Origin of the sequence: Vulcanococcus sp. Clear-D1 (genome assembly GCF_014654725.1) — a bacterium.
In the GTDB taxonomy this organism is placed as follows: domain Bacteria; phylum Cyanobacteriota; class Cyanobacteriia; order PCC-6307; family Cyanobiaceae; genus Vulcanococcus.
This window is the reverse complement of sequence record NZ_JACVZV010000024.1, coordinates 220,991-269,010: the sequence shown is the minus strand read 5'-3', so window position 1 is coordinate 269,010 and position 48,020 is coordinate 220,991. Positions and strand designations below refer to the sequence as shown.

Annotated in this window: 59 protein-coding genes and 1 tRNA gene (1 of these 60 cut by a window edge); 29 read left to right on the top strand and 31 right to left on the bottom strand. The window is 59.9% G+C overall.

Going from position 1 to position 48,020, the window contains the following annotated elements; translation table 11 throughout:
* The first annotated feature begins 122 nt into the window (after positions 1 to 122).
* From H9532_RS10740 to H9532_RS10730, 3 genes are all read left to right on the top strand, one after another.
* On the top strand, positions 123 to 365 hold the full coding sequence (locus H9532_RS10740; protein ID WP_296368246.1) for a transposase: 243 nt from the start codon (positions 123 to 125) through the stop codon (positions 363 to 365).
* Between the two features lie 258 nt (positions 366 to 623).
* Positions 624 to 2,567: an aerolysin family beta-barrel pore-forming toxin gene (locus tag H9532_RS10735; RefSeq protein WP_296368244.1), complete on the top strand. Its 1,944-nt coding sequence runs from the start codon at positions 624 to 626 to the stop codon at positions 2,565 to 2,567.
* A gap of 116 nt (positions 2,568 to 2,683) precedes the next feature.
* Positions 2,684 to 3,724 (top strand): FAD-binding protein, encoded by a 1,041-nt coding sequence (locus tag H9532_RS10730; protein WP_296368242.1) that lies wholly within the window; start codon positions 2,684 to 2,686, stop codon positions 3,722 to 3,724.
* Positions 3,725 to 4,615: 891 nt separating this feature from the next.
* Here H9532_RS10730 and H9532_RS10725 read toward each other — a convergent pair.
* The 6 genes from H9532_RS10725 to H9532_RS10700 all read right to left on the bottom strand — a co-directional run bounded on the left by H9532_RS10725 (position 4,616) and on the right by H9532_RS10700 (position 10,570).
* Complete coding sequence (locus tag H9532_RS10725; protein WP_296368240.1) at positions 4,616 to 5,014, bottom strand: hypothetical protein; 399 nt, start codon at positions 5,012 to 5,014, stop codon at positions 4,616 to 4,618.
* A gap of 6 nt (positions 5,015 to 5,020) precedes the next feature.
* On the bottom strand, positions 5,021 to 6,043 hold the full coding sequence (locus tag H9532_RS10720; RefSeq protein WP_296368237.1) for a hypothetical protein: 1,023 nt from the start codon (positions 6,041 to 6,043) through the stop codon (positions 5,021 to 5,023).
* Positions 6,044 to 6,051: 8 nt separating this feature from the next.
* Complete coding sequence (locus H9532_RS10715; RefSeq protein WP_296368235.1) at positions 6,052 to 6,924, bottom strand: aspartyl/asparaginyl beta-hydroxylase domain-containing protein; 873 nt, start codon at positions 6,922 to 6,924, stop codon at positions 6,052 to 6,054.
* Positions 6,921 to 8,759, bottom strand: a complete 1,839-nt coding sequence (locus H9532_RS10710) for a hypothetical protein (protein ID WP_296368233.1) — start codon at positions 8,757 to 8,759, stop codon at positions 6,921 to 6,923. Before H9532_RS10710 ends, H9532_RS10715 begins: the two co-directional genes overlap by 4 nt.
* A complete protein-coding gene (locus H9532_RS10705; RefSeq protein ID WP_296368231.1) occupies positions 8,728 to 9,756 on the bottom strand; it encodes an FAD-binding oxidoreductase in 1,029 nt (342 codons plus the stop codon). Before H9532_RS10705 ends, H9532_RS10710 begins: the two co-directional genes overlap by 32 nt.
* Before the next feature lie 412 nt (positions 9,757 to 10,168).
* Positions 10,169 to 10,570, bottom strand: coding sequence for a transposase family protein (locus H9532_RS10700; RefSeq protein WP_296368229.1), 402 nt, complete (start codon positions 10,568 to 10,570; stop codon positions 10,169 to 10,171).
* A 269-nt stretch (positions 10,571 to 10,839) separates the two neighbouring features.
* On the opposite strand from H9532_RS10700, the gene H9532_RS10695 reads away from it, so the two are divergent.
* Positions 10,840 to 12,348 (top strand): FAD-dependent oxidoreductase, encoded by a 1,509-nt coding sequence (locus H9532_RS10695; RefSeq protein WP_366664560.1) that lies wholly within the window; start codon positions 10,840 to 10,842, stop codon positions 12,346 to 12,348.
* A gap of 470 nt (positions 12,349 to 12,818) precedes the next feature.
* Here H9532_RS10695 and crtH read toward each other — a convergent pair whose 3' ends face one another.
* The gene (gene crtH / locus H9532_RS10690; protein WP_296368225.1) at positions 12,819 to 14,390 is read right to left on the bottom strand and encodes a carotenoid isomerase; all 1,572 of its coding nucleotides are present in this window, start codon (positions 14,388 to 14,390) and stop codon (positions 12,819 to 12,821) included.
* Between the two features lie 50 nt (positions 14,391 to 14,440).
* Positions 14,441 to 15,379: a cation transporter gene (locus tag H9532_RS10685; RefSeq protein ID WP_296368224.1), complete on the bottom strand. Its 939-nt coding sequence runs from the start codon at positions 15,377 to 15,379 to the stop codon at positions 14,441 to 14,443.
* A gap of 114 nt (positions 15,380 to 15,493) precedes the next feature.
* Between H9532_RS10685 and H9532_RS10680 the strand changes: the two genes are divergently transcribed.
* The 4 genes from H9532_RS10680 to H9532_RS10665 all read left to right on the top strand — a co-directional run bounded on the left by H9532_RS10680 (position 15,494) and on the right by H9532_RS10665 (position 16,954).
* Positions 15,494 to 15,751 carry a hypothetical protein gene (locus tag H9532_RS10680; RefSeq protein WP_296368222.1) on the top strand — a complete coding sequence of 86 codons (258 nt, stop codon included), beginning with the start codon at positions 15,494 to 15,496 and terminating at the stop codon, positions 15,749 to 15,751.
* On the top strand, positions 15,748 to 16,143 hold the full coding sequence (locus tag H9532_RS10675; protein ID WP_296368219.1) for a hypothetical protein: 396 nt from the start codon (positions 15,748 to 15,750) through the stop codon (positions 16,141 to 16,143). Before H9532_RS10680 ends, H9532_RS10675 begins: the two co-directional genes overlap by 4 nt.
* A gap of 197 nt (positions 16,144 to 16,340) precedes the next feature.
* A complete protein-coding gene (locus H9532_RS10670; RefSeq protein ID WP_296368217.1) occupies positions 16,341 to 16,610 on the top strand; it encodes a ribbon-helix-helix protein, CopG family in 270 nt (89 codons plus the stop codon).
* The gene (locus H9532_RS10665; RefSeq protein WP_296368215.1) at positions 16,601 to 16,954 is read left to right on the top strand and encodes a type II toxin-antitoxin system PemK/MazF family toxin; all 354 of its coding nucleotides are present in this window, start codon (positions 16,601 to 16,603) and stop codon (positions 16,952 to 16,954) included. Before H9532_RS10670 ends, H9532_RS10665 begins: the two co-directional genes overlap by 10 nt.
* Here H9532_RS10665 and trmFO read toward each other — a convergent pair.
* Positions 16,908 to 18,287 (bottom strand): FADH(2)-oxidizing methylenetetrahydrofolate--tRNA-(uracil(54)-C(5))-methyltransferase TrmFO, encoded by a 1,380-nt coding sequence (gene trmFO / locus H9532_RS10660; RefSeq protein ID WP_296368213.1) that lies wholly within the window; start codon positions 18,285 to 18,287, stop codon positions 16,908 to 16,910. The genes H9532_RS10665 and trmFO overlap by 47 nt on opposite strands.
* Positions 18,288 to 18,396: 109 nt before the next feature.
* On the opposite strand from trmFO, the gene H9532_RS10655 reads away from it, so the two are divergent.
* Positions 18,397 to 18,903, top strand: a complete 507-nt coding sequence (locus tag H9532_RS10655; protein WP_296368211.1) for a hypothetical protein — start codon at positions 18,397 to 18,399, stop codon at positions 18,901 to 18,903.
* Positions 18,900 to 19,712 carry a hypothetical protein gene (locus H9532_RS10650; RefSeq protein ID WP_296368207.1) on the top strand — a complete coding sequence of 271 codons (813 nt, stop codon included), beginning with the start codon at positions 18,900 to 18,902 and terminating at the stop codon, positions 19,710 to 19,712. The genes H9532_RS10655 and H9532_RS10650 overlap by 4 nt, the downstream gene beginning before the upstream one ends.
* A gap of 119 nt (positions 19,713 to 19,831) precedes the next feature.
* Here H9532_RS10650 and H9532_RS10645 read toward each other — a convergent pair whose 3' ends face one another.
* Positions 19,832 to 19,954 (bottom strand): photosystem II protein Y, encoded by a 123-nt coding sequence (locus H9532_RS10645; protein WP_010303228.1) that lies wholly within the window; start codon positions 19,952 to 19,954, stop codon positions 19,832 to 19,834.
* Between the two features lie 93 nt (positions 19,955 to 20,047).
* Entirely contained in the window at positions 20,048 to 20,572 is a 525-nt protein-coding gene (locus H9532_RS10640; RefSeq protein WP_296368201.1) for a gamma carbonic anhydrase family protein, read from the bottom strand.
* 125 nt (positions 20,573 to 20,697) lie between these two features.
* On the opposite strand from H9532_RS10640, the gene H9532_RS10635 reads away from it, so the two are divergent.
* Both H9532_RS10635 and H9532_RS10630 read left to right on the top strand, forming a co-directional pair.
* Positions 20,698 to 20,769, top strand: a tRNA-Lys gene (locus tag H9532_RS10635).
* 236 nt (positions 20,770 to 21,005) lie between these two features.
* Entirely contained in the window at positions 21,006 to 22,394 is a 1,389-nt protein-coding gene (locus H9532_RS10630) for a hypothetical protein (RefSeq protein ID WP_296368199.1), read from the top strand.
* Here H9532_RS10630 and H9532_RS10625 read toward each other — a convergent pair.
* From H9532_RS10625 to H9532_RS10610, 4 genes are read right to left on the bottom strand one after another with little or no spacing between them, the layout of a single operon-like run.
* A complete protein-coding gene (locus H9532_RS10625; protein WP_296368197.1) occupies positions 22,363 to 22,536 on the bottom strand; it encodes a hypothetical protein in 174 nt (57 codons plus the stop codon). The genes H9532_RS10630 and H9532_RS10625 overlap by 32 nt on opposite strands.
* A gap of 44 nt (positions 22,537 to 22,580) precedes the next feature.
* The gene (locus H9532_RS10620) at positions 22,581 to 22,820 is read right to left on the bottom strand and encodes a hypothetical protein (protein WP_296368194.1); all 240 of its coding nucleotides are present in this window, start codon (positions 22,818 to 22,820) and stop codon (positions 22,581 to 22,583) included.
* 28 nt (positions 22,821 to 22,848) lie between these two features.
* Positions 22,849 to 23,280, bottom strand: a complete 432-nt coding sequence (locus tag H9532_RS10615) for a hypothetical protein (protein WP_296368192.1) — start codon at positions 23,278 to 23,280, stop codon at positions 22,849 to 22,851.
* A 52-nt stretch (positions 23,281 to 23,332) separates the two neighbouring features.
* A complete protein-coding gene (locus H9532_RS10610) occupies positions 23,333 to 23,959 on the bottom strand; it encodes a DoxX family protein (protein WP_296368190.1) in 627 nt (208 codons plus the stop codon).
* A 173-nt stretch (positions 23,960 to 24,132) separates the two neighbouring features.
* Here H9532_RS10610 and H9532_RS10605 point away from each other — a divergent pair, with 173 nt between their 5' ends.
* The 5 genes from H9532_RS10605 (at position 24,133) to H9532_RS10585 (ending at position 25,851) form a co-directional block, all read left to right on the top strand.
* On the top strand, positions 24,133 to 24,309 hold the full coding sequence (locus H9532_RS10605) for a hypothetical protein (RefSeq protein WP_296368188.1): 177 nt from the start codon (positions 24,133 to 24,135) through the stop codon (positions 24,307 to 24,309).
* Between the two features lie 16 nt (positions 24,310 to 24,325).
* Complete coding sequence (locus H9532_RS10600; protein WP_296368187.1) at positions 24,326 to 24,475, top strand: hypothetical protein; 150 nt, start codon at positions 24,326 to 24,328, stop codon at positions 24,473 to 24,475.
* A gap of 257 nt (positions 24,476 to 24,732) precedes the next feature.
* Positions 24,733 to 25,011 carry a galactose oxidase gene (locus H9532_RS10595; protein ID WP_296368186.1) on the top strand — a complete coding sequence of 93 codons (279 nt, stop codon included), beginning with the start codon at positions 24,733 to 24,735 and terminating at the stop codon, positions 25,009 to 25,011.
* A 263-nt stretch (positions 25,012 to 25,274) separates the two neighbouring features.
* On the top strand, positions 25,275 to 25,502 hold the full coding sequence (locus H9532_RS10590) for a ribbon-helix-helix protein, CopG family (protein WP_296368184.1): 228 nt from the start codon (positions 25,275 to 25,277) through the stop codon (positions 25,500 to 25,502).
* Between the two features lie 157 nt (positions 25,503 to 25,659).
* Positions 25,660 to 25,851 (top strand): hypothetical protein, encoded by a 192-nt coding sequence (locus tag H9532_RS10585; RefSeq protein WP_296368182.1) that lies wholly within the window; start codon positions 25,660 to 25,662, stop codon positions 25,849 to 25,851.
* Between the two features lie 487 nt (positions 25,852 to 26,338).
* On the opposite strand, the gene H9532_RS10580 is transcribed toward H9532_RS10585, so the two are convergent.
* The 4 genes from H9532_RS10580 to H9532_RS10565 all read right to left on the bottom strand — a co-directional run bounded on the left by H9532_RS10580 (position 26,339) and on the right by H9532_RS10565 (position 28,989).
* Positions 26,339 to 26,815 (bottom strand): hypothetical protein, encoded by a 477-nt coding sequence (locus H9532_RS10580; RefSeq protein ID WP_296368180.1) that lies wholly within the window; start codon positions 26,813 to 26,815, stop codon positions 26,339 to 26,341.
* A gap of 54 nt (positions 26,816 to 26,869) precedes the next feature.
* Complete coding sequence (locus tag H9532_RS10575; protein WP_296368178.1) at positions 26,870 to 27,259, bottom strand: hypothetical protein; 390 nt, start codon at positions 27,257 to 27,259, stop codon at positions 26,870 to 26,872.
* The gene (locus H9532_RS10570; RefSeq protein WP_296368176.1) at positions 27,259 to 28,464 is read right to left on the bottom strand and encodes a hypothetical protein; all 1,206 of its coding nucleotides are present in this window, start codon (positions 28,462 to 28,464) and stop codon (positions 27,259 to 27,261) included. The genes H9532_RS10575 and H9532_RS10570 overlap by 1 nt, the downstream gene beginning before the upstream one ends.
* 111 nt (positions 28,465 to 28,575) lie before the next feature.
* Positions 28,576 to 28,989 (bottom strand): sigma factor, encoded by a 414-nt coding sequence (locus H9532_RS10565; protein ID WP_296368173.1) that lies wholly within the window; start codon positions 28,987 to 28,989, stop codon positions 28,576 to 28,578.
* A 515-nt stretch (positions 28,990 to 29,504) separates the two neighbouring features.
* Here H9532_RS10565 and H9532_RS10560 point away from each other — a divergent pair.
* Positions 29,505 to 29,960 (top strand): hypothetical protein, encoded by a 456-nt coding sequence (locus tag H9532_RS10560; RefSeq protein ID WP_296368171.1) that lies wholly within the window; start codon positions 29,505 to 29,507, stop codon positions 29,958 to 29,960.
* Here H9532_RS10560 and H9532_RS10555 read toward each other — a convergent pair.
* Both H9532_RS10555 and H9532_RS10550 read right to left on the bottom strand, forming a co-directional pair.
* Positions 29,857 to 30,651, bottom strand: coding sequence for a DNA-binding response regulator (locus H9532_RS10555; RefSeq protein WP_296368169.1), 795 nt, complete (start codon positions 30,649 to 30,651; stop codon positions 29,857 to 29,859). The two genes, H9532_RS10560 and H9532_RS10555, sit on opposite strands and share 104 nt — an antisense overlap.
* 119 nt (positions 30,652 to 30,770) lie before the next feature.
* Positions 30,771 to 31,703, bottom strand: a complete 933-nt coding sequence (locus tag H9532_RS10550) for a sigma-70 family RNA polymerase sigma factor (RefSeq protein ID WP_296368167.1) — start codon at positions 31,701 to 31,703, stop codon at positions 30,771 to 30,773.
* Positions 31,704 to 32,160: 457 nt separating this feature from the next.
* Between H9532_RS10550 and H9532_RS10545 the strand changes: the two genes are divergently transcribed.
* From H9532_RS10545 to H9532_RS10530, 4 genes are all read left to right on the top strand, one after another.
* Positions 32,161 to 33,219 carry a hypothetical protein gene (locus tag H9532_RS10545; protein ID WP_296368164.1) on the top strand — a complete coding sequence of 353 codons (1,059 nt, stop codon included), beginning with the start codon at positions 32,161 to 32,163 and terminating at the stop codon, positions 33,217 to 33,219.
* Positions 33,220 to 33,255: 36 nt separating this feature from the next.
* A complete protein-coding gene (locus tag H9532_RS10540) occupies positions 33,256 to 34,956 on the top strand; it encodes a DnaB-like helicase C-terminal domain-containing protein (RefSeq protein WP_296368162.1) in 1,701 nt (566 codons plus the stop codon).
* Positions 34,957 to 34,961: 5 nt separating this feature from the next.
* The gene (locus tag H9532_RS10535; protein ID WP_296368160.1) at positions 34,962 to 36,635 is read left to right on the top strand and encodes a CHC2 zinc finger domain-containing protein; all 1,674 of its coding nucleotides are present in this window, start codon (positions 34,962 to 34,964) and stop codon (positions 36,633 to 36,635) included.
* A 200-nt stretch (positions 36,636 to 36,835) separates the two neighbouring features.
* The gene (locus tag H9532_RS10530; RefSeq protein ID WP_296368158.1) at positions 36,836 to 37,036 is read left to right on the top strand and encodes a hypothetical protein; all 201 of its coding nucleotides are present in this window, start codon (positions 36,836 to 36,838) and stop codon (positions 37,034 to 37,036) included.
* A 414-nt stretch (positions 37,037 to 37,450) separates the two neighbouring features.
* Here the strand turns inward: H9532_RS10530 and H9532_RS10525 are convergent, their stop codons facing one another.
* The 6 genes from H9532_RS10525 to H9532_RS10500 all read right to left on the bottom strand — a co-directional run bounded on the left by H9532_RS10525 (position 37,451) and on the right by H9532_RS10500 (position 41,093).
* The gene (locus H9532_RS10525; RefSeq protein WP_296368156.1) at positions 37,451 to 38,104 is read right to left on the bottom strand and encodes a hypothetical protein; all 654 of its coding nucleotides are present in this window, start codon (positions 38,102 to 38,104) and stop codon (positions 37,451 to 37,453) included.
* Positions 38,105 to 38,125: 21 nt separating this feature from the next.
* A complete protein-coding gene (locus tag H9532_RS10520) occupies positions 38,126 to 39,226 on the bottom strand; it encodes a DUF4912 domain-containing protein (protein ID WP_296368153.1) in 1,101 nt (366 codons plus the stop codon).
* 113 nt (positions 39,227 to 39,339) lie between these two features.
* Positions 39,340 to 39,552 carry a DUF2811 domain-containing protein gene (locus tag H9532_RS10515; protein WP_296368263.1) on the bottom strand — a complete coding sequence of 71 codons (213 nt, stop codon included), beginning with the start codon at positions 39,550 to 39,552 and terminating at the stop codon, positions 39,340 to 39,342.
* 403 nt (positions 39,553 to 39,955) lie between these two features.
* Positions 39,956 to 40,297: a hypothetical protein gene (locus tag H9532_RS10510; RefSeq protein WP_296368151.1), complete on the bottom strand. Its 342-nt coding sequence runs from the start codon at positions 40,295 to 40,297 to the stop codon at positions 39,956 to 39,958.
* A gap of 68 nt (positions 40,298 to 40,365) precedes the next feature.
* Positions 40,366 to 40,803, bottom strand: coding sequence for a hypothetical protein (locus tag H9532_RS10505; protein WP_296368150.1), 438 nt, complete (start codon positions 40,801 to 40,803; stop codon positions 40,366 to 40,368).
* Positions 40,804 to 40,832: 29 nt separating this feature from the next.
* On the bottom strand, positions 40,833 to 41,093 hold the full coding sequence (locus H9532_RS10500) for a cell division protein SepF (RefSeq protein ID WP_296368148.1): 261 nt from the start codon (positions 41,091 to 41,093) through the stop codon (positions 40,833 to 40,835).
* A 67-nt stretch (positions 41,094 to 41,160) separates the two neighbouring features.
* Between H9532_RS10500 and H9532_RS10495 the strand changes: the two genes are divergently transcribed.
* Together H9532_RS10495 and H9532_RS10490 are read left to right on the top strand one after the other, a co-directional pair.
* On the top strand, positions 41,161 to 41,478 hold the full coding sequence (locus H9532_RS10495; protein ID WP_296368145.1) for a hypothetical protein: 318 nt from the start codon (positions 41,161 to 41,163) through the stop codon (positions 41,476 to 41,478).
* A gap of 237 nt (positions 41,479 to 41,715) precedes the next feature.
* Positions 41,716 to 41,922: a hypothetical protein gene (locus H9532_RS10490; protein ID WP_296368143.1), complete on the top strand. Its 207-nt coding sequence runs from the start codon at positions 41,716 to 41,718 to the stop codon at positions 41,920 to 41,922.
* Between the two features lie 59 nt (positions 41,923 to 41,981).
* Here the strand turns inward: H9532_RS10490 and rpaB are convergent, their stop codons facing one another.
* The 4 genes from rpaB to H9532_RS10470 all read right to left on the bottom strand — a co-directional run bounded on the left by rpaB (position 41,982) and on the right by H9532_RS10470 (position 44,445).
* Positions 41,982 to 42,746, bottom strand: a complete 765-nt coding sequence (gene rpaB, locus H9532_RS10485) for a response regulator transcription factor RpaB (protein WP_296368141.1) — start codon at positions 42,744 to 42,746, stop codon at positions 41,982 to 41,984.
* Positions 42,747 to 42,791: 45 nt separating this feature from the next.
* On the bottom strand, positions 42,792 to 43,043 hold the full coding sequence (locus H9532_RS10480) for a DUF3136 domain-containing protein (RefSeq protein WP_296368139.1): 252 nt from the start codon (positions 43,041 to 43,043) through the stop codon (positions 42,792 to 42,794).
* 564 nt (positions 43,044 to 43,607) lie between these two features.
* Positions 43,608 to 44,066, bottom strand: coding sequence for a hypothetical protein (locus tag H9532_RS10475; protein ID WP_296368137.1), 459 nt, complete (start codon positions 44,064 to 44,066; stop codon positions 43,608 to 43,610).
* Positions 44,067 to 44,259: 193 nt separating this feature from the next.
* Positions 44,260 to 44,445 carry a hypothetical protein gene (locus H9532_RS10470; RefSeq protein WP_296368135.1) on the bottom strand — a complete coding sequence of 62 codons (186 nt, stop codon included), beginning with the start codon at positions 44,443 to 44,445 and terminating at the stop codon, positions 44,260 to 44,262.
* Positions 44,446 to 44,575: 130 nt separating this feature from the next.
* Between H9532_RS10470 and H9532_RS10465 the strand changes: the two genes are divergently transcribed.
* The 5 genes in view from H9532_RS10465 to H9532_RS10445 are tightly spaced (at most 5 nt apart) and all read left to right on the top strand, a layout consistent with a single transcriptional unit that may run on beyond the window.
* Entirely contained in the window at positions 44,576 to 45,595 is a 1,020-nt protein-coding gene (locus H9532_RS10465) for a GTP-binding protein (RefSeq protein WP_296368133.1), read from the top strand.
* A complete protein-coding gene (locus H9532_RS10460; protein WP_296368131.1) occupies positions 45,592 to 46,377 on the top strand; it encodes a GTP-binding protein in 786 nt (261 codons plus the stop codon). Before H9532_RS10465 ends, H9532_RS10460 begins: the two co-directional genes overlap by 4 nt.
* Positions 46,378 to 46,382: 5 nt before the next feature.
* Positions 46,383 to 47,201: a metallophosphoesterase family protein gene (locus tag H9532_RS10455; RefSeq protein WP_296368129.1), complete on the top strand. Its 819-nt coding sequence runs from the start codon at positions 46,383 to 46,385 to the stop codon at positions 47,199 to 47,201.
* Complete coding sequence (locus H9532_RS10450; protein ID WP_296368126.1) at positions 47,201 to 47,911, top strand: phosphoesterase; 711 nt, start codon at positions 47,201 to 47,203, stop codon at positions 47,909 to 47,911. Before H9532_RS10455 ends, H9532_RS10450 begins: the two co-directional genes overlap by 1 nt.
* Positions 47,908 to 48,020 carry the beginning of an alpha/beta hydrolase gene (locus tag H9532_RS10445; RefSeq protein ID WP_296368124.1) on the top strand. The gene runs 787 nt beyond the window's last position, so 113 of the gene's 900 nt are visible here — the first part of the coding sequence; its start codon is at positions 47,908 to 47,910; its stop codon lies off the right edge, out of view. Before H9532_RS10450 ends, H9532_RS10445 begins: the two co-directional genes overlap by 4 nt.

Below are 48,020 nucleotides of genomic sequence, written 5' to 3'. Positions count from 1 at the left end.
GGTTGCTCAGGCTGCTGGGGTGGCAGGAGCCCGCGACGGCAGCGAGCTCCTCAGAGTGACTTCTAATAGGCCCTGGGTACTCGGGATCCTGAGCGGCTGTACGAGCTCCCGCGATCCGGCTTGTGCGCCAGCGCTGGGCGATCGAAAACCAATGGCACTGGCCACGTGACACGCAGCTCGGTGAGGACGCCCATCGCTACAGCCAGCGCAATGGGGTGCAGGTGTTGGCCCTGCTGCGGATCTTGGCCCTCAACCTGCTGCGCTGCAACGGTTTCCGATCGATCCGTGCAGGCTTGATGGCCGTGGCCCATGACATCAAGCGAATGCTCGATTGGGTTGGCATCAGCTCGAGCGAGACAGGCTGAAATGACTTTCAGTCAGCCCTGTCCCTTTAATGCCATGAGCGTTGTCCTGCAACAACGAGGCTCGGGCCTGCGTCGGATAGCCAACAACTTGTTTATAGCTCGTCCGGTTGCGATGGGCCTCGAGGCAGGACAGACGATCAATTGTGTGGAAACTTTACGAAGCGGCTGCGCCCGGCTGGAACGGCTAAAATAGGATAGTTTTCTCAAATGCCTACAATGGGTGTCGTTAGTAACGTAAACCAAGCCTTGGCTTGGGGCATGACGCCCTTCTGGGTTCAGAACCAATTTAATAAGTCTTTCAAATCAGGCACAGGATCCTACAAGGATGGCTGGGGTGGTTCGCACAGCTACACAATTTATGGCCTATCCAATATATCGACAGGTGGGGGCAACACGTTCAACGTAGATAACTGGAACGGCTGGAGCGCTTCGCAGCAAGGTTCTCAAGCCAACCTGACTTATCTGAATGGTGGCTATGGGTTAGCGATGAACACGGGTGGCGCAATCATTAGTCAAAACGTTGGTGATATTACCTACGGCACTCCAGTTCTTACGTCGAGCCAGGATGTAGCTCAAAACGCTCAAGGCGCAGCTCTAGTGAGCACCATTGACAACACTCAGGGTTCAACCCCAATAACGCAGACCATTACTTTCGAGGCGAGCGAAACAGCAGAATCCAATACCTCCACTACCCAAGGCTTTAGCAATACGACTGAAATTTCTGTCGGAACTGAAGTATCTGCAGAATTCGCAGGCATTGGGGCTAGCGTCAATACATCCGTCACTAACTCTACAACTATTGATAGCTCCTCATCAACTGGCACCAGTCAATCGCAGACGATTTCAAACAGCCTATCCAACACCTACACCGTTGAACCTGGATACAAGATTCAGGTTCAAATGATGTACACGAATCAGCAAATTAATATGCCTTATACGGCCCCGGTGTCAATTTCTGGGACCGTTGTTCAATCCGATCAGTGGGGAAATACTCTTACCAACACTGCAGGTAATGCGATCTGGTGGTCTAATTATTACGGCCTTACACCTAATGGTGTAATGGTTAACGCTAATCAAGGCAATTTGCTTGCTACTGGAGTAATCACCAACCAAAACTCTTTCAACTTCACCACAACCCAAACAACGCTAGTTAAGCCTTCTAGTTCAGGATTGCTGCGTGCCGGCTTGCAGTCACCTGAAGATGCCCCGCTCTCTGACGACTACATTCCTGAAGTTAAACTGAATGGTGATGTAGTTGAAGTTGGTGCAATGTACGACACAGGACGCAAGTATGCCACCCTTAAAGGGTCTGTTTATGGCGACCAGATATATATGCGAGGCAGGGGACAGATCGCTTACACACACTCAGGTAATGACTACGTATCTGGCTCCGAGCACGCAGATAAGATTATTGTAGGTTCACACGATGGCTTATCCGATAATGATTCGGATGTGATTGAAGCAAACGGCGGTAATGATTTCATTAAGGTGCATTACGGCGCTCACGTAATTGACGCTGGTAGTGGACACGATAAAATTGAGCTCTCACTCCTCTCTGATGAGGCAAGTCGAGTGACACTTGGTTCAGGCAGAGATCATTTGACAATCAGTCTTAAGTCAGTAGGTGACGATGGATCTGAGTTCATTGTAACTGACCTTACTTCGGAAGATAAGATTGAGTACCTTGACTTGCCCAATGGCTCAGCCCTTTCAGCAAGAGTGGTCGGACAAGCTACTGAGGTCTTCTTAGATGGTGACCACGTTGGAACATTTATTCATCAGGATTCCATCATTGGCAATCCTCATGGAGAAGAACTTGCAGAATTAGGCCTGCTAAATATTGATAGCATTCTCATGAGTGAAGGGAAAAATAAATCCAAGCACATTTACGAATGGCGAGATGGATTGATTGAAAGTTCAGTGCTGGGTGTTGAGCTAATCAAGTCATATGATCAACTGATTGGCAAGCGGAAGCAGTTTAATCAAACAGTGGATGCTTTACAGGAATATGTATTCGGCGAAAGAAGAACAGCCCTTACCAAATGGGCTCATTCTCAAGCTGAAACCTACGATAGTATTCTGGATCTGACAGCAGCTGTAATTAATAAGGCCTCGAGCTACGGCCTGCAAGATCCATACATTCCTGCAACTTTCTCTGACATACAGAGCCCGTTAAGCCCAGATCTTCAGTCTGTATTGTAGGATTCTCTGCATTCTGCAATTCGATTATAACACATGGGCGTTGGCATCATTGCTTTCGCCCTTTTTGCTTAGACATTGTAGATGTTTATAGAAAATGCCCTAACACACTAGATCCCATGAAGATCTGCGCGGGTTCAGCAGCTGACCATTCTGCATTTGTTGCTCTACTTAATGCGGCATGTGGCCAAGACTCCAACAAGTTTCTGACTGATTATGGTGGAGTAATCTCGTGCGGATTCAAGGGTGATATCTACATCCCAGATTCCAATGAAGAGTGCTATAGATTACTCTCTTCTGTAGATTCTAGCGACCTCCTTACCTATAGAGGTAGTGGGCACTCAATGCACGGACGGTCTATACCAAGCACACGTAATCGACTGTTGGTGACCTCATCTCTCCGCCAGGTTCATTTCCAGGAGCCTGGCCTCATAACAGTGCAGGCAGGTGTTCAGATCGGTGTACTTGAAGAGTTCTTAAATCGATTGGGTTGGCATCTTCCGGTACTCCCAGATGCCATTAAGGCTGGACCGACCGTCGCAGGTTATTTTCTCGCCGGTGGTTTTGGTAGCCGATCGGAAGAGTATGGTGGATTCTGGGAGAATGTTGACTCGCTCATCTGCTGCCATCCTAGTCATTCTCCGCCGACCAGAGTTCATCATACTGACGATCTATTCTGGGAGTTGAGTGGTTCAGGAGGAAGTCTTGATTGTTTTATCTCAGAACTTAATCTTATCATAAAGCCGTTAGATGTGTCCCGAATCTATCCCGTCGGATTCACAGCCTCTCTACCCACCCTTCAATCGGATACGACAAAGAATATCGTGTGGTTTACACTCTTTGTACCTCTGACTGATCAGAAGCAGCTGTTTCGTAAGTACAAGAGTGTCTTATCGGATCTCTCGAAAGTACTGCATCTTGTTTCCCCTCGGCGTGCGAGGATTAGATTCTTAACTCGATACCCATTGTTCTTGTCTGAATTTTCGGTTGATCTTCTTGCTTTCAGCGTTGGCGGCATATTTCGCAATGGTTCGGTTCAGTGTGCGGCAACTGCTTGTCAGATTGTTCGTGATCTTGCGGATTCAGTACCTACCTCCGTTCAGTACCATCCATCAGAGCTTGTCCTTGAAGATCTCAGAGCGCGTGCACATGTATACTGACGACAGTTGTTTGGATAGCATCTATCAGTGCTTCTTCAGAGACCCAGACTTGTTAATCTTAGCTTGCCGAAGACAGGCTCTACTACCATCGGCCGGATATTTGAGCCAGTTGGCGGCACTCATGAGGGCCTGCATGATCTAACAGTTGGATTTATTCTCGACTATCTAGAAGGTCTTATTACACATCAGCAACTCTCTAAACTCTTAGTAAGAAGACAGAGGCTAATAAGAGCCACTGTCGACTCCAGCACTTTTCTTCACCTCGTCGCACCAGAAGTCTATAAGCTTCTACCTCCATCTACGCTGTATCTACAGGTGCTTCGTGATCCCATGAGTTGGGCTGAGTCATATCTCAGTATGCTTGTCGGAGTTGGCGCATCCCTTGTATCCTCACCTAGTAATGCAGATTTGGCTTGGACATCACGATATGGCAGCTATCAAGCCGCCGGATTAGATCCTGTTACACTATACCATAACCTTGATAATGAGGAATATATTGTGCCGATAGTATTACAACTCTTTTTATTCTGGCGCAGATCCGTCCTGCGTGTACAGAATGCTATACCTCCATCCCAACTCTGTACCACCCCACTGACCAATCTTGCTAAGGTTATACCAATGCTTGCAGATCTAATACAGGTACCCCTTGACTCCCTGAACATGAATGCCTTGATGAGCAATATTGGAAGCCGTGTACCGGGCATTAGAAATGTAATTGCCAATCATGTATCTGCGGCTATACAGACTGACGCCGTAGGTTATGCCCGTGCAGTCGCCCTGTACAGTCAGATCTGCGAGACTGACGGGAATGTCTGATTTTAGAATGAACCACATTTCGATAACAATCTATCGGAAAGTTCCTAAATGCGACAACATGTCCTGTGAAAATGTCTAAGTCTTGCCGCTTTCAGTTTGGTGAAGACGATCTAGAGTATCTCTGATCTCTACCTTAATTCGCTCAACAAATTGTTCCCAGTCCCGTTTACTTTTAAATGCTGATCTTGAAGGGAACCTGTCGCGATCACCCACTACTCTTCTAAAGTCTTTCAATTGATCTAGACCTCCAGCCAGCCACTCTGCCCAATACTCATGTTCAATATCATATGCGGCTTCTCCTTCTGGAAGCTCTGGCATAACTGGACAGAATCTTCCATTCTTTCCGACCATATCCATAGGACAACCTAGCCCAAGAATTTTGAAGACTCTACCTGGTCTACGAATAAATAGGTGACGTAGTTCCGGATCAGCGATGACGAGTTTGAGCACAATAATCAACGGATTATCTTTCATGATTCTTTAGGATAAAAAACTAGGTTCAGTCCTAAGGTCACGATAGACCTTTATACCAAGTTCTCCGGTATCTTCGGCAAATAACTTGATATGGTGGAGCCTTGAGCTTACACGTACTACATTATTGTGTGGCTGCGCTGCGGCGAACGCAGTATTCATCCAATCTGCATCAGTTCTGATCTTGAGAGCATCTCTAATAGTATTCCAAAAGGAACAATATCTTTCCGCCTGATCTGGATCGTAAGCTGGCTTAAATTCTAAAGCATATTTCTGCTTCTTCGCATAAATAGAAGCAGAAAGATGGATTGCGCAGTCGTAGCTCAGGATCGTTTCTAAGAAACCACTTACATACGTCTTTGATAGGACTACATCTAGTTCTTGTGAAAGTCTTCTGCATCTTTCAAGGAAGACCTCTTTTGAGATGCTATCATCGCTGGCCATCAGTAACTTGACATGTGCCTCCTCTCCCGCCCTTCCCATGAAGCCAACCTCGCAGATTGCACACCCGCCTAGTTCTTGGATGATCGAGTTGGCCACACCGTAAACTCGTTGTCTGCCTTCCGTTACTGAATATAGTGACTCTAGCAAGTCAAGTGCAGTAGCAACTTTTAACAGCTCTTTCTGGCTGACGCACAGATTTCCATTATAGTCGGTTCCAAGGAATATGCTAAGCGAATTGCTCGGCTCTGCGTCACATTCAAACCATATATGGTCAAACATACTTACTACGCGTAGATTCTCGCAGCAGAGATTACATGCGTTGACGATCTGCGCAATCAACCTATCGCTGTTCTGGCGTCTTAACATTAGAGCTCGGCTCAAGCTCTTCAGATCGCAAGTCTGGAAGCACATGAGGAAGTCACACTCTGTACTTAAGCCGTTAATCCGATATTCGGTTCCAGCAAGCATTGGGAGAAGTGCTGGAGTGCTCTCTAGTAACGGACCTACATTTCTGCTGTACGGTGTTTTGAGATCTGACCCAAGATGTAGAATCTCAATCGCTTTCTTCAGGGATGGAATCTCAGGCATCATAATTCCTAATAAGACCTATAGTCGACCTCCAGTGCATCAGGATGGGGGATGTCTACAAGAAGCACGATCCTATCACCGTCTGAATTATTTTGTACTCCATGGATAAATGCATCATTCAGAAGAAGTGGAGTACCTAGTGTCCAGGTCCGTACTTGATTGTGAGAATAAATGAAAAGTTCACCAGCGGGTACTTCTATCGGAATCTGGATCCTCAGCCGTGTATTGGTAAGGCCATAGTGCGGCAGGATATGTGCGCCTGGTTTTAGCATTGAGAATCTCACTGTGAAGCCTCTGAAATCAGCTCTCTTCTCACTGGCTGAATATATCATCTCGAACAGAGGTATTGAAAGAAGTGCATCCATGGTTTTTTTGAACAGCCCTTGTGCTGGCAGGCTGCCTGCTTGACTTGATTCCCAAAGGGAGATTGAGCGCCATGTCCCCTTGTAAATAAACTCACGAGTATCTGTTGATATTCTTCTCCCAACCTTATGGAGTTCTTCTCTGATGCTCATATGTTGTTGGGCAACTGATGCTAGGCCATCTATTAGATCTGGATCAGGAAATGGACCCAGAGGATCGATGCCTGCTACACAGTGGCCCGCCCCTACCCCTCGAACTGGCCAGATTCTGTGTTCATAAATATAATCATAGATTTTTGAAATTCTATTGCTGTCTACCATTTGCTCAGGATTCACCTCTGATCTCGAAATCATGTTGTACATTTCAGCTTCTAATCGTCCTTTGATATCCTGTCGTAACCGCCTCAGCACCAAATCATTCTCTTTGTAGTCTTGATTATAGATTAATAATGCATTAATGTAGCTAACCCAGTCATCCGGGAAGGGATGTCGATAGCTATCTGACACTGTTTTCTTCATAGCTCGCCGCCTCTGCTAAATGCTTGCTCGATAGAGCTTAAATCATCTCCGAACTCCTCCAGCATTTCGAATAATTCTTCGTATTGAGACTGTTGTGGCAACAAGCTCTCCAATAGCTCTTCTGAATTGGCGAGTTGTTGACAACCTTCTATGCCGAGCGCCTCGTTGCAATGCCTAAGTATTTCATCGCCTGAATGGCATGCCATGGGGATCATGATCACCTTGCTTCTACACAATAAATTCCATGCATTGCTTATTGTCGTGTAGTCCACTAGATGTGCAACTAGCTCTGACAGTGTGGCCGTTGCGTGCTTGTACGAGTAGCCCGCCATTTGTGCATACTGAGCAATTATCAGTTGTTCAACTGGGGGCAGGCAAAGAAGAGCAGTGCACTCTGCAAATAGGATTACTGCCAGGCCGATGTATCGATAAGCCGCATCACTACACCATACTAACTTGTCTAATGTCTTGCCTCCATGCGTAAAGGCTATATTCTGCCAGAGAAACTGCCTGAGCTCTATTATCTCTTGCTCCCCCAATCTCGCCAAGTCTTGGGGATACTTCTTCTTGTATCTCTCTTCTATCATCATTTCCATTGCTTTAAAGCATTCATCTAGTCTGACAAGACCATCAAATCCGCTGCTAGTAAGAGAGTGCTCTACATTGCTCATGTATGGGCCTGCCGGGCCTGAAACTACTACGATGCCTATGTCGCTAATATTCTGCTTGCAGACAGCTCTTTTCTCCCATTCGTTAGGATCAATGTCTTCAACTTGTGACGCAAGTAGCGCCAGTTCAAAAGGATCATAACTGCTGCTTGCTATCTCTCTATCGGCCGTGCTCTCGATAATCTCTTTCGCTCTGGTATACATCCCAGCTAGATGTAATTTCTGCGCCTCAACTGACTTGGCGAGTCTTTCGTACGCCTGGTCCATTCCCCATCCTGGATTATGATCCAAGACATTGCATAGGCATTCTATCTTAGGACCGTTGATCAGAGCTTTTGTTCTTTCAATTGTGTGAGCTCCAAGTAGTTCGCAGTCTTTGAGCATTGTCCAGTAAGCGCATCTATTTCTGTCGTGATTGCGAAGTGCTATCGAAGTCCTTAGCCACTTTGCCTCGCAACACTGGGGAAAGATATTCAGAACCTCGTCGCACTTGCTATTTGCATGATCCCATTCGAGGCAGTGTACAAGGTGAACTGCTGCTCTAAGATGACTTATGACAATGTTCAGATCTTCCCAAGGTGTTAAAATCATTGGCTCCTCATTCCTCGCAATTTCTCCGCGTTGAATGAGCGCTGTCTCCTTGATGCTCGTGTAATAAAGAAGAGAATCCATCGTCCTTGACTGACAGTTGTTCTTTTTCAGAGCTCCGTAAACAATTCTTGTTGTATCAAAGTTTCTAGCGATGAAACTTGCAATGCTGTAAATATCTACTGCTTCCCGGGATGGCTTCAGATTTATTGTTATGGATGATGGCAGCTCTTGCCCGCCACTCAATCCAACGGTTATCAAGCTAAGTAGTCGTACTTCGTCTCTAACATCTAACTTATCGGCACGTGCTGATAACTCACTTAACAAAGACTCAGCATTGCTCACTAATGTTCTGGCCATACTATATTGCTGCTCTGGCGCATCTTCGCCCATTTCTATTAGCTGTAAACGGTGTGCTTGCCATGTGGCGATCAATCCAAACTCAATCAGGCTGTTTCCGACTTCCTTTAGTCTCCTAGCATAAATATCTGTATTTGGCTCTCTCCAAAGGTCTAGGAGGCTTTGCCCCAGCCCATAGCAAAGATCGCTAGAGTTCTGACTGCCAGTATCTCTTCGCATATGTCTCTCTGTTGGTGAATGCGCTAACTCTTTCCATAATAGCATCAATATTCTGAGCTGTTTTTGTAGTTACTTCTCCCCACACTCCCATCGCCGCCAGCGATCCATCATGTTCTGGGTAGAACCCATCGGGTGTCCCGCGGCCTTGGCTTTTGATCATGTACTCGTAGGGTGGCAGCCCCTCCCAATACTGTCGCAAGTCTCTATCTAGCCGGATCAGGGCTCTCCTGAGTGAAGCTGACTTTCTTATTGGGGCAATAAACGTAAACCAAATCCGATTCGGATGCACGACATATTTAAACTGCAATGTTGCTTCCACTCTAGTGCCTGTGTATTGACCAAGCGTCATGAGGCTGGCTGACAGAATCACGCCTTTTGGCTTGCCAGAAGCACAAATCTGCCAGAATTCTTCTGTCTCTTGGGTAATGCATCGAACCCCCTCTTTTGGCGTCCAGTACTCAAGGCTTCTGATGTGGTTCCAGAATCCACCATAATCCTTCGAGCACACTCCAAATCCTCCTGCGCATATAAATCCGCCTACGGTTGGCGCTGGGTCTCCACCGTCGTTCACTATTGGAAGCTTTAGCCCGAACTGCCCGATGTAATCGTCAACGACTAGAAGTTGAGCTCCTGCCTCAGCCTCTATTTTACCATCTGAGGTTAAAACCACTTTGTTCAGGCTGGTTGTCAATAGCAATAACCCATTCTTTTGCGGGATACTGCTACCATTCATCGAATGCCCAGATCCTCTGATCGTGACATCAAGCTTAAGTTGACTTGCGCGAGTCAGGCCAAGCACGGCTTCTTCCTTCGTCCTTGGTTCGAATAGCCAGAAGTGATCGCCCTGTCTCTTTTGTCCGCCGTAATCTGTTAGCTGCTCTTCGTTGGAGCTGCTGCACATGCGATTCAGTCTTATTATTTCATCTTTTCCGGCAAGCGGATCAATTCTCTTCACGCCTAGTGACTTCAGCGTTGTATCTTGATGAGAGATGCTCATTTGACTGGTTGTCTACTTCTTCTAGAAGGTAGATTTCTCTTTCCTTTATGTTAGTGCATGCTGAACTGCGGATCGCGAGTCTCGCCACGGTGCGGTTATCGGTCAGTCTCTCAGGTCTCTGCCTACCCGCCTATGTAATTGACGCGAGCCGCCTACGTAGTTGACACCGGCACGCAGCTGGGTGTCACAGATCCAGTGCCAGCTCTACAAGCTCCAGCGTGCTCTTACTTGGTCGTAGCAAGGCTTCTGGGGTCGAGCGCAGGCTGGAGATGAACCTGTGCGTGGCCTTAACGGCTTATGATCTCGGCTGCCAGTCGCGATCACCTCCTCGATCCAGTAGGCGCCGTTTCAATTCTCTTTGATGTGGTCGGGCGCTTCTTTGGCCCGAAGAGCCCAGGTATCACGTCCATGACTACTCTCGTGATCCGTTACGCTGAATGGGATTTAGCGTTTTCCCAGCTGCTGACTGAGCGATTGTGATTGTCCAATCACTGATGGCAGCGTCGACGCCAGTTACTTCTTTCTGCATGATGAAGTAGCGAAAGGTTGAATCGGAGAGTGGATACTTCACCCCAAGGCCATGGGCTTCGTTCAGCACAACGTGATGGCGCTGGGCAAAATGCTCCACGTCGAGCAAATTCTCGCACTTGCACAGGATGCCAAGCACTGCCACCAGCAGCAGGTACCAAGCTTGGATGCGCTCACCGCGCCGCATCCGGGCATCTTGGATCGCCTTTAGGTGACTGACTAGATCGAGATCGGTTCCACAGAAATGCTTTGGGGCACTGACCGTGGGTAATCCCGCCGACCTCATCTCATGCTCGCAGCGCCGGTATGAATGCCTTTGACACACCCTGAATCAGTCCTGCATCACACCACGTTTTCCAAGAGCATGAACAATTGTCATTTGTGAATCCCAGCATCTTGGCAGTTCCAGCCATTTTACCCGTTGTTTTCTCTCTGCATGATGACAATCTTCTTAAGGTCCTGGCCGCGTTCTTGCTTGCTTTGGCTACAGTTATATCATTCACCTATTGCGCCCCTCAAAACTAAGGAGGAGGCGTCCTTTTCGCATTCGGAGGCATGATGGCTGGCTTGACTTCTGCTTCAGCTTCACCTTCAGGAATTCCAGGCTCCCATGAGGGAAGCGATGGCCTTCACAACACTTGCCCCATTTTAGATGTCATTGTGGTTGGTGCAGGTGTATCGGGTTTGACATCGGCTAGGAGCCTCTGTGCACGCGGTCTCAACGTTCTCGTTCTCGAGGCCCAGCCACACTTTGGAGGGCGCTTGCAGCGCTTGCAAGTTGGTTCTAAAGGGCGTCGTATCCCTGGTGCCGTACCAGGGTGGATTGATTTGGGTGGCCAGTGGGCTGGATTCACCCAGACCAAGACACTTGATTACGCCCGAGACCTGAATATTTCTACTTTTCCTATTCCTTCCGGAGGGAATGATACGTTTCTCTATGAGGGCCGTCTTAGTCGTCATTCCCATGCGTGGCCCTCAACCCCTTACGACAACAAAGACCTAGAAAGACCATGGCCTGATCTTGACATCCTTCAACACGATCGAGATGACGTCGTCGCGACTTGGCTAAAGATCGAAGCACTCGCCAAGACAATCAACCCTGCTTCACCGTGGACTCACCCCAATGCACGGGAGCTCGATACCATGACAATTGCTACTTGGCTGCAGAGCAACGCAGGCACCCCCATCGCTGCCTGGTGGGTTGATGTTGTAGCTCGAAACTGGGGAGGTAACGGTGCCTTCGAAGCAGGATCAGCTTCCATGTTGCACTTTGCCTGGGCGCAACGAGTTTCTCCCCAGAGTGAGACTCCTGAAGCCCTGCTTTTTGATGGTGGTGCGGGTCAGTTTCCGCCACGACTTGCTGCATCCTTGCCACCTGGAGCCGTTCGTACAGATGAGCCGGTGCTATTGATCCGGCAATCCTCCTCTGGAGTTCATGTGACCACTACGAAGAATATGTATCGAGGTAAGGCAGTCATCGTTGCTATGCCTCCACATCTCACTGCTCGCATTCACTATGAGCCACCCTTGCCGGCAGCAAGGGATCAACTGACACAGCGTGCCCCAATGGGTGCCATCATCAAGGCTTTAATTGTTTATGACAGCCCATGGTGGCGCCAGCAAGATTTATCAGGTTATGCAATAGGCAAGTTGGACGCGATTGAATTGGTCGCCGATTCAACGAATCCGCGCCCTGGAAGCCCCGGTGTTCTTGCAACGTTTCTTACTGGCGAAGCGGCAACAAAATATGGCTCTGTTTCTTTAGAGGAGAGACGTGAAGCTGTGCTTGATGATTTGGTCGCTCTCCTTGGCGTAGAAGCCAAAGAGGGCATGCTTGAATATCATGAGGGAAACTGGCCTGCCAATCCGTGGATTGGTGGGGCTTATTCTAGCTTTTATACAACTGGAACGTGGACTCAATTCGGATCTCACTTGCGTAAACCCATTGGTCGCATCTTCTGGGCTGGCACTGAGGTCAGTACTGAATGGCCTGGCTACATTCATGGAGCGATTCTTTCTGGCGAGACAGCTGCCGCAGCGGCCTGCGCATTACTCCAATCTTAGTTAAATCTGCTCTAAGCGAGCTTGAGTTTTCTTGCTCACCTACCCTAGTATCAACGTCTCTTCCATCTGGGGGAAGCCTTTGCCTGCCCAGGTGATACGCGGGAGTGCAGTTTTGTGCGGAATGGCTATGCCTCGATCGCTTCCATGCGTGCGTGTTGCGACACTCTATTGCCAGTATTGGTTGTCAGTCTTCTGTTTTATGGCTGTTCCCAGAGTGAAAGTGATTCAAGGAATTCCTACTTGATTCGCTCGATCGATGGCAGAGGTTCCATGATGGAGACTTGGTCGTCATTGGTCAACAGAGTGATCAGAGCGATCAGAACAGCCTTCATAACGGTTGTCCAGCATTTCGATCGAATCCCGGAAGCCCGGTAACCACTGCAAGTGAATCTGAAGCCTTATGGCGGCGGGTGCTTGAGCGGCCGCCGTGCCGTATCCCCCACGCCTAGCACGATCGGCGCAGCCGCTGATCACGCCTGCAGTCTCCAGGGGTTGAGCCCCAGGTCTGCGCCGATCCGATGGGCGCAGGCAAATCCGCTGAAGGCCACTGCATTGAGCCCCTGGCCTGGGAAGCAGGAATCACCCACGCAATAGAGGTGGTTCACGCCGGTGCGGTTGAAGGGCATCGGCAGTAGGCCGGGTAGCCGCAGTGCCGGGATCGGGCCATAGCTGCCGCCCATGCGGCCGAGGAACCGGCGGTGGGTGCGCGGGGTGCCGATCTCCTGGTGGCGGATCGCGCCTCCGAGGCCCGGCAGGATTGCTTCGAGCCGCTGCACCAGCCTTGCGGCGTTGGCGTTTTTCTTGGCTTTGTACTCCGCGGGGCTGAGTTTGGCCCAAGCCTGAATGTCGCTGGGGGTGAAGGTGTGCACGATGTGCCGGCCTTCTGGCGCCAAGGAGGGATCAAGCAGCGTGGGGATCGACACGAAGACCACACCCTGCTCGCTCTCCATCTCGGCCCAGTCTTCGAGCAGCAGGTGATGGCAGTGGAAACCCTCGGGGATCACCGAGGCCTCCACGCCCAGGTGCAGCGAGAGGAAGGAGGGGGAGGGCTTGTAGCGGCGGCGCCAGGTGGTTTCCGCTTTGGGGGTGTGGGCGGCGTCCACGAGCGCAGCGCTTCTGGGACGCTGCACATCGGCGTTTTCCTGCGGGGTTTCAAACGTGTCCCAGCGGGTGGCGTTGCTCACCACGCGGCGGGCACGGATTTCCTCTCCATTAGCCAACCGCACGCCGACGGCCTTCCCGTTCTCGATCAACACCTTGGTGACGCGTGCCTTGTAGCGGATCTCGCCGCCATGGCTCTCGAGGCCGGCCACCAGTTTCTCGGCGATCACCCCAACGCCTCCCTTGGGGTAGTTGATCCCCCCGGCATGCCGATCGGAGAACACCATGCCCGCATTGATCATCGGCGTGAGGTCCGCCGGCATCACGCTCCAGCAGAAGCACTCCATGTCGATCAGCCTGAGCAGCTGTTCGTCCTGGATGTGTTGGCGGGCCACATCGCCCACGTTGAACGGCAGCCAGCGTGCTAACCCCAGGCAAGCCAATGGCGCCTTGAAAAACACCTTCGCGAGGTAGGCCGGGTCTTCCAGCGAGAGCAGGGGCATCGCATCAAGGCAGTTGAACACCTGCCAGCAGGTGTCGTAAAAGGCGCGGATGCCTTTGGCCTCGTGGGGGAAGAGGGCCGAGAGCCTGTGGATAAAGGCTTCGTAGTCGCGATCCACCGCCACATTCAGCCCGCCGGGCAGGTGGTATTCGAGCTGGGCCGGATCGGGCACCGTGTCGCAGTGCTGGCCCACATCGGCCAGGGCGCGGGTGAGCAGGTTGGTGTGACCTTTCTCGCCGAAGCCAAAGATCATCGAGGCGCCTACATCAAAGGTGTAGCCCTCGCGGCGGAAGCTGCCTCCCGAGCCCCCTGGAATCAGGTAGCGCTCCAGCACCAGCGTTTTCGCTCCCTTCGCTGCCAGTTGGGAGGCGGTGACCAGGCCGCCGATGCCCGAGCCGATCACGATCACGTCCCAGGTGGGGGCGGGGCTGGTGGTCACCGGTGGGCTCGGGCGGGATGGGCTTGACCCTAGGAGTTGGCCTTGGAGCTTCACGCCGCGAAAGGCGCCTGCCCCGTGAGGATCACCTCGGTGCGCACCGGACCCAGCAGTTCGCTGCAGCGTTGGTCGATGCGTTCGCGCAGGCGATCGAGCCAGGGGCCATCCACCGGCATGGCCGGATTGAGGTAGGCCACCACAAAGGTGGTGCGGCCCACCTTCATCACGGTGAGATCGAGCAGCCAGGTGGACATGCCGCTGAGCAGCTCCTGTACCGCTGTTCGGGTACGCGCGATCAGAGCCGGGTCGCAGGCGGCTCCCGCTGTTTGGCGCAGAGCTCGCCAGAACTGCTGCAATGGCTCGGGCAGCACCACCAGGGCCAGGGCCAACACCAACACCGAATCCGCCACCGGCCCCAAAGCTCGCAGGGGGGTGGATTCGAGCAGGGGTGCGCCGAGCAGCGCCGCCCCGGCCACGCCACTGATCAACCCGTCGACGCGGGCGGCATGGGCTTCGGTGCGCAGCAGTTCGCTGCAACGGCCGCTGCGCTGCCAGTCGATCTCGTGGCGCCAGGCCAGGGCCAGGCAGAGCACCACCATCAAGCCCGCGTAGGCGGCCACGGGGCGCAGCTGCACGGCTTCCACCGCCTGGCCGGCCAGGTAATTCACGATCGTGGTGCTGGCGGTGATCAGGGCCACGCTGAGGATCCCAATCAGCACCAGGGAGCGGAACAGCACATAGAGCGCTTCCTGGCCGTCGTAGCCGTAGGGGTACGCCCGATCGGGTGGGCGCACCACGTTGGCGCCGATGCGGGCGGCGATCCAGCTGGAGGCCGCCATTACCCCGGAATAGAGACCATCGAGCAGGAGAGCTTCAGAGCCCGAGAGGGCGTAGACACTGATGCCCATCACCGCCATCACCAGGCTGGCTGCTACGCCGATCTGCAGGGAGCGCCGCTCGATCTGGCGGGCGCCGGGTGGGGCGTGGGTCATGGCTGGAAGGCCGCTGTTCCAGCTCTAGCCAGGCGAGCGCAATTGTTTCCAGCAACCACATGGATGAGAACGGGACTCGGCAGATAGCGTTGAGATCTGCATCGCAGGCTGCTGGTGCGCACCACGCTCAACCTCAACAACGACCTATTGGCTAAGGCCAAGGCTTTTGCAGCGCGCGAGCACCTCACTCTCACGCGGCTGATCGAGGAGGGGCTGGCCCTGCGCTTGCGTCAGGCGGCCAAGGCCAGTGAGTCGTCCCGGCCGCTGCCATTGCCCGTGCATCACGGCCGGGGTGGCCTTACCCCTGCTGTGGCTGATGCCCGCAGTAATCGCCAGCTGCTGGACGCCGCGGATGGCCTGAACCGGCCATGACCCCCACCATGCGGTGGGTGTCGATTGTCTGGTTAGAGGCGGCCCTGGCGTCCTGTCTCCGGGGTGAGCGACTGCGGTCGCTGCCAATGGTCACAGCGGGCTTTCTTCGGCTGGTGACCCATCCGCGGGTGTTTGTGGAACCCACCCCTCTGGTGGCGGCACAAGACTTCCTGGCTGCTCTGCTGGCCCACGAGGGAGTCGAGTGGATCCAGCTGGGTGAGGAGTGGTCCTTGCTCGAGGTGCTCTGCCGCCAACACCAGCTCACCGGCAATGCCATCAGCGACGGCTGGATTGCCGCCGCCGTCCTTGCCCGCCAGGAAAACCTGGTGACGCTGGATCGCGACTTCGTCGCACTGCTTCCGCCGCGGCAGCTGACGCTGCTCAGCCCCTGACACTTGACCCGGCTACCGCTTCCCGGAAGGGCAGTGCCTCATGCCTCAAGCGCTGTAGATGGCCTCCAGCTCTCTCCGCAGCTCATCGTCTAGACGGATGGCCAATCACCGGTTTTTCATGCGTCGCACTTTGGTGTCAAACCCATGCCAGAACTGTTTACGGTGTGTATGACGTTCTGGATGACGTTGGTTCTGGCATGTCCGCCATCAGCATCCGGCTGCCGGATGACCTTGACCAGAAGCTCACTGAGGAAGCCACCCGCACCGGACAGCCGCGTTCCCAGCTGATTCGGGAAGCCCTTGAGGCGCTCCTCGCCCAGCGACGGCGGGATCGCCTCGATGCGCAGCTGCGGGATGCAGCCACGGTCCTGGCCTCTGATCCTGAGGCTCGCCAGGAGGCATTAGAGCTCGCGGAGGATTTTCTATCGGCTGAGAACGAAGCCCTGGAGGGGCATTGGTGGCGCTGATCCGCCGCGGCGAGGTTTGGGTTGCCCGCCTCAATCCCAATCAGGGCGCTGAGGTGGGCAAGGTCCGCCCTGTTGTAGTGATTCAGGCCGACCTGCTGATCCAGGCCGATCTGCCAACCGTGCTGGTGGTGCCGCTCACCACGCAGATGCGCCGTGGAGCAGAGCTCCTGCGTGTGTTGATTCGGGCGCGCGATCGGCTGCTTCGAGACTGTTACGCCATGGCGGAACAACCCCGTGCTCTCGATCGGGCACGGCTGGGAGAGGGGCCCCTCACGACCCTCACAGCCGAGGAACTCATCAAGCTGGAACAGGCTCTGCGGTTGGTGATGGGGCTGTCGTCGTGAACGGCGCCAGATCCGCCAGGGCCCGATCTCGATAGGCGCCATAGCGGCGGCGCTTATCGCGGATCCGCTCCGGCAGCTCCGGCAGCAGGCCGAAGTTGGGGGGCATTGGCTGGAACTTCTCGCTGGGGGCTTCGGCGATGAAGTGGGTGAGGGCACCGATCATCGAGGTGGCCGGCAGTTGCAGGGGCTCCTGGCCGAGAGCCAGCCGGGCGGCATTGGTGCCCGCCAGCCAGCCGCCGGCTACCGCCGCCGCATAGCCCTCGGTGCCGGTGATCTGCCCCGCCGCCAGCAGCGTGGGCCTCTGGCGGAATTGCAGGGTGGGATCCAGCAGCTGCGGCGCCTCGAGGAAGGTGTTGCGGTGCATCACCCCGAAGCGCACGAATTCGGCGTTCTCCAGCCCCGGGATCATCCGCAGCACCCGTTTCTGTTCGCCCCACTTGAGGTTGGTCTGGAACCCCACCAGGTTCCAGAGGCGGCCGTCTTTGTCTTCCTGACGCAGCTGCACCACCGCATAGGCGCGGTTGGCGCGGCGCACGTCGCGGTCGTTCACATCGCCCCAGCGGGGATCCCAGAGGCCGATCGGTTTGAGGGGCCCGTAGCGCATCGTGTCTTCGCCGCGGCGGGCGAGCTCTTCGATGGGGAGGCAACCCTCGAAGAAGGTGGCGTTCTCCTTCTCGAAATCCTTGAGTTCCGCTTGCTCGGCGGCCAGCAGCGCCTCGCGGAAGGCAAGGAACTGCTCCTTATCCATCGGGCAGTTGATGTAGTCGGCGTCGCCCTTGTCGTAGCGGGAGGCGCGGAAGGCCACGCTCAGGTCGATGCTCTCGCCCTCCACGATCGGGCTGGCGGCATCGAAGAAGTGGCAGTCGGCGCGGCCGGTGAAGGCGCGCAGCTGCTCGGCCAGCGGTTCGCTGGTGAGGGGGCCTGTGGCGAGCACGGCGATCTCGCCGGGGCCTGGCAGTTCGGTGTGCTCGCGGCGCTCCACCGTCACCAGTGGGTGCTGCTCGAGGGCTTCGGTGAGGGCGGCGCTATAGCGGCCGCGGTCCACCGCCAGGGCGCCTCCGGCGGGCACGGCGTGTTGATCGGCGGTGCGGATCACCAGCGAGCCCAGGCGGCGGAGTTCCTCTTGCAGCAGGCCGGCGGCGCGGTCGCTGCTGAGTGCCCCGAAGCTGTTGCTGCACACCAACTCGGCGAATTCGCTGCTGTGGTGCGCCGGAGAGCGGCGGATCGGCCGCATCTCCACCAGACGCACGGGCACGCCGGCGCTGGCGATCTGCCAGGCGGCTTCAGTGCCAGCCAGCCCTGCTCCGATCACCAACACCGTTGGGCTGCTCATCTGCACCGGGGGGCTGCACCTTGATTTCACCCTACGGGTCGCCCCCGGCTCGCTTGACGTTGCTCCGGGCTGTGGACACGTTGCGGGGGTGATGCCCGGCGCGTTCTCGATGAAGCGATCGTTGGTACTGCTGCTCGGCGGGGCCTTGGCCTTGCTCGCGGGCCTGCAGCGGCCTGGACAGGCCCAAAACGCTGATCTGATCTACAGCCTCAACACCACCTGCAGCCTTGGCAAAGGCAAGCCCCAGCCCTGCCAGGTGGAGGCGGTGGAGGTGGGTGAGGCCACCGAATACCGCCATCAGTTGGGCGCCCGCACCATCAGCTACCGGATCCTGGAGGACCCCTACGTGCGCATCGAGGGGCGCAAGGCGGCCGGTGCGCCCTGGACCAGCGTGCGCAACGCCTGGATCAACTTCACCACCAACGAGCTCTGCTTCAACGACCGCGCCTTCTGCGTGGTGAACCCCACCTTCCTGGCCGATGTGAAAGCCGAAGCGCAGGGGCCGGCTTTTGAGGGGCGCGAAACCGTGGGGCTGGCCTTCGGTGAGGCCGGCCGGGTGGACATCGCCTGTTTTGACAACGGCTGCCGTCGACTGCTGGAGGCCATCGGACGATGACAAGAGCGATTCATAGAACCGCCCTGTTGCTGGGGTTGGCCTTGGTGCTTCAGCCGCTGGAGCTGATGGCGGCAGTGGAGATCCCGGCGGCTGTGGAGATCGCCCGTGGGGGTGGTGGCCATGGCGGCGGTCATGGTGGCGGTGGTCGCGCGGCGTCCCGCGGGGGTAGTGGCGCCCGCACGGGGTTTTCGTCGTTCAGCGGGGGCAGCAACCGCAGCAGCCTGCGCCTGGAGACGCGGCCAGCGGAACGCAGCGGGCGCGTGGACACCCGCCAGGGGAACAGAACCGATCGCACGGATCTGCGCCAAAGCAATCGCACCGATCGCACCGACTTGCGCCAGGGCAATCGCAGCGATCGGGTGAATGACCGCAACCGCACCCGCCGCCAGGCGATCAACACCTGGGACCGGAACCGTCCCAACTGGGTGAACAACAACTGGAACGTGAATCGCCCCTGGCGCTACGGCTGGTACGGCGGCTCCACGTGGAACAACTGGGGCTGGTGGCCGGGCCGGGCCGCCGCCTGGGGTCTGGGCAGCCTGGCCACCTTCGCGGTGATCGACAGCCTGGTGGACAGTGCCGTCAACAACGAGACCAGCTACATCGTTGTGCCCGACTCGGATTACTCGCTGTACTACAGCTCTGTGCAGGTGTCGGGTGATCTGGTGAGCTTCCAGGCCGACGATGGCTCCAACACCCTCACGTTCCGCGCCGACTGCCGCTCGGGCACGCTCAACGGCTATCCCCCACAGAACGCCGACGAAGCCCAGCTACTCAATGCGGCCTGCCAGGTGGCCTTCGGGCAATGAGGGGCCTCGCAGGCTCGATCAGCTGACCAGCTAAGTGGGCTGATCACGCAAAAGCCCCCGCGTTGGCGGGGGCTTTCGGTATGCCGGTCCGGAAAGACCGGCGAGCAGGCTTGCGGCGATCAGCCGTTGGCGCGCTTGAGCATCATCTGGAGCTGGCCCACGGCAGCGCGGCCGATGTTGAACACAGCCCAGCCAGCGGCCAGCGCGATCGGGGTCACAACGAGCAGAAGCCGGGCGTCCATGGCTTGGCGTTACGGAGGTGCGTGATCTGATCTTACGGACCATCCCCAGGCCACCGAGTGCGCCCTAGGGCAGTTGACTGATTTCGCAGCAATTCACGCCTGCGAGAAGCCCAGGTCGCTGGAGCGCCCTGCATGGGCCATCGCCAGTTGGCGATAGCGGCGGGCGTGTTCGCGTTGCTCGGCCGCCTGCTCCTCGCTCAGCTCGCGCTTCAGCTGGGCCGGTGCACCCATCACCAGGGCCCGCGGCGGCACGTTCTTGGTGACCACCGAGCCAGCGGCCACGAGTGCACCAGCTCCCACGGTGACCCCATTGAGCACGATGGCGCCGATCCCGATCAGGCAGCCGTCGTCCAGCGTCGCGCCATGCACCACGGCTCGGTGGCCGATGGTCACGTCGGCGCCGATGGTCACCGGTTGGCCGGGGTCGCCATGCAGCACGGCGCCGTCTTGCACGTTGCTCCCCTCGCCGATTGTGATGGCACACACGTCACCACGGGCCACGGCGGTGGGCCAGAGGCTGGCCCCAGCCGCGAGGCGCACATCGCCGATCAGCACGGCCGACTCCGCCACCCAGGCATCGGGATGCACGGTGGGTTGAGGCCAGGGCTGATCAGGCATGGCAGGCGGCTGAGCGGCGGCATCGGCCTCCATTCTCGGCGCGGTTGGAGGCCGGACCCTCCGGGTGATACGTTCACTGGGTGCCCGCAAGGGCCACCCCCGAACCTGGTCCTCCAGCTCCGGGCGGGTCGTTAGCTCAGCGGTAGAGCACTCGGCTTTTAACCGATTGGTCCTGAGTTCGAATCTCAGACGACCCATTTTGTGTCTCAGCTTTTGCTGACTGGCTTTCGCCAGTTCCAGCAAGTGATCTCAGGCTACTGGCAGGCGTTTGCGCCAGGCCGGAATGAGACCGCGAACGTGCTGAGAAGGCGCCAATTGCGCCAAATGTTTGGGGGTTTCCCCCAAACACCCCCAAACATCACGGGATCCCTTGGGGCACCGTGAGACCGATCGGCCAGCGGCTGGGGAACTCTCCCCTTAAAGCCCTTGAGCCATGACACAGGCCAACAGCGCCCTGAGCAGTGCCAACGGCGTGTTGCGTGCCCATCACCTGCCCTTTCGGTTGCGGGCGGGCCACAACAGCCGCTGGGTGAGCGTCTACGAGAACCTGCCCGGTCGGCGGGTACGGGAGCGGGCCGTGCGCGGCTGCTCCAGCCAGGACGATCTGGCGATCGAAGAACTCTGCTTCCGGCTGGTGAGCGAGGCGCGTAGGCAGCCCGGAGCGACCCTGGAGCAACTGCTCGGTAGCCCAGGCGATGAGCCAGACGGCATGGCGCCGCGGCTGGCCCCGAGCTGGCCGGAGATCTGTGATGCCGTGGTGGCGTTCCAGCGCCGCCAGGGCGTGAACATGAACCTTGTGGGCCCATTCAAAGGGCAGGGCTATTTCCGCCTGCTGCCGGCCGATCGTGCGGCCCGGGAGGCGGATGTGCGCCGCTTTGCTCTCCACACCGGTGACAGCCTGCGCGCCCATCTGGCGGACCCCGCTGAGCCGCTGGTGCCTGTGGCGACGCACCGCCAGGGCTTCCGCCAGAAGCGGGAGGTGGTTTCGTTGCTGCGCCGGGCGGGGTTTGGCTCGATTGCGCCCGAGAGCTTGAGCGAAGAGCTCAAGGGAATGGTCAATCACAAGAAGGTGGTGCTCCTGGCGGCCGGTGAATCCAGGCGCCGGATCCCGAGCACAGAGGCCATTGAGGAGTGGCTCGATCAGGTGATCGAGGAAGACCCTCTATGGGGTTGGTTGTTCGCCATGGTGGCCACCTACGGGCTGCGGCCCCATGAGGTGTGGCACATCGATGGCCTGCCCGATGAGAACGGGCTGATCACCATCGGCGTGGCCGCTCGCCATATCAAGGTCACGAAGACGGGCTTTCGCGCGGCAGTTCCCCTGCCGGCGGAGTGGGTGGATCGCTACCGGTTGGGCGGGAGCAATGGTGAACAGCGGCTGGAGGAACTGCGCCGCCGCCATGTGCCCAAATTCGTGAACGAGGACGGCGAACCATTCGATCCCGAGCGCGACCTCGTGAAGCGCTGCGACAACAACGAACGCCTCGGGGCGCTCTGCTGCCACAAGCTGCGCAGCTCCGATGCCAAAGCGGAGTTTGAGCTGAAAACCAAGCTCTACGCCTGGGTGGAAACAGCACCAGCGCAGGGCAAGAAGAAAGCGCAGAAGCGGAAAGAACGCTGCGTGCCTTATGACCTGCGGCACGCCTATGCGATCCGGGCCCGGGAAACCACAACCTGGAACTACGCGGATGTGGCGGCCGTGATGGGCCACAGCCCAGAGGTGCACCGCCGCACGTATTTAAGTGAGATCAGTGGTGAGCAGACCAAGGCGTCGGTGGTGCGCCGCCTGCTCAGCGGCGGCAGTGAGGCCGCTGCCGGTTGATCTGCTCGGCGCAGCGCTCGGGCTGCCACAACTGATCGGAGCGCGGGCAGCAGGGGTTCATCCGAACCCAGTGCTGCCCTTCTCTTAGGAGGCCGCTGTGCACCCAACGGCGCAGGGAGGAGCGGCTGACCTGAAGCTGCATGCACAGCTCAGGTGTGGATACCCAAAGGGTTGCCTGCTCGATCATCAGCTGATCCTCCCGAGCGCGAGCTCACAGCGTTGCCGGTGCCAGAGGAGGTGGGAGCGAGCGCTGGTGGGGTTCTTGGCCACCAGATGCCGCCCGTCCTTGAGCAGGCCCGAGCGGCGGATGGCGAAGAGCGTGGAGCGGCTGATAGCCAGATGGGAGCAGAGCTCGGCAGTGGTGAGCCAGAGGTGATCACTCATCGGCAGCAGGGCAGACGACGCTGCGACCAGATGCGGCCGCACGGGAGGCTACCGGCGGTGACCTGAACCCTCAGAACTCCTCCTCCCAGAGCCCCATGCGCTCGAGCCAGGCATCGGATTGCTCGAAGCTCCAGCCGTGATCGGCCTCGAGGACGTCGGCGATGGCGAACATCAGGTTGAACGCGCGTTCGTCATATCCACCGCAGCTGATCGCGTTGCGCTGCAGGGCATTGGCGAGTTGCAGGAGTTCGAGCTCCGCCAGCCAGTCGCCCTGATCAAAGGCGGCTAAGGCGTGGTCCTGCTGGTAAGGCAGTCCGCTGAGCCTGGAAGGGCAGCCCGCCGGCCGCTGGAACAGCGAACAGATGAATGCCGTGATGCGTTGAAAGAAGGCGAGCAAAGGAGTTGGCGTGAGGCCCCAAAGGGTTCCGACAACCCCACCCAAAACGTTCACCCCTCGCCAGTCGATGCGCGTGTACGCCTGGGAGTGGGTGATGGCGTTCACTTATTCGCAGCGGGCCAATCCGTGGCCGCAGCGCCAACGTCGACAGACGCGCTCAGCGGCTCTCGATGGGAACGGCTGACGGCTGCAGGCGACTGGTGCCAGCCGATTCAAAGCTCCCAGAACCGCTCAGCAAGAACGGAGCCATGCCCGCATCAAATGAGAATCGACCGGGGCCATTCAGCAAGATCGCAAGGCTGCCTCCCAGGTAAAGCAACACGAGCTCCAACACGTAGATGTTGAAGCCACCCGTGAGGATGTGTTGATACGCCGCCACAGCCATGGTTGAGGTGAGAGCCAAAGCTCCCAACGGCGTGAAGAACCCCAGGATCACAAGCCAGCTGCCGATCAACTCCGAGAAACCAGCGGCATAGGCAAAGAACAGCGGGAACGGCAGGTGCAGCGAGGCCACGTAGGTGGAGGCGAACTGCTGGGGATCGGCGAGCTTTTCCTGGCCGTGGTGAATCATCAACAAGCCGATGCTCAGGCGAAGCAGCAGCAGGCCTGTTGATGCCAGAACCCCAGGGCGCTGGAGATAGCCCAGTGCGGCAGTGGCCAGTGGAGAGGCCTGTTGGTCCGCGGTGTCCAGGGCAGCCCAGGGGACACTGCGACCCAAAAACCAGAGGGCGATCGTGGCAGCCAGAAAAGCCGTGACCCACTCAACGGGGTTGGAGAGAGGCATCGCGAAGACGAGATTGCACCAATGCTGGCGGATCTCTTTAAGAAACGTGAAGCGATCTCCCCAGGCGGCAGCACCCTGCTCTGAAGCGGCTTTTCAGGCCTGATGGCGCCACCTGCTGACACCACGGGGCCGGCGCAGCTGCCATGATGTAACGAATCCGTTACATGCCTCTCATGAGCCTTGGGGCCGTCTTCCTGGAGTCTGTAGCCAGCGGCGTGATCACGGAACAGGAGATCGCCTGGGTCACCAGGCAGCAAAGCCGCTTTGCACGCCACGAGGCCGCCCTGGCCATCCGGCTCGGACGATTGCTCGATGAAGGGCAGATCAACCTGGGCTGCCGCCTCGCCTGACCTCGCTGCAACTCGGATGACCCAAGAGGAAACGCAGCGCTACTGGCAAACCATGCGCAAGGCCATGGAACGCGCTGGTGACACGACGAGCGCCATCTACCAACGCGCCCTGGAGATCACCCAGGGACGCCCTGATCCCATCGACACCAGCAGCGAACCCAGATAGGCCTGATTGGTTGACCGGCTCAGGCGCGCTTCTGCAGCGCTGGCGTACGACACCAAAGGGTTCAGGCAGACCTTGCGCTCCGCCGCGGACTTGAGCCATGACCAAGAGGCGGTGGGTTGCCAAGGATCCACTGGCTCAAACAGCCCCGGGTGCCCATGGCCCGGGGCTCCTTTGCAGGCGAATCCGGAACCAATCAGCAAGCCCCACGACAACCCAACCAATCTCTGCTAGTACAGGTGTACGCATGGAGAGGGTTGATGGCTGCGTCTCGAATCCGGTCCACCACGGTGACTGCGGGCGGTGACTGTGAGGCCTGGACGTATCTGGACGAGGGCGTGCTGCGCCCCAGCCGCAGCCGCAAGGTCTGCATGACCTGCCACTGGTTTAGGCACCACGCCGGAGCTGAGTGCATCCCGGTGCTCACCTGCCAGCTCCACCGCGGCCAAATCGCCCAGGGCGAGCACCTGATCCGCCGCTGCCAGGGCTGGACGGATGACATGGTTCGCCAACGGGGCTGGGCGCCGGAGGTGGGCTGAGGCTGTGTGGGTGTTCGCCGGCGCGGGCAAAAGTCACTGCCTGCTTCGCCGCAGCTGAGGCTGTTGCGCCTGCTGGGCCTGCTTGATCACTCAATGACATGAGCCTCATCGTTCAGGTCTTGATTGGCACCACAAAACCGTGCAAGATGGCCCCTTGTGTATAGAGCTGACGCGTGATCTCACTGAGGGCTATACCTCCTTTTTTGTGGTGGATCCTCGAGCGCGACCGCAACCGCCAGCAACCTACTGATTAGTACGGATGAATGCATTCAGCCCCCCCCCCCCCCCGCGCGAGTGACGGGGTGCCAGAGGAGGCCGATCCTCGGTTTCGACTAGACCCGGCCCGTTTCCCGCAACGGCTCGAGCTAGATCTGCCGGAGGAGTTGGTTGAACGGTTGCAGCGCATTGCTGCACTGAAAGACCGCTCGCTTTCGGAGCTGATTCACAACTTGATCTGCCAGCAGCTCAAGGAACAGGCCAAAGATCCGTGAAGCGAGGCCCGACCGGCGTCGGGCTTCAGCACGGCCTAGGCCGCATGATTCGCAATTCAGAGCAATAAATATTTATGCCTATGTGTTGCTTGACACAATGAGTGGTGCGCGTGCAAAGCGGAAGAGATAATAAAGAGATCTCTCTTGGAGACCCGCCGTGGCTTACGCAAACGGCATTGATCAAGGGCCCCGCTCCTGGGTGAGCCGCGTACCCAAGCGGATCACGATCACCGTGCCCTACAGCACATTCCGGAATCTGGAAGAGCGCAGCGTGGCTGAGGGCCGCTCCCTCAGCAACCTGGCTGCCTACGTGCTCGAGCGTGGATTGCAGCGCTCAGAACAGGGCTGAAGGCGGCCCAATCCACCACCTTCCTCCGGCCCAGCTGCGCGGGCAATGCGTGTAAAGACGGATTGTTTGAGGCGGCTGGCCGAGCGAATCTGAGTTCACCAACCAGGGAGGAGCCACCGATGGCTGATACCCCACCCGAGCAGCAGATCGAGAAGCACAGCTGACTGCAGGCCCCTGCTCCAACAGTCTTCACCCAACCGTGGGCGGGTCGTCCGTTCGGACACTGACTAGGGACGTCTGAACCGTCGACACTCCGTTTGCACCGCTTCAGGTGCCCCAGGAGAACCAACCACCCCACACCTGGAACGTTCGGCCCCAGGCGCCAACGCCAGCAGCTTCGATCCAGACCAAACGCTTCATTCGACGTGATTAGCCAATGACCCTCGGGCGCTGCTCGGGGGTTTTTGATTGGGAGCGATCGCTGGACACCAAAAAGCCCCGGGCGATAACCCAGGGCTCTTGATCTCTTGCGTTGTGTTGTGGGGCGTTAGCCCTTGCTCTCCCGCACCTCCCAGAACGCCGCTCCGACGCTGTAACTGGCCAGACCGCTCTGCTGCTCGTAGCTGTGGCGTGCCTTGAGCTGGCATTCGATTTCCTTGCAGTCGATGGAATAGCTCCACTGCTTGCGGCCAGGGCGGCGGTTAAGCACGAGATCCGGGGTGATCTGGTAGCCGTTGCCATCCTTGCCGGCAGGCAGGAGGCTGAGCAGATCGCCGCGCAGGTGAGCCAGGCGCAGTTGTTCGTTCAGTTCCTTTTGCTCGGAAGCCAGGAGCTCTTGCTGTTGCTTCACCTCGAGCAGACGGGTCACGCAGGTGGTGATGGCGTCAGATGAGAACCTGGGATCGTCGGTGCTGGAGCTGGCGGGAAGCACGCCAGCGTTGGCGAGGAGCAGTAGGGCTTCTGCGGATCCGGGGATGGGTTCGCCGACAGCGGCGGGGTTGGTGGTGGTAAGGGTTGTGGTCATAGGCGTGTGAGGAATGCGTGAACGGGTCTGATTCGTGAGGGGGCCTTTGGCCCCTTAAGCACCGAGTGCTTGGATTTGGTTGAGGGCTTCGATGAGCTCGCTGCGGCGCAGCAGTTCGATCGGGGCTGGCAGGGAGGAGCGATCAATGGGGTAGCTGCGCAGGAAGGAGCGCAGCTTTTTGACCGACAGCTCATCCCAGAAGGGGGTGAGGTTGGCGCTGCAGCGCGGAGCGATGGATTGATTCACTGCGTTGTCGCGTTCCTCCATCCAGGGCTCGGCCGCCGCCGCGGGCTTGGCGATGGGGAACTGTTGGCTGAGCTGGCTCACCAGTTGCGTCAGCCCGGTGATGGCCTGGAGCAGCGCGCTCTGGAGCTCAGTGGCGGTGATGGTGTCGCTTGCGCCCTTGGCGCAGGTGCAAGTGCGAGAAGGAGTGGAGACAGTCATCAGACAACAACCTGGTAAACGACAGAGGGGGTGTGGAGCTTGCTTTCGCTTTTGGGGCTGTAGGCCTCCCATTCGCGGTTGAACACGTAGGGCTCGATGCCGGTGACGTCCTGCAGATCAACCTTCATCCCATCGATGCTGGCGGCTGCAGGCTTGGCCTGTTTGGCCTTGGGATCTGCGGCTGGAGCAGCGGTGATGATGTGGACGTTCTGAGCCGCCTTGCTGCAGAAGTTCAGCCCCGCTTCTGAGTAGGCGTTGCTGCCCACCAGGGAGGCATTGCGCGCGTGGTAGTCGCCGATGGCGCTGGCGTGCATGTGGCCGAACAGGGTGTAGTCCACCGTGATGCCCTGGGCGGCGTACTTGCCCATGATTTCCTGCACGGACTTCTGCACATTCGTCCCGATCTGGTGGCCATGCAGGCAGAGGAAGGTGCGGCCCATCACCTGGAACACCAGTTCGTTGGCCCGAAAGCCGCAGAACTGAATGCCATCAGTCTCGCCAAAGCCCTGCTTGAGGATCGCGTAGATCATTAGGTCGTAGCTGTCGGTGGCGAGGGCATCACTCCAGCCCAGCTCCTTGCTCACGCGGCTTTCATTGCCGGTGATGCTGTACACCTCAATCGCGAACATCTCGCGGAGATCGAGCAGGAAGGTCTTGAGGAGATCAGCGGCCAACATCGCTGCACAGGAGCGGTTGTGCGCGTTGCTGAGCAGCTCATCGAGGCGGCGGTCGCTGTTGAGGAAATCCCCAAGGCAGGCCACCACCACCTTGCGGGCGCCATAGCTCTGGCCCAGCTGCTTGACGCGCTGCGCGAGCTTGCGTAGCCGCTGGGCTGCGATGGTGAAGTTGTACTGATTTGAGGGGAGATCGACCTGCTCGTTGAAGTGCAGATCACTGAGCTGCACGATCAACACCGAATTGCCGCCCTCCGGGATGGAGGTGAGCTGAATGCCCTTGGTGAACTGTTGCTCATCCAGCCGGGCGCAGAGCTCACGGGTGTAAGCAGCTACCGCATTTTCAATGCGGGCATGCTCACGGAAGGCCTTGCGCTCGATCCGGTTGGTGTCGGCCTGGGCCTGGCGGGCCTTGGCCAGGCGCACGTTGAACTGCAGCGTTTCGCGGTCTTGTTCGTTGCTGCTTGACGGTGTTTGCCCCCGGCCTGGGAGATGACGGGATGGTTGTTGGCGGTGTTTGGCTGAACCCATAAAAAAGTGCAGGTGCGGGAGGCTACTCGCTGTGCTTGTGAGAACTGGGTGGGACGTTCAAGAGGCTGCGGGGACCCAAAAGGGTTCCGACATGGACATCAACGTCTGCGCTCAATCGCGCTCGACCTCATGCAGTGGTACGGGCCGTTGTCCGCAGGCGCGGCGGCAATCCAGCCAGCGCTCCAGCGGTACATCCAGCGCTTCTGCGATCTGCTGATCGCTGAGCCCCTGGGCCACGTATCGGCGGGCTTTGATCCACAGCTCCCGCAGCCGGTGGCTGATGCGCAGCGAGAAGCCCGTATCGCGCAGGTGGTGCAGCAACTCGCCCTTCACCTTGGGGACGAGATAGCTCGAGGGCCGGTGACCGAGCGCAGGATCAAAGCCGATGGCGCCCTTGCACAGGCCCTCATAAGCAGGGCCGATCAGGTCATCAACGGCCATCGACCAGCGGCGGGCAAAGCGGTGCGCCTGTTGATGCGCCAGGCCCAGGTGCTCGCAGGCAAAGGCCCGCTGAGCACTGGTCATCGGGCGGCGCAGGCAGCGTCTTGGCATGCAGGGATTTGCAGGTGCGGGAGGCTACCGGCGTTGCTCTGATTCCCAGTGACTTCAACCGATCTGGCGGCAAAGGCCGGCACAACAAATGCCCCGCTCACCATCGCCCCGAGCGGTGTAGGCCCGCACGCCTGCACCACCACCGCCATCAGAGCGCCGATGGCGCCTGCACGAACAACGTCAGACATGAATGTCAGGCAACTCCCCATAGGGTTCCGAGGGGGAGGGGCAGAGCCCCTGTTTCGCTGGGATTGGGGCTGCGTTGGGTGGCGGGGCGCTGGAAGAAAGGCTGAGGGAATGGCACTCCTCAGCCACAGACGGATCCGTGAAACCCCCCATCGCGACAGGACGTCGCCATCTGCATGCCAACGCTCATCCCACAGGTGTGGGGCGTTGATCCCACACTTGTGGGGTAGGTGAGCCCACAGCTGTGGGCGGTGGAGCTGGGGGCTTCAAAGCCAGAACCGGTGCAGTGATTCCTCACCGCCATGACCACCAAGGTTCTGCTCACCCACCACCACCGCGATGCAATCGAGAACGCCGCTGATCGCGGTTTCTGGATGCCCCTGCCCCTGGAGGCTGAGCAACTCAAGGACGTGATGTATCTCACCTCGCTCAGCTACGGCGAAACCACGCTCAAGCAGCTGGTGGAGGTGGCCAGCTTTGAGCCCTGGCGCGAGAGCGATGGCATCGAGCGCTGGTTGCCGTTCCTTGGCCAACGACTCGAGCTCCCCCTGCCACTGCCCCTGGGTGATCGGCGCCTACTCGCCGGTTGGCTGCCCCGTCAGCGCGAGGCGGTGCAGATCGTGGAGCTCGATGCGTTGCTATCAGCCCAGCGCCTCAGCGATGTGTTGCCCGGTTCCGGCGCTTGCTGCCACCTGCCCCGGAGGCCCGCGCTGGTTTCCGTGGAGGCCGCAGCTGGCAAGCGAGGTCTTGCTGCTTGAGCACGCCGTGCTCCAAACCCCAGACCATCAGGGCGCCTCGACCAGTGGCGCCTGTTTTTTTGTAGAGCTCACAGAAGAGCTTGCGCACCGAATCGGCGCGTAGATCGAACTGCGACCCGATCTGACGGCTGGTGCGTCCGCAGGCCACCATCCGCATCAAGCGCTCTTCTCGCAAGGTCAACCCCACGCCCTCGCCGTCTGGTGTGACATCGGCGAACAGCTGACGCAGGCGGTCGGAGAGGTCGGGGTCTTCGTAGCGGCCGTTGCGGAGCAACACGGCCACGCACTGCAAGAGCCGCCCGCTGCCGCAGTGTTCTCGGCAGCTGATGCCATCGGGCCGCAGGCGCCAGAGGTGCACCAAGCGCGAGGCGGCGATCTCCGCATCCAGGCAAAGCAGGAAGCGGCAACGCTCATCGCCGTGGCGCTCGCGCATCAGTGTGATCAACTCCACAGCACCGCCATCGGCGCCGTCGTCGTCGCAGAGCACCAGCAACTGGCCGTTGCTGGGCAGGGCCAACGCCAAGCACTCGGCTGTGGAATGGGAGGTGAACTGCAACGCCGGTAAGAGCAACGCTGCGGTGTCCACAAAGCGCTGATGACTGGAGCAGACCACCAGGGTCCAGCCCTCCAGAAGGCGCTCAATCGTCTGTTGCAGCGTCTGGATCTGGCAGCGCAAGTCCTCGGGTTGCATGACCCCCAGGTCGATCCCCCCGCTGTAGCAACAAGCCAGAGAACTGCGCCACAGACCACAAACGCCCAGAGGGGACTTGCCCCTGGGCGTTGTGCTCTGGTCTTTTCCACCGTGATGATTCAGGCGTTGAACTCGTGTCTTTGCTTCTCCGCCGCCTGGCGCAGCTTCTCGAGGGCTTGCTGCTCCAACTGCTCGAGCTGCTCGCTCTCCATGCCGCCCATCGCTTTGCGCAGTTGGAAGGCGCTCAGCGGTGGTCGGCGTAGGTAGCAGTTGCGGATGATCCGATGCTCCTGTTCATCCAGACAGGCCATGAGTTCGGGCAGGACTGATTGCTGCGGATCGCTGGCATCTGCCAGCTCCTGCTCTGCGGCCTGGCGCAGGGAGGCCTGATCCAGCCGCGTGCTGCCGCTGTGCTCCTCGCTGTTGTCATCACCCGCATCGATGGAGCCGGTGCGGGTGGCCTCCCATTGCTGCAGCAAGGTGGCCAGCTGGTCCACCGTTACGGCTTTGCCCTTGTAGGTGAGCTGCCCCGCCAGCCACTCCAGGGATGGTTCATCGCCGCTGTTCGCCAGATGCTCCTGGCTGAGGCGCAATGCCTTGATCACCACCGCCGCCTTCTCGGCGGGGAAGCGGATCACTCGCTTGGCGTAGCGCTCGAACTCCGAGAAGCCGCGCCGCACCCAGAAGCTGGCATAGGTGGAGAAGCGGTAACCCTTGGTGGGATCGAACTTTTCTGCTGCCCGCACCAGGTTCAGCGCTGCTTCCTGCAGCGCATCGGCAGTGGTGTCGTCATGAGCGGGCAGGCTGCAGCGATGGCGGCTCCAGGTGTGAGCCACCAGGCCGAGGTTGTGGCGCACGAGTTGCTCGCGCGCCCGCAGGGCACTGCGACGCACGGGCTTGGGGGCATGAGCCGGGCCGTCTGGGTGCTTCTGCCAGCGCTGAATGCGGCGGGAGAGCTCCATCACCGTGCGCTCGCACAGGGGGCGATGGGCACCGCTGGTGTTCAGCCAGCTGTTGACGGTGGGGGCCATCGGGGCATGACGGGGAGGCATGGGACATAGCCGCAACTGCCGGGAGCATTCCCCGTGGTTTCACCCTTGCGCCGCGTGTGCGATGTGGGCTATGGCGGTGGCGTCTGGGGTGGGTGCAACTTGGCCTCAGGTGCATAGCGGCTGGATCAATCTGATCACACGCTTCCCGGCCAAGCCGCCTGGGCTGTAGCCAGAACGATCTGATCGCTGTATCCAGATTGGACCGGTTGCTGTAGCCAGATTGGTCACAGGGGGTGGATCAGATTGGACCACCATCTATATCTCTCTAAAAGTCTTAGAGAAGAAAACCAAAAGAACAGACCAAACAGCCGCTCCTTGGGTGGATGAGAGCAGGAAGAGAGCCGGCTGCCTGGTTGTGTGCATGGAGCAGATCCAAGAAATCAAGGCCAGCACTGGGTTCTAGGGCACCGCTCGTAGCCTCTGGTGACCACCAAGCGCAGTTGTCGCTGCATCACCAATGCGCTTTTACGCCGTCAGCACAGAAGCCGTTGAACTCACCTTCCGGGCCCTCCAGAAGCTCGACCGTGAACGCAAGGGATCGCATCGACCCAGCCGTGCTTTGCGGGTGGCCACGCTCTTTGGGCATCTGCAATGCCGTGCTCGAGGAGGAACCAATGTTCAGGTGGGCTGCCGCCAACTTGCCGAAGCCTGGCATCTGCATCCGCGTGAAATCCGAGCCGATCTCCAGGATCTGGAAGCCATCGGCTGGTTGAGCTACACGAGCAGCACCACAGGGCTCTGTATCCGCCTGCATGAGCCCGAGGAGCATCTGGATCCAGGCCATGAGGGTGCTGATCTCGAGGCCGTGGATGACAGCCCTGTCGAGGAAATCCCAAGCAGGTCGGTGGAGCAAGCCAGCGCCGTTGTCCAGCCCCGAGGGATGACTCAGGTGGTGTCGGAACCCTCAGCTGAGCCCAAGCGTGCGCCGGTGCAGAGCCCATTGATCGCCCAGTTCGCCGCCACCTACAACCAGCACAAGCCCGAGACCTGGCCCGCCTACAAGCCCACGGGTAACGCTCTCGCGGGCCGGCTGCAGAAGGCGATCCGCCACGCCGGAGGCGCTGAGGCCTTCTGGTCGGTGCTGATCCAGGCACTACAGCGCATGCCTGAGTTCTGGCGCGTGACCTACCCCCAGGGCCGTAGCGGTGTGGATTGCGCCACGGCGTTGTTCACCGCCGATCGCAAGGCAGCAGGACTGGGTGAGGAGCTTTGGCATGTCTTCTGTTGGGGCGTTGCTGATGCGGCTCAATACACCGGACGGCCCTACAGCGGCATCGGTGGGAACACTCCAGGAGTGGGCCACAACCGCCCGGCTGCCATCTCGGGCTACCACCCCGACCATCGCCATGCCTGCAAGCTTCTTCTCTGGGATGGCCATGAGTGGAAGGGGCGTGGCATGGAGGCCACCAAGCTCCCGGCGAGCGAACTGCAACGTCTGGCGGAAATCCTGGAAGCAGCCGGTTTCGGCATACCCGGCAAAGCCGCTGAACAGTTCGGCCAGGAGACCAAGCGCTGAATCCAGGGCCCACACGTCCCATCGCTGATCACCGCCATGTCCACCAACCCAAACACCAACCCCGGCGCCGGTAACAACGACCCCGGCAACGAGGAGCTCAAAACCACCATCCCTGGTGGTTTTGATCCGGCGCTGCTCCAGCGGATGATCGATGAGGGGGTCTTCCTGGAAACAGCAGCCGGCCTGATCCCAGCGGAGAAGCCCACCCTGCCGGCGAACCATTCGCTGGTGGAGCACGAGAAGAATCTCCTGGCGGCTGTGTTGGTGGGTACCGACGACCAACGCGAGCGCTGGGGGCAGTTCCGCCGGGCCATCGGTCTGCGCTTTGACGAGGTGGTGCCGGGCTCGATCTGGAGTCAGCCGGGCCTGCGCGCGCTGGCGTTGGAGATCGATGAGCTCTTCCGCGGGCGCCGCGACATTGATGTGCTCAATGCCAACGCCATCCGAGAAGACGTACGTCAACGCGCCCTGGACGGCCGTTTCCGCGGCTCCTTGCTGCAGATGGAGGAGGCGCTGTCTGAGGTGATCGCCTGGGGTGATGACGGCCTCATCCACCCCGAGCTGGACTTCACCATCGCCTGCCGGTTGTTCCAGAGCGCCAAGGCCAGGGGGCTGTTCTATCCAGGGCTGCGCAAGCTCCTGGCGCGGGAGCAGGTCGACACCCTGATCGATGGCGAACTGGAGAGCTGCCGTGAGCTGTTGAACGACGCCACCTCGATCACTGCGGGTCGCTACCGCCAGAGCTTCCAGGTGTGCAGGCCGAGCGATGCCGGCCGCGAATGCCTCGCTCTGGCTTCTTTACCCGCCGATAGGCGCCCCAAACCGATCTCCACCGGCATCCCCTCGCTGGACGTCGACATGCGCGGTGGTGTGATCCCAGGGACCGGCGACAGCACCTGGGTGTTGGCCGCGCGATCGGGTGTGGGCAAGACCACCGTGGGCATTGCAGCGGCGATGGGCCTGGCCTTTAACGGTGCCTCGGTGCTCGTGCTCTCCTGCGAATTGAGCCGCCGCGCCATCGGTGCTCGCCTGCTGGCCAATTACTGCCGCAAGGCCAGTGGCGTCTTCTCATCCCGCTACTCAGCCAACGAACTGGAGGGCCGCGGTGATGTGATCGAGGGCCGTGACCTGGAGCAGCTCCAGCAGCTTGCAGCGCAGTTCTCCGATGGCATCGCCCCCAATGGCGAGCGCATGGGTGAGGTGCTGTACCAGAGCAAATTCGCGGCCACGGTGGAGGAGCTGGCAGCGCTGGTGGAGGACTGCAAGAGCGCCAACCCCAATCTCTCGGCGGTGTTCTTGGATCACTTCCACGCCATGGGTCCCACCCCCGGTTTTGGGAGCAACACCACCGCCGAACTGGCCGCCAGGGCAACGGCCATCAAAGCGATCGCTGGCCGCTGTGAACTCGACATGTTCGTGGTGGCGCAGCTGAACCGCGGCGCTTACGGCAACCCCACGGGCCCCGATGTCTCCCACCTGGCGGGGACCTCAGAACTGGAGCGTTATGCCTCAGCGGTGTGGCTGATCGATCGGCCCAAGCTCGATGAATTCACACCGGCTCAGCCGGGTCTGCTTGAGGTGCACCACGGCAAATATCGCTACGGCCAGATGGCCGGTGGATCTGACCTGAGCAAGACCACCATCCGGATGGACCGGAGCCACTGCTACCTGGAGGGCGATGAGGCCCGCAAGCTGTTCATTGGCAGTGATCTGTACCCCGGCGTGGAGTGCCTCTGATGCCCATGCTCTCCAACACCATCGACAGCGCTAGCGGCAAAGCCGCCCACCATCGGGTGGTTGCAGGAGCAGTCCGGCGTGCACCCAGTGGGCACCCCACCGTGCGCCCGTCTGGGTTGCTCACACCGGCGGTGCTGGAGAGCGTGCGGGAGCGGGCCCAGATCACGGATCTCTTTGGGCCCACTGAGCTCAAGCGCAGCGGCCGGGAGTTTTTGGCTCGCTGCCCCTGGCACGACGATCGCCGGCCCTCGTTGTTGGTCAGCCCCACCCGCAACCGGGTGCATTGCTTTGTCTGCGGCAAAGGCACCGATGCCATCGGCTGGCTGCAGGACAGGCAGGGCCTGAGCTTTCAAGAAGCCGTGCTCGAACTGGCGCGCCGCACCGGCGTGAGCGTGGCGGAGGGTGATCCAGAGGCGCAGGAGCGCTTTGAGCAGGAGTGGCGCGAGCGCCGGCAACTGATGGCTCAGCGCACCGAACAGCGCCAGCAATTCCACCAAGCCCTGTTGCATCAGCTGGAGCAGGGAAGTGAGGGAGCGGATTACCTCCGGGCCCGTGGCATCAGCCATGAGACCGCGCGCAAATGGCAGCTGGGCATCGCTGGCGGTCGGCTGACGATCCCCCTCAACGACGCCTCCGGCCAGACCGTGGGATTCTGCGGCCGCGCCACTGGCAACCAAGAGCCCAAATACCGCAACAGCACAGGAGATCTGCTCTTTCAGCGCAATGGAGTGGTCTTCGGGCTGGATCAAGCCGCAGAGGCGATCTGCAAGCAAGGCACCGCGCTGTTGGTGGAAGGTCCGCTGGATGTAATCCAGCTCCACCAGGCCGGGTTCACCCAAGCGGTGGCCTGCCTGGGCACGAGCGTCTCGGAGTTGCAGCTGCAGCTCCTCAGGCGCCAGGGGATGAAGCACCTTTTGATTGGTCTTGATGGAGACAGCGCCGGCCAGGCCGCCACGGAGCGCTTGGTCGAGCAGCTGCAAACACAGCTGACCTCAGGAGGTCTGAGTGCCTCGGTCGTCCAGCTGCCGGAGGGAGAGGACGCCGATGGACTCATCAGAAGCCAGGGAGCCACCGCCCTTGAGGGCCTGATTGCTTCTGCCCGGCACTGGCTGGAATGGCGCCTGGATCGCATCCTCGCTCCCCTGGCCGCAGACAGTGCTTCCCGATCACTGGAGACGCTCCAGGCCGTGGAGCAGGCCGGTCAGGCCCTGATCGAGCAACTTGCTGATGGGGTGTTGCGCCGCTCGGCTGAGCAGCGGCTGACAGTTGCCCTGCAAGGCGTTAACAGCCACCAGGAGTCGATCGCCGCAGCGATCCCGCCATCCACGCTGGCAGAGCAAGCGCTCCCGACAGCGCGCCAGCGCCTGGAGCGACGTGTGGTGCAGTTGGCGATCCATGCCCCCCAGTGCCTGTTCATGCTCACCTCACTGCCCGTGCGGGATGGGGCCTGCCGTGCGGCGTTCGACTGGGTGCAGAACACGGCCATGACGGTGCCACCGGAACAGCTGCCAGAGGCACTGCTGCGGCTGGTGCCACAGATCTCCGGTGCCACGGGCGCTCTGCTCGCTCAGGCCATCGCGCCCGGCGCGGACATCATCCGGCTGTTGCACAGTCAGCCGGAGGCCGAGTTCGAGGCCTTGGCCAATGCGCTGGATCCCGATCCCCGGCTGCCTGAGTGACTTCAGCGAAGCCTTCAGGATTCAGCGGATCGATCTGATCCTGCCCTTGCACTGCGCCAGTCACCTGAGCCATGAGTGAGCAGTGCTCGCTACACGAGCCAGCCAGGGGTGGTCATCACCCCTTGGTTTGTCTTCTCGTCGGCGCCCGGGCTGCACTCCTCACACCGCAGCCCACCCCATTCATCGGTCGGAGCCCAGCAGTGACAGCGTTTTCCGTGTTCTTCTGCGATCAGGAGCGCTGCAGCATTCAGCCGGTGCGGGCGATGGACCCCGACCACGCCATTGACCAGGTGCGCAGGCAAGTTCCTGATCTGCGCCGGGTGGCGGTTGTTCCTGATGAACTGCTCGAGGGCGTAGATCCGCAGCAACTGCTGCGGGAGTGGGTTCAAGCCAGAAGCTGAACAGCATTGCTACGAACCGGGTTCTCCTCAGCAGTGAACAGCCCGGGTGGCGGCCACCGGCTTCTGAGATGCCACCTTCGTTGTTCCCACTGCCAAGTAGTAGGTCAGCTGCGCGGGCTGTAGCTCACTCAAACCTGCCTTTGGAGGAGGACGCTTGTGTCTGCCGAGACCGCAGAAGTGGTTTCGCCCACTGAGCGCAGTGCCTCGCTATCGGCGCAGCTCTGCAGGGCTCGCCGCCTCTGGATCGCGCCCGCTTAACCGGCGTTAGCTAGGGCGACTTTCAGCATCAGAAAACCCATCAACGCTGAGGCACTGAGCAGGGAGAGCGTTTTGGCCACAGCGCTGGGCGGAGATGACAAACCTAAAGCAATTCCAAATAAATCTTGGTTCTGGGTTTGCTGGCCTCCGCAGCGATCAGGGTTTGGTGGCTGATGGCTTTTGCGGTGAGGTTGCTGTTGGTTTTTTGCTTGCCGGAGTGGGATTAGGGGTCACGGCTGGCGGCGGCGCTGGTTGTGGTTTGGGGATCGGCTTGGCGTTGGCGCACAGGCTCGCCACCATCAGGTCTTCTCCGCCGCGCTCTTTGGATTCCGAGGCGGCATAAGGAAGACGCCAGCCACTCCAGGCCTGCTCACCAGTTTTGACACTGAGCTTGAGCGTGTCGCAATGCACAGCCACGCTGGCCGTGGCAGCGGATCCATCGGGTGTGGTGGCGGTTTCCGGGCCGCATTTCACGCTGGTGGTGCGTACGCCGTCTGCCATCAATTTCCAGCCAGCCCAGTCGTAACGGCAGGCTCCAAAGGCCTGCCAGCGTGGTGCCTTGAGCGCGTTGATCTTCTGCAGCTGCGCTTTTTCTTTCTCGCTCAGTCCCGTGGCATCAACGGCTGGGGCCGTTGTGGTGGGCGCAGCGGCGCCAGCGCCTGTGCCTGAGGTGGGGGCTGGTTCTTTGCTCTCGGTGCTCTCGACTGCCGCCGGAGCCTCCTGGGCGTTGGCAGTGGCCAGCGGAGCAGCGCACAGCGCCATGGCGGCGACTAGGAGCAGAGGGCCTCGAGCCACGCCCGTGCGCTTCATGGATGGATCAGGTTTGAGGGATCAGAACCACTCGAGCACGGCATCTTCTTTGCAGTTCACCCGTGCTGCAGGAGTGCGGCGCTCGAATTCCAGGCGAATCGAGCGCTCCTGCTCACCATCGGCCGCCACCGCACGGATCGGGTATAGCTGCTCGCCATCGCGGAAGGGCACATGCACCCGGAACGTGCCATCGGCCTCCAGCGGAATCTCTTGATCACCGATCGAGAGGCGTGCGCTGGGTTCAGTGGCGCCGTAAACGATCAGCTCCGCATCAGCCACCAGCCAGAAGGAGCGGGGCCGCACGATGCCGCTGCCTGATTCACTGCGGCCGCTGGCCCAGAGGCCGGCGCCGGAATCGTTGAGGGCGCCGCTGCGCGCGGAATCCTGGTCCCACTCATGCAGCACTTCTGATCCCACGCGGCGGCTGCGCAGGGTGCCTGCGGTGGCCAGTTGATAGATCCGCTCGTGCTCCACCCCACCACTCACCACCGGCTGAGCGGCGGCCATCACGGGTGCCTCAAGCGAGAAGGGCACAAAAGCATCGGCCACCACGGCCGCAGGCTCCAGCGCCGGCATCCGCGCCGCCGAGGAGGTGGCCAAGGAGAACCAACCGCCGCTCTGGGTGCGGTAACCGAGTTCCACGCGGTAATCGCGGTCGCTCACGGGCATCGGCAGGTGCCATTCCGTAGCGCCGCTGCTCACCACCAGCTCCTGCAGGGTGTGGGGGTGGGCGGCGCCCAAAGGCAAGCCGGTCACATCCGCTACCCGCAGCGCCAGTTGCGTGGCACCCGCGGCGTTGGCGCGCTCCTGATCCCTGCTGCTGATCTCCCAGAACACATAGCCCCACTGGGGATCACGAGGCAGGAAGGTGATGTGGCTGGGCAGCTCTGGCGAGGCTGCAGAAGGAGAAGAAGTAGCGGTTGACTCCAGCTTTTCGGGAGCCGTGATCACCGCAGTTCTTGAGGCCTCCGATTCGCTCATCGCCTCAATCAGGCCCTCTTTGTTCAAGCGGCTGTAGCCGCCGAGGCCGATGCGTTTAGCCAGCTCCCGCAGTTGGATCAACGTGCGGCCGCCCAGCTCACTGAGGCTGTTGCCGTTGAACTCACCACCAGAAGCCGCCATCTCACCCAACTGCAATATGGCTGGATGATGGCCTTGCGTTCGGCTCTTCTGCGGGCTGCGTCAGCAGATCGGAATCGCTGGGGAGCATGGCCAGTACTGGCTTCCGAGCGGTCTCAGTGCGCGGCGATCTCGGGTTTGCGGAACAGGCCATCGAGGTAGTGGCGCACCACCGGCTTGTCCTGACAGCCCTGTTGAAAGAGGAAGCCCGCCAGGGCTGATTGCATCAGCCGGTACTGATCCCACTGGGGGTGCTGTTCGATGAATCCCACCATCGAATCGAATAAATCAGCCGGGAATTGGTTTTCCACACTCACGTGCGGAGCCATTGCGTCAGGAACCTCTGCCAACCAACACCTCATCCGATCACCAACCCATCAGCGCATAGCGGTGGTTGCGGCGTCAAAAGGTGCTGCTTCAAGAGGGGCGCAGGAGTCCCAGTGCAGGACTGACTGCGCTGCAGGGCATGTGAGGGATGCATGGCCTGACCCCTTGCTTGGCTCGCCGGTGCAGGCGCGGACTGTCAAGGGGGAGAACATTTTTCCGGAAGCATTCCTGGAGATGCGCTTGACAGCTTGAGTCTGTCGTTGGTCGCATGTGGAAAAACTGTGGAAAAAGTGCGCGGCCCTGTGAGTTGATCCACGGTTGAGGGGTGCTGATCAATCGCAGCCGCCGATCAAGCAATCGCGATCAGCGGCATCAACGATGCAGGCACCCCCTAGACAGATGGCCTCAGCGCAGCGCCTGCATGGGCGTGGTGGTGACGCAGTTCAACTGCTCGTGCAGCGTCAGTCGGCCGGACTGGCGCGACCAGCGGAAGCGTTGCAACGCACCGGCCTGCCACAGCCATCCCTTGGCCTGTCCCTGGCGTGCATCCCAGCGCCACTCCACCAAATTGCCGCTGCCGAGTCCGTTGTTCTCAAGGCTCTGCAGCAGCTCCAGGCGGATCTGGTTGGGGCGGAGGCGATCACAGCACTGGCCTTCGAGCGCAGAGGGCACAGGCTGATCGAGAACCCAGGCACCGATCTGCGCCAGGGCGGCCTTGATGCGTGGAGCGGGACGATGCTGCTGCATGGCGCCAAGGCAACTACCCCACCTTGCAAGCGCTACTTGCCGAAAAGCAGTGTGTCAGTCGTGCAACGTCACAACTGCTGCTCATGCGCCCGGGGAAGCCCGCTTGGGCGGGAAGTGCTGATGCGTTCCAAGGGCCCGTCCCGATCGGAGCGGTACTGCAACACGCTCTCGGGCAGCAGTTGTGCGAGGCGCTGCAGGATCTGCTCATGCACGCTCTGGGTCAGGGGTGCACCTGTGCCCATGCCTTCTCGGCTGGTGACCAACACGAGCAGTTCACCGCGGCCCTTGAGCTCGAGCAACACCTGCACAGGCACAGCCGCACTGCTGGGCATCAAGCCGAGGGAGGCATTGCGCTGATCCAGCCAGGTGAAGGTGCCTGCGCTGCCTGGATCCAGCTGCTCGAGCACCAGACGCAGCTCTCGATCGCCAGGCACTCCCGTGAGGATCGCTTCCAGGCGGGCCAAGCGCTGCGGATCGAGGGAGTTCGATTGTGCCTGCTCCAGCACACCACGGGCTGGTTGATGAACCGATGGGTTCAGCTCTGGCTGACCGTCACGCCAGCTGGAGCAAACAAAAAGGTGCACTCCCCGATGCGCTCGACCTGACCATCAAGAGCGCTGACTGCGCCGGAAAGGAAATCGATGATGCGCTGGGCTTCCTCCGGTGCGGTGTCATCGAGTTGGAGCAGCACGCAATGGCGTTGGCGGATGGCCTCCACCGCCCCTTGGGCGTCGCTGAGCTTGCGGCTGCGCAGGATCGTGACCTGCGGAAGCCACACGCCAAACGGTGTGTCCATGCGGCAGACCGCCAATCCCTCAGACAGTGTTGTTGAACACCCTCGGAGCCCTCGCCAGGCGACAAGGATGGTTTCGCAACTGGTGGAAGGGCGGGAGATGACGGGTGCTGTTACAAGGGTTCGTGTCCAGCACTACCACGTGCCTGCGGAGCGCCGCTACCGGTTGATTGATGGCTGCTGCGAACCCCATGCGCAGCTCGATGGTGAGTATCAGAGCATCGATGACGCGATCGCTGAGGCCATCGATTGGTTGCTGGCATCGACCGGCGGCGATGCGACCAGCTCGATTGGCGTTGAGGTGTGCACCGGCAATGGCGACTGGCGCACCTGCCGCTTGCCGATGCCGCTGCTCTGTTCGCTATCAGGTGGCGCTGAGAGTCCTTGAAATCTGGTGAATCAGCTCAGATTCACCAGATCCATCAGTGTGCTCTTGCCGTGCTCGCGTGTGCTCCCGCTGACAGCCCATGGCGCGACTTGAGCCTCTTGATCAACGTTTTGATCAACGTTGCAACAGTTGATCTGCCTCTGCAGTGGGATTACCACAACATTGACCATGACAACAGAACCAAATCCCAGAGTCTCCGACTCAGGGCTGACACCAATCTCTGGTAGTGCTCACACCATGACCAGCGAATCGGCCTATCGAAAGCTTGAACGGGGTTATCGCGCATCGGAGCAGTACGCTGCGATGCAACAGCGCTACCCGCAACTGCGCTTCTGGATCGCACGCTGTGATCCCTCAGATCTGGTGGCTGACCCTCATCCACGGTCCATACCATCGCAGGCTTCACCGGCGCTGCAATGGGAGCGCAGCCACGGCGAATGCTGAGTATCTCGAGCAATTTGCTGGGGCCTCAATTCGCTGCGGTTATGCCATCGCTTGGATGATCAGGCAGCTGATGCGGCTTCTGCTGCAACGCTGCTTTGCAGCCGTTGGAACATATACCCCTGCCCCCGAGCCGTCATGATCAATTCCGGGTTTTCTGGATCCTCTTCCAGCTTGGCGCGCAGACGTGAGATGTGCACATCCACCACCCGGCTATCGGAGGCCTTGCCGGGCTTGTAACCCCACACCTTCTCAAGCATGTCGAGGCGGTTGATCGGTTCGCCGTGGTGGCTGATCAACAGCTCCAGCAAGTGAAATTCCATCCCAGTCAGGCGGATGCGCTCGCCGCAGCGGAAGGCCTGCCGGCGATTGAAATCAACGCTGAGATCACCAACCGCGATCACATTGGAGCTGGCTGAGCCGACGCCGGATCCGCCCTGGCCCTGGCTTGCCCTGCGCATCACGCAGTGGATACGCGCCTCCAGCTCCTTGGGGGAGAAGGGTTTAACCATGTAATCGTCGGCGCCCAGCTGCAGCCCAGTGATGCGATCGGCCACATCGCCCAGGGCGGTGAGCATGATCACCGGCACTTCCGATTGCGCTCGGATGCGCTCGAGCACCGCAAAGCCATCGAGCTCGGGCATCATCACGTCGAGCACCACCACATCGGGTTCAACGCTGCGGAACAGCTCCAGTGCTTCTGCGCCATCTTGAGCAGAAGCCACCTGGTGGCCTTGCATCGCCAGGCGTGTTTCAAGGATGCGGCGGATGTTGGCTTCGTCGTCGGCAATCAGGATCTTGAGCGGCTCTTGAATGGTCTCCGGCATAGAAGGATTCGACTCAGGTGGTGAATAAACAGATGGCGGCGGTCGTCAGCCAGCCAGCGCTTGCTGTTGGTCCACATCCCGCTTGACCATGGCGTAATGCACCACTGGGTCGCGGTATTGACGCGGCAGGGTGGTGTGCAGCAACTGCAGGCGATCCCAGCAAACCGTGCGTTGGATTTTGTTCAGCGACGTTCCGTCTTGCACCAACATCCGCAAGGCCTTGCAATACGCCGGGTAGCTCGCTTCTAATTGAGCCACGGTGAGTGCCGGAGCTGCTGCGGTCTTGATCGACTTCATCAGTGCTAGTAACAGCCGCTCGCGGGCTGAATCCGAGCGAACCTACGTGTCCTGAGGTCAGCACAGGAGTCTTGACAGACTGAGACGCCTATGCTGCTCAAGTGGTCTTTTGTCGCTCGCGCTACATCAGGCCGGGCCAAAGCGAGTGACAGCCTGATGCACGTCTGAATACGGGTAGCAATCTAAAGAAATCCCAAAGAAGTACTGCGTGGTGCTTCCGCGGTGGATTCTGCGGTCTGCAAGCAACAGAAAGCCCTCGGCGGGTGAACCGAGGGTTCTCCGGAGCGGCCGGGCGAGGGAGACGTGGCGCTCAAGCAGGTGCGGCTGTCTCGTCGGCACCTGCGCCGATTGTGTGTCCGCTTGGCTGCTGCGTCATCCCCGTGCAACGAATGCTCACCCTTGATCGCTGCAGGGTCAGGACGCAGCAAGAGCTTGCGCTTGGGCCATCACCTGAGCCATGAGTGAGCGGTGCTCGTCCACCCACCGGGAGAGGTCCTCACCCCTCGGCAGTCCTATGGCGCAGCACCGGGCCGCACTCCTCACACCGCGGCCCCCCTCTTGTTCTCACCAAGGCAGCGGCCCCCGACCAGCCGCGGCGTTGCAGCCCACCTGGGAGCCGAGAAGTGCACCGAGGGGAATCGCCCAGGCGCGGCCGTCATCCCGTGACATGGCGTAGGCGACAGCGCCACCACCGAGGCCACCGATCAAGCGGCCGGTGTTGCAGCGCTGGGCCTGTTGCTCTGGGGTGAGGGGCGGGGTGCCATAGGCCTGATACCCGTTGCCTGTTTGTGCGCCGTAGCCCGAGCCGTAGCTCTGACTTGAATTGCCCGTCCACCACGGGCGCGGCGCTGGTGGCGCAGCGGCCGGATAGTCCTGAACGCTGCCAGTCCAGCGCGATTGCGGGATGGGCCAGGGGCGTGCCATTGCCATCTGCGGCAGCAATGCGCTGATGGCTGCGGAGACGCCGAGGCAGCTGAGCGCCGTCCGTTGCAGCCAACAGCGCGAAAGCGGGGAGCCGGTCATGTCGTTTGTGGTGGTGTGTGAGGAGGCCAGAGGGCAGCGGCGCTGCTTGACCTGTCACCAGCCAAATCCGATCTGCCAGAAGAAGGGTGACTGAACCTTGATCAGGATCTGACCAGATGCGACCGACTCTCGACCTCGACGTTGTTGATCGAGGCTGTCCACAGTCTTGGATCCATCCCCCGGACGCCTTCGGTCAGGACTGCGACCTGAGGTACGCCTCGATCATCAGCTCCATACCCTTCTGGGTGCGGCCATGGCGGCGAAGGCCTTGATCGGCCCAGGCCTGGTCCAGCTGTTCGCGCAGGGCCTCCGGAATCCAGCAGGAGAGCATCACTTTGCCGTCGCGACTGGAGGTGCAACGGCGCTCGGTCGTGGTCATGGAACTGTTGTGCACATGTGCACAAACTACGATCCCGTCGCCGAGCTCGTGGCATCCCCTGGTCAGAGGGGCCCTTGATCGCCCAGAATGAAAACCGTTCTCACAGGTGTCGGGTTCGATGGAGCGGCAGATGGCTCAGATCCCGGTCACGGTGCTCACCGGCTTTCTGGGCGCCGGTAAAACCACGCTGCTCAATCACATCCTGAGCAACCAGCAAGGCCTGCGCAGCGCCGTGCTCGTGAATGAATTCGGTGAGGTGGGCATCGACAACGAGCTGGTGGTGGCCACCAGTGACCAGATGGTGGAGCTCAGCAATGGCTGCATCTGCTGCTCCATCAATGGGGAACTGCAGGATGCCGTCCATCGCGTCCTGGAGCGCCCGGAGCCCCTGGATTTGATCGTGGTGGAAACCACGGGGCTGGCCAATCCCCTGCCGGTGGCCATGACCTTCATGGCCGGCGACCTGCGGGATCACCTACGCCTGGATTCGATCATCACCCTGATCGATGCCGAACACTTCAGCGCGACGTCCCTGGACAGCCCGATCGCCCGTGCCCAGGTGGTCTACGGCGACATCCTCCTGCTGAATAAGACGGACCTGGTGGATGAGGCTCGTCTGGCGGAGGTTGAGGCGGAGCTGCGGGCGATCAAAACCGACGCCCGCATCCTGCGGGCCAGTCGTGGGGATGTGCCGCTGGGATTGCTGCTGAGCGTGGGCTTGTTCGAGAGCGATCGCTTGGCCGCCTTGCAGGCGCGAGAGGACGACCACGCGACACACCAACATCACGACCACCACGACCATCACCATCACCATCACCACGACGCAGGGGGCCATGACCACGCGCACACCCCGGAGCTGGAGGGGTTCAGTTCGGTGAGCCTCTCGGTTGAGGCCCCCTTCCATCTGCGTCGCTTCCAGGACTTCCTCGACAACCAGTTGCCGGAATCGGTGTTTCGCGCCAAGGGCGTGCTCTGGTTCCGTGAGAGCGATCGCCGCCACCTCTTTCACCTTTGCGGCAAACGCTTCACCATTGACGATTCCGACTGGCCTGAGCAGCAGGCGCGCCACACCAAGGTGGTGGTGATCGGCAAGGATCTCGATCAGCCCACCCTCAAGGCCCAGCTTGAGGCCTGTGTCGCGGCGCCATGAGCCACACCGTGCTCCTTTCCGGGCCGCCTGGCTGCGGCAAGACCACGTGGATCCTCAGTCAGATCCAGAGCTATCGCGGCCCCAGTGGTTATCTGCGGGTCACCGGGTATCCCGATGAAGGCCTTGCTCAGGCCCGAGACGGTGGTCTCGATCTGGCCTATCTGCGCGACCAGTGTCCGGATCTGCTGGATCTGGGCGACCTTGATCAGGCCTTGGCCCCGCATCCCGCCGACCTGCTCGCCCTGATCGAATTGCCTCAGTTTCATCCCCCTGCGCAGCCAGGCCTGGCGGGTGTGGATCGGCGGGTCATGCCCCAGCTGCAAGCCCTGCATCTCAACCCCGATCGCCATCTGCATTTCGGTCGAGACCCTGAGCTGCCCCGACAGGACACGCTGGACTTCAGCCATCTGCAGGCCTGGAGCCTGAACCTCAACGCCACCGTCTGGGATCCCGACAGCCTGAGCAGCTTCTGGTTCGAACTCGTGAATGGGGCCTATGGCGATGTGTACCGCGCCAAAGCCCTGATGAACCTGCCGGACGGCCGGGCCTTCTTCTGCAACTGGATGGTCAGCCAGGAGGGATCTCAGTTCCTGCCCCTGCAAACGCTCGCCCCACCTGACGGTCGCCCGGAGCGCCTTTCGCGCCTGGTGGTTCAGGGGAGGGACCTTGACCCAGCGGCGATCGAGGCGACCGTGCGCGACTGCCTGCTCAGTGATGCCGTGCTCGAGCTGCAACAGGCTCCCCTGCGCCAACGCCACACCCCACCCACTCGTTCTGCCTGATCGCCATGGCTCACGCCGTGATCTCCTGCCTGCACGCCAACCTGGCCGCCCTGGAAGCGGTCCTGAGCGACATCGATCAACGGGCCATCACCACCATCACCTGTCTGGGGGATCTGGTGGGTTACGGCCCCCAGCCCAATGAGGTGGTGAACCTGGTTCGGGAGCGTTCCATCCCCAGCTGTCAGGGCTGCTGGGATGAAGACATCATCGAGGGGCTGAATGCCTGTGAATGCAGCTACCCCTCACAGTTGGCGGAACGGCGCGGTCATCAGGCCCATCAATGGACGGCCGAGCAGCTGAGCGAGGAGAACAAGGCCTTCCTCGCCAGCCTGCCGATGACCTTGCGACGCGATCGGCTGCTGTTTGTGCATGGCAGCCCCAACAGTCAGCACGAATACCTACTGCCGGATATGGACGCCTTTGCTGCTCTGGAACGGGTCCAGACGGCCGACGCCGACACCCTGTTCTGCGGCCATACCCACCGCCCCTACGTGCGAGAGCTGCGCGATGGCGTCATCCGCGTGCGGGTGCAGACGCCGGCGGATCCGCAGGCAGCCGCCGAGCGTGAGATGGCCTTGCCCGTGCGCCGCATCGTCAACGCCGGCTCCGTGGGTGAACCGCGACACGGCAACACCCACGCCACCTATGTCATTCACGACGAGGCCACCGGCAACGTCGAGATCCGCGAAGTGCCTTACGACGTGGAGCGCACCTGCAGGGCCATCGTTGAGGTTGGACTGCCGCCGGTGTTCGCCTGGCGTCTGCGCCATGGCTTTGAGTACGCCGAGCGGGCCGATGACGCCAGCCACGTGTGTGAACGCTGATGGCACGCTGGGCACTGGTGAGCGGGTTGCAGGGCGACCTTGCGCTCTACGAGGCGATTCAACGGGATCTGCGCCAGCTGGGTCGAGTTGACACCCTGTTTGTGTTGGGTGATCTGATTGGTCCCGATCGGGATGCCAATGCTCTCCTGGATCGGCTGCAGGATCCCCGCCGAGGTGAGCTGGCGCCTCAGTGCATCTACGGCTGGTGGGAAGACCAGTTGCTCGCCGAACGCGGCTATCGCGGTGAACGGCGGGCTGACCCTCTGCGTCAGCAGTTCGGCCAGGCTGCCGTGGAGGCCCTGCAAGAAGCCGTGGATCCAGGGCATCTGGCCTGGCTGGCAGCCCTGCAGTTCGGCTTCATCGAACTGGATTGCGCCCTGCTGCATGGCAGCTCCGCCGATGTGGGCGATTGTTTGGGGCCGGAGAGCTCACCGCTGTTGCTGTTGGATCGCCTCACCCGCATGGATGTGAATCGCCTGTTCACCGCCCGCAGCGGCGAGCAGTTCTGCGTGGAGCTGGCGGGCGGGGGGATCGCGTCCACCGTGCGCGATCTGGCCGGTGAACGGCAACTTCAGCAGGTGGTGCCCCAGCGCAAGGTGATCGGCATCGGCGGTGGGCTCCGCTACAGCCTCTACGACCCAGGCAGCGACCGGATCGCCTTCCGGAGCGTGGGCCAACAGCCTGGATCCCGCGGTCGGGGCTTCGCATGACACCGGCATTCGGGGGAACCGCCGAACGCCTCCAGCTGGATCTGGGAGGTCATCGCCTGGGGGTCATCCTGGAGCGTTCCGGGCCCCGATCGGCACCGCTCTGGTTGCT

Coding starts and splice junctions, on each gene's coding strand:
- H9532_RS10735 (WP_296368244.1), top strand. CDS start 624: ATGACGCCCTTCTGGGTTCAGAACCAATTTAATAAGTCTTTCAAATCA.
- H9532_RS10730 (WP_296368242.1), top strand. CDS start 2,684: ATGAAGATCTGCGCGGGTTCAGCAGCTGACCATTCTGCATTTGTTGCT.
- H9532_RS10725 (WP_296368240.1), bottom strand. CDS start 5,014: ATGAAAGATAATCCGTTGATTATTGTGCTCAAACTCGTCATCGCTGAT.
- H9532_RS10720 (WP_296368237.1), bottom strand. CDS start 6,043: ATGCCTGAGATTCCATCCCTGAAGAAAGCGATTGAGATTCTACATCTT.
- H9532_RS10715 (WP_296368235.1), bottom strand. CDS start 6,924: ATGAAGAAAACAGTGTCAGATAGCTATCGACATCCCTTCCCGGATGAC.
- H9532_RS10710 (WP_296368233.1), bottom strand. CDS start 8,759: ATGCGAAGAGATACTGGCAGTCAGAACTCTAGCGATCTTTGCTATGGG.
- H9532_RS10705 (WP_296368231.1), bottom strand. CDS start 9,756: ATGAGCATCTCTCATCAAGATACAACGCTGAAGTCACTAGGCGTGAAG.
- H9532_RS10700 (WP_296368229.1), bottom strand. CDS start 10,570: ATGAGGTCGGCGGGATTACCCACGGTCAGTGCCCCAAAGCATTTCTGT.
- H9532_RS10695 (WP_366664560.1), top strand. CDS start 10,840: ATGATGGCTGGCTTGACTTCTGCTTCAGCTTCACCTTCAGGAATTCCA.
- H9532_RS10685 (WP_296368224.1), bottom strand. CDS start 15,379: ATGACCCACGCCCCACCCGGCGCCCGCCAGATCGAGCGGCGCTCCCTG.
- H9532_RS10675 (WP_296368219.1), top strand. CDS start 15,748: ATGACCCCCACCATGCGGTGGGTGTCGATTGTCTGGTTAGAGGCGGCC.
- H9532_RS10670 (WP_296368217.1), top strand. CDS start 16,341: ATGTCCGCCATCAGCATCCGGCTGCCGGATGACCTTGACCAGAAGCTC.
- trmFO (WP_296368213.1), bottom strand. CDS start 18,287: ATGAGCAGCCCAACGGTGTTGGTGATCGGAGCAGGGCTGGCTGGCACT.
- H9532_RS10655 (WP_296368211.1), top strand. CDS start 18,397: ATGAAGCGATCGTTGGTACTGCTGCTCGGCGGGGCCTTGGCCTTGCTC.
- H9532_RS10650 (WP_296368207.1), top strand. CDS start 18,900: ATGACAAGAGCGATTCATAGAACCGCCCTGTTGCTGGGGTTGGCCTTG.
- H9532_RS10645 (WP_010303228.1), bottom strand. CDS start 19,954: ATGGACGCCCGGCTTCTGCTCGTTGTGACCCCGATCGCGCTGGCCGCT.
- H9532_RS10640 (WP_296368201.1), bottom strand. CDS start 20,572: ATGCCTGATCAGCCCTGGCCTCAACCCACCGTGCATCCCGATGCCTGG.
- H9532_RS10630 (WP_296368199.1), top strand. CDS start 21,006: ATGACACAGGCCAACAGCGCCCTGAGCAGTGCCAACGGCGTGTTGCGT.
- H9532_RS10625 (WP_296368197.1), bottom strand. CDS start 22,536: ATGCAGCTTCAGGTCAGCCGCTCCTCCCTGCGCCGTTGGGTGCACAGC.
- H9532_RS10610 (WP_296368190.1), bottom strand. CDS start 23,959: ATGCCTCTCTCCAACCCCGTTGAGTGGGTCACGGCTTTTCTGGCTGCC.
- H9532_RS10605 (WP_296368188.1), top strand. CDS start 24,133: ATGAGCCTTGGGGCCGTCTTCCTGGAGTCTGTAGCCAGCGGCGTGATC.
- H9532_RS10600 (WP_296368187.1), top strand. CDS start 24,326: ATGACCCAAGAGGAAACGCAGCGCTACTGGCAAACCATGCGCAAGGCC.
- H9532_RS10595 (WP_296368186.1), top strand. CDS start 24,733: ATGGCTGCGTCTCGAATCCGGTCCACCACGGTGACTGCGGGCGGTGAC.
- H9532_RS10590 (WP_296368184.1), top strand. CDS start 25,275: ATGCATTCAGCCCCCCCCCCCCCCCGCGCGAGTGACGGGGTGCCAGAG.
- H9532_RS10580 (WP_296368180.1), bottom strand. CDS start 26,815: ATGACCACAACCCTTACCACCACCAACCCCGCCGCTGTCGGCGAACCC.
- H9532_RS10575 (WP_296368178.1), bottom strand. CDS start 27,259: ATGACTGTCTCCACTCCTTCTCGCACTTGCACCTGCGCCAAGGGCGCA.
- H9532_RS10570 (WP_296368176.1), bottom strand. CDS start 28,464: ATGGGTTCAGCCAAACACCGCCAACAACCATCCCGTCATCTCCCAGGC.
- H9532_RS10565 (WP_296368173.1), bottom strand. CDS start 28,989: ATGACCAGTGCTCAGCGGGCCTTTGCCTGCGAGCACCTGGGCCTGGCG.
- H9532_RS10560 (WP_296368171.1), top strand. CDS start 29,505: ATGACCACCAAGGTTCTGCTCACCCACCACCACCGCGATGCAATCGAG.
- H9532_RS10555 (WP_296368169.1), bottom strand. CDS start 30,651: ATGCAACCCGAGGACTTGCGCTGCCAGATCCAGACGCTGCAACAGACG.
- H9532_RS10550 (WP_296368167.1), bottom strand. CDS start 31,703: ATGCCTCCCCGTCATGCCCCGATGGCCCCCACCGTCAACAGCTGGCTG.
- H9532_RS10545 (WP_296368164.1), top strand. CDS start 32,161: ATGCGCTTTTACGCCGTCAGCACAGAAGCCGTTGAACTCACCTTCCGG.
- H9532_RS10540 (WP_296368162.1), top strand. CDS start 33,256: ATGTCCACCAACCCAAACACCAACCCCGGCGCCGGTAACAACGACCCC.
- H9532_RS10535 (WP_296368160.1), top strand. CDS start 34,962: ATGCTCTCCAACACCATCGACAGCGCTAGCGGCAAAGCCGCCCACCAT.
- H9532_RS10525 (WP_296368156.1), bottom strand. CDS start 38,104: ATGAAGCGCACGGGCGTGGCTCGAGGCCCTCTGCTCCTAGTCGCCGCC.
- H9532_RS10520 (WP_296368153.1), bottom strand. CDS start 39,226: ATGGCGGCTTCTGGTGGTGAGTTCAACGGCAACAGCCTCAGTGAGCTG.
- H9532_RS10515 (WP_296368263.1), bottom strand. CDS start 39,552: ATGGCTCCGCACGTGAGTGTGGAAAACCAATTCCCGGCTGATTTATTC.
- H9532_RS10510 (WP_296368151.1), bottom strand. CDS start 40,297: ATGCAGCAGCATCGTCCCGCTCCACGCATCAAGGCCGCCCTGGCGCAG.
- H9532_RS10500 (WP_296368148.1), bottom strand. CDS start 41,093: ATGGACACACCGTTTGGCGTGTGGCTTCCGCAGGTCACGATCCTGCGC.
- H9532_RS10495 (WP_296368145.1), top strand. CDS start 41,161: ATGGTTTCGCAACTGGTGGAAGGGCGGGAGATGACGGGTGCTGTTACA.
- H9532_RS10490 (WP_296368143.1), top strand. CDS start 41,716: ATGACCAGCGAATCGGCCTATCGAAAGCTTGAACGGGGTTATCGCGCA.
- rpaB (WP_296368141.1), bottom strand. CDS start 42,746: ATGCCGGAGACCATTCAAGAGCCGCTCAAGATCCTGATTGCCGACGAC.
- H9532_RS10480 (WP_296368139.1), bottom strand. CDS start 43,043: ATGAAGTCGATCAAGACCGCAGCAGCTCCGGCACTCACCGTGGCTCAA.
- H9532_RS10475 (WP_296368137.1), bottom strand. CDS start 44,066: ATGACCGGCTCCCCGCTTTCGCGCTGTTGGCTGCAACGGACGGCGCTC.
- H9532_RS10470 (WP_296368135.1), bottom strand. CDS start 44,445: ATGACCACGACCGAGCGCCGTTGCACCTCCAGTCGCGACGGCAAAGTG.
- H9532_RS10465 (WP_296368133.1), top strand. CDS start 44,576: ATGGCTCAGATCCCGGTCACGGTGCTCACCGGCTTTCTGGGCGCCGGT.
- H9532_RS10460 (WP_296368131.1), top strand. CDS start 45,592: ATGAGCCACACCGTGCTCCTTTCCGGGCCGCCTGGCTGCGGCAAGACC.
- H9532_RS10455 (WP_296368129.1), top strand. CDS start 46,383: ATGGCTCACGCCGTGATCTCCTGCCTGCACGCCAACCTGGCCGCCCTG.
- H9532_RS10450 (WP_296368126.1), top strand. CDS start 47,201: ATGGCACGCTGGGCACTGGTGAGCGGGTTGCAGGGCGACCTTGCGCTC.